Annotated in this window: 49 protein-coding genes and 1 tRNA gene (1 of these 50 running past the window's edge); 37 read left to right on the forward strand and 13 right to left on the reverse strand. The window is 73.8% G+C overall.

The annotated features are described in order from the left end of the window. Nucleotides 1-8: 8 nt before the first annotated feature. Complete coding sequence (locus tag IR158_RS16285) at nucleotides 9-2,096, forward strand: M3 family metallopeptidase (protein WP_291814673.1); 2,088 nt, start codon at nucleotides 9-11, stop codon at nucleotides 2,094-2,096. After that, complete coding sequence (locus tag IR158_RS16290) at nucleotides 2,093-3,421, forward strand: M20/M25/M40 family metallo-hydrolase (protein WP_291814675.1); 1,329 nt, start codon at nucleotides 2,093-2,095, stop codon at nucleotides 3,419-3,421. Before IR158_RS16285 ends, IR158_RS16290 begins: the two co-directional genes overlap by 4 nt. A 52-nt stretch (nucleotides 3,422-3,473) precedes the next feature. On the opposite strand, the gene IR158_RS16295 is transcribed toward IR158_RS16290, so the two are convergent. Beyond that, a complete protein-coding gene (locus IR158_RS16295) occupies nucleotides 3,474-3,722 on the reverse strand; it encodes a DUF5703 family protein (RefSeq protein ID WP_291814677.1) in 249 nt (82 codons plus the stop codon). Nucleotides 3,723-3,824: 102 nt separating this feature from the next. On the opposite strand from IR158_RS16295, the gene IR158_RS16300 reads away from it, so the two are divergent. Next, nucleotides 3,825-4,124 carry a primosomal protein gene (locus IR158_RS16300; RefSeq protein WP_291814679.1) on the forward strand — a complete coding sequence of 100 codons (300 nt, stop codon included), beginning with the start codon at nucleotides 3,825-3,827 and terminating at the stop codon, nucleotides 4,122-4,124. A gap of 48 nt (nucleotides 4,125-4,172) precedes the next feature. Here the strand turns inward: IR158_RS16300 and IR158_RS16305 are convergent, their stop codons facing one another. Next, on the reverse strand, nucleotides 4,173-5,129 hold the full coding sequence (locus tag IR158_RS16305) for an aldo/keto reductase (protein ID WP_291814681.1): 957 nt from the start codon (nucleotides 5,127-5,129) through the stop codon (nucleotides 4,173-4,175). A 101-nt stretch (nucleotides 5,130-5,230) separates the two neighbouring features. Between IR158_RS16305 and IR158_RS16310 the strand changes: the two genes are divergently transcribed. Both IR158_RS16310 and mshC read left to right on the forward strand, forming a co-directional pair. Beyond that, nucleotides 5,231-6,121, forward strand: coding sequence for an undecaprenyl-diphosphate phosphatase (locus tag IR158_RS16310; protein ID WP_291814754.1), 891 nt, complete (start codon nucleotides 5,231-5,233; stop codon nucleotides 6,119-6,121). 239 nt (nucleotides 6,122-6,360) lie between these two features. Continuing rightward, nucleotides 6,361-7,605 (forward strand): cysteine--1-D-myo-inosityl 2-amino-2-deoxy-alpha-D-glucopyranoside ligase, encoded by a 1,245-nt coding sequence (mshC, locus tag IR158_RS16315; RefSeq protein ID WP_291814683.1) that lies wholly within the window; start codon nucleotides 6,361-6,363, stop codon nucleotides 7,603-7,605. A gap of 32 nt (nucleotides 7,606-7,637) precedes the next feature. Here the strand turns inward: mshC and IR158_RS16320 are convergent, their stop codons facing one another. Then, on the reverse strand, nucleotides 7,638-8,495 hold the full coding sequence (locus IR158_RS16320; protein WP_291814685.1) for a PAC2 family protein: 858 nt from the start codon (nucleotides 8,493-8,495) through the stop codon (nucleotides 7,638-7,640). Between the two features lie 192 nt (nucleotides 8,496-8,687). Here IR158_RS16320 and IR158_RS16325 point away from each other — a divergent pair, with 192 nt between their 5' ends. After that, nucleotides 8,688-9,341, forward strand: a complete 654-nt coding sequence (locus IR158_RS16325; protein ID WP_366928458.1) for an HAD family phosphatase — start codon at nucleotides 8,688-8,690, stop codon at nucleotides 9,339-9,341. 15 nt (nucleotides 9,342-9,356) lie between these two features. Here IR158_RS16325 and IR158_RS16330 read toward each other — a convergent pair whose 3' ends face one another. Then, nucleotides 9,357-10,229: a PD-(D/E)XK nuclease family protein gene (locus IR158_RS16330; RefSeq protein ID WP_291814756.1), complete on the reverse strand. Its 873-nt coding sequence runs from the start codon at nucleotides 10,227-10,229 to the stop codon at nucleotides 9,357-9,359. Nucleotides 10,230-10,391: 162 nt separating this feature from the next. Here IR158_RS16330 and IR158_RS16335 point away from each other — a divergent pair, with 162 nt between their 5' ends. The 4 genes from IR158_RS16335 (at nucleotide 10,392) to dop (ending at nucleotide 16,124) form a co-directional block, all read left to right on the forward strand. After that, nucleotides 10,392-11,522, forward strand: coding sequence for a site-2 protease family protein (locus tag IR158_RS16335; protein WP_291814688.1), 1,131 nt, complete (start codon nucleotides 10,392-10,394; stop codon nucleotides 11,520-11,522). Nucleotides 11,523-11,551: 29 nt separating this feature from the next. After that, nucleotides 11,552-12,601, forward strand: a complete 1,050-nt coding sequence (locus tag IR158_RS16340) for a tRNA (adenine-N1)-methyltransferase (protein WP_291814690.1) — start codon at nucleotides 11,552-11,554, stop codon at nucleotides 12,599-12,601. A gap of 188 nt (nucleotides 12,602-12,789) precedes the next feature. Next, nucleotides 12,790-14,424 carry a proteasome ATPase gene (arc, locus tag IR158_RS16345; protein WP_291814692.1) on the forward strand — a complete coding sequence of 545 codons (1,635 nt, stop codon included), beginning with the start codon at nucleotides 12,790-12,792 and terminating at the stop codon, nucleotides 14,422-14,424. A gap of 92 nt (nucleotides 14,425-14,516) precedes the next feature. After that, complete coding sequence (gene dop / locus IR158_RS16350; RefSeq protein ID WP_291814694.1) at nucleotides 14,517-16,124, forward strand: depupylase/deamidase Dop; 1,608 nt, start codon at nucleotides 14,517-14,519, stop codon at nucleotides 16,122-16,124. A gap of 18 nt (nucleotides 16,125-16,142) precedes the next feature. Here dop and IR158_RS16355 read toward each other — a convergent pair whose 3' ends face one another. Continuing rightward, complete coding sequence (locus tag IR158_RS16355; RefSeq protein WP_291814696.1) at nucleotides 16,143-20,666, reverse strand: hypothetical protein; 4,524 nt, start codon at nucleotides 20,664-20,666, stop codon at nucleotides 16,143-16,145. Between the two features lie 191 nt (nucleotides 20,667-20,857). Between IR158_RS16355 and IR158_RS16360 the strand changes: the two genes are divergently transcribed. From IR158_RS16360 to hisF, 6 genes are all read left to right on the forward strand, one after another. Next, complete coding sequence (locus IR158_RS16360) at nucleotides 20,858-21,052, forward strand: ubiquitin-like protein Pup (RefSeq protein ID WP_291814698.1); 195 nt, start codon at nucleotides 20,858-20,860, stop codon at nucleotides 21,050-21,052. 6 nt (nucleotides 21,053-21,058) lie between these two features. Next, a complete protein-coding gene (prcB, locus tag IR158_RS16365) occupies nucleotides 21,059-21,889 on the forward strand; it encodes a proteasome subunit beta (protein ID WP_291814700.1) in 831 nt (276 codons plus the stop codon). Next, entirely contained in the window at nucleotides 21,886-22,620 is a 735-nt protein-coding gene (gene prcA / locus IR158_RS16370; protein WP_227575499.1) for a proteasome subunit alpha, read from the forward strand. Before prcB ends, prcA begins: the two co-directional genes overlap by 4 nt. A 43-nt stretch (nucleotides 22,621-22,663) precedes the next feature. Then, nucleotides 22,664-24,025: a Pup--protein ligase gene (gene pafA / locus IR158_RS16375; protein WP_291814703.1), complete on the forward strand. Its 1,362-nt coding sequence runs from the start codon at nucleotides 22,664-22,666 to the stop codon at nucleotides 24,023-24,025. Between the two features lie 148 nt (nucleotides 24,026-24,173). After that, on the forward strand, nucleotides 24,174-25,052 hold the full coding sequence (locus IR158_RS16380; protein WP_291814705.1) for an FKBP-type peptidyl-prolyl cis-trans isomerase: 879 nt from the start codon (nucleotides 24,174-24,176) through the stop codon (nucleotides 25,050-25,052). Further along, nucleotides 25,049-25,819, forward strand: a complete 771-nt coding sequence (gene hisF, locus IR158_RS16385; RefSeq protein WP_291814706.1) for an imidazole glycerol phosphate synthase subunit HisF — start codon at nucleotides 25,049-25,051, stop codon at nucleotides 25,817-25,819. The genes IR158_RS16380 and hisF overlap by 4 nt, the downstream gene beginning before the upstream one ends. Nucleotides 25,820-25,869: 50 nt before the next feature. Here hisF and IR158_RS16390 read toward each other — a convergent pair whose 3' ends face one another. Beyond that, entirely contained in the window at nucleotides 25,870-26,502 is a 633-nt protein-coding gene (locus tag IR158_RS16390; RefSeq protein ID WP_291814707.1) for a TIGR03085 family metal-binding protein, read from the reverse strand. A gap of 235 nt (nucleotides 26,503-26,737) precedes the next feature. Here IR158_RS16390 and IR158_RS16395 point away from each other — a divergent pair, with 235 nt between their 5' ends. The 16 genes from IR158_RS16395 to pyk all read left to right on the forward strand — a co-directional run bounded on the left by IR158_RS16395 (nucleotide 26,738) and on the right by pyk (nucleotide 47,003). Then, nucleotides 26,738-28,555: an ABC transporter ATP-binding protein gene (locus IR158_RS16395; RefSeq protein WP_291814759.1), complete on the forward strand. Its 1,818-nt coding sequence runs from the start codon at nucleotides 26,738-26,740 to the stop codon at nucleotides 28,553-28,555. 41 nt (nucleotides 28,556-28,596) lie between these two features. After that, nucleotides 28,597-30,390, forward strand: coding sequence for an ABC transporter ATP-binding protein (locus tag IR158_RS16400; RefSeq protein ID WP_291814762.1), 1,794 nt, complete (start codon nucleotides 28,597-28,599; stop codon nucleotides 30,388-30,390). A 155-nt stretch (nucleotides 30,391-30,545) separates the two neighbouring features. Next, complete coding sequence (gene hisI / locus IR158_RS16405; protein WP_227575984.1) at nucleotides 30,546-30,956, forward strand: phosphoribosyl-AMP cyclohydrolase; 411 nt, start codon at nucleotides 30,546-30,548, stop codon at nucleotides 30,954-30,956. Further along, nucleotides 30,953-32,530 (forward strand): anthranilate synthase component I, encoded by a 1,578-nt coding sequence (locus tag IR158_RS16410; RefSeq protein ID WP_291814708.1) that lies wholly within the window; start codon nucleotides 30,953-30,955, stop codon nucleotides 32,528-32,530. Before hisI ends, IR158_RS16410 begins: the two co-directional genes overlap by 4 nt. Then, entirely contained in the window at nucleotides 32,527-33,138 is a 612-nt protein-coding gene (locus tag IR158_RS16415) for a Trp biosynthesis-associated membrane protein (protein ID WP_291814709.1), read from the forward strand. Before IR158_RS16410 ends, IR158_RS16415 begins: the two co-directional genes overlap by 4 nt. 64 nt (nucleotides 33,139-33,202) lie before the next feature. Then, entirely contained in the window at nucleotides 33,203-33,508 is a 306-nt protein-coding gene (locus IR158_RS16420) for an HGxxPAAW family protein (protein WP_291814710.1), read from the forward strand. Nucleotides 33,509-33,578: 70 nt separating this feature from the next. Then, on the forward strand, nucleotides 33,579-34,250 hold the full coding sequence (locus tag IR158_RS16425) for a hypothetical protein (protein WP_291814711.1): 672 nt from the start codon (nucleotides 33,579-33,581) through the stop codon (nucleotides 34,248-34,250). Then, complete coding sequence (locus tag IR158_RS16430) at nucleotides 34,247-34,702, forward strand: DUF2752 domain-containing protein (protein ID WP_291814712.1); 456 nt, start codon at nucleotides 34,247-34,249, stop codon at nucleotides 34,700-34,702. The genes IR158_RS16425 and IR158_RS16430 overlap by 4 nt, the downstream gene beginning before the upstream one ends. A gap of 63 nt (nucleotides 34,703-34,765) precedes the next feature. Beyond that, nucleotides 34,766-35,251: a DUF4190 domain-containing protein gene (locus tag IR158_RS16435; protein ID WP_291814714.1), complete on the forward strand. Its 486-nt coding sequence runs from the start codon at nucleotides 34,766-34,768 to the stop codon at nucleotides 35,249-35,251. Nucleotides 35,252-35,433: 182 nt separating this feature from the next. Beyond that, nucleotides 35,434-36,246, forward strand: coding sequence for an indole-3-glycerol phosphate synthase TrpC (gene trpC / locus IR158_RS16440; protein WP_291814716.1), 813 nt, complete (start codon nucleotides 35,434-35,436; stop codon nucleotides 36,244-36,246). A 38-nt stretch (nucleotides 36,247-36,284) separates the two neighbouring features. Next, nucleotides 36,285-37,562: a tryptophan synthase subunit beta gene (gene trpB / locus IR158_RS16445; RefSeq protein WP_291814718.1), complete on the forward strand. Its 1,278-nt coding sequence runs from the start codon at nucleotides 36,285-36,287 to the stop codon at nucleotides 37,560-37,562. Next, nucleotides 37,559-38,395, forward strand: coding sequence for a tryptophan synthase subunit alpha (gene trpA / locus IR158_RS16450; RefSeq protein WP_291814720.1), 837 nt, complete (start codon nucleotides 37,559-37,561; stop codon nucleotides 38,393-38,395). The genes trpB and trpA overlap by 4 nt, the downstream gene beginning before the upstream one ends. After that, a complete protein-coding gene (gene lgt / locus IR158_RS16455) occupies nucleotides 38,392-39,255 on the forward strand; it encodes a prolipoprotein diacylglyceryl transferase (RefSeq protein WP_291814722.1) in 864 nt (287 codons plus the stop codon). The genes trpA and lgt overlap by 4 nt, the downstream gene beginning before the upstream one ends. A 168-nt stretch (nucleotides 39,256-39,423) precedes the next feature. Next, a complete protein-coding gene (gene gltB, locus IR158_RS16460; RefSeq protein WP_291814724.1) occupies nucleotides 39,424-43,989 on the forward strand; it encodes a glutamate synthase large subunit in 4,566 nt (1,521 codons plus the stop codon). Continuing rightward, entirely contained in the window at nucleotides 43,982-45,457 is a 1,476-nt protein-coding gene (locus IR158_RS16465) for a glutamate synthase subunit beta (RefSeq protein WP_291814726.1), read from the forward strand. The genes gltB and IR158_RS16465 overlap by 8 nt, the downstream gene beginning before the upstream one ends. 109 nt (nucleotides 45,458-45,566) lie before the next feature. Continuing rightward, nucleotides 45,567-47,003, forward strand: coding sequence for a pyruvate kinase (gene pyk / locus IR158_RS16470; protein WP_291814728.1), 1,437 nt, complete (start codon nucleotides 45,567-45,569; stop codon nucleotides 47,001-47,003). Between the two features lie 65 nt (nucleotides 47,004-47,068). Here pyk and IR158_RS16475 read toward each other — a convergent pair whose 3' ends face one another. Then, nucleotides 47,069-47,905 carry a hypothetical protein gene (locus tag IR158_RS16475; protein WP_291814730.1) on the reverse strand — a complete coding sequence of 279 codons (837 nt, stop codon included), beginning with the start codon at nucleotides 47,903-47,905 and terminating at the stop codon, nucleotides 47,069-47,071. Nucleotides 47,906-48,063: 158 nt separating this feature from the next. On the opposite strand from IR158_RS16475, the gene IR158_RS16480 reads away from it, so the two are divergent. Next, complete coding sequence (locus IR158_RS16480) at nucleotides 48,064-48,627, forward strand: isochorismatase family protein (protein ID WP_291814732.1); 564 nt, start codon at nucleotides 48,064-48,066, stop codon at nucleotides 48,625-48,627. A 71-nt stretch (nucleotides 48,628-48,698) separates the two neighbouring features. Here IR158_RS16480 and IR158_RS16485 read toward each other — a convergent pair. Further along, nucleotides 48,699-48,772, reverse strand: a tRNA-Leu gene (locus IR158_RS16485). Nucleotides 48,773-48,958: 186 nt separating this feature from the next. On the opposite strand from IR158_RS16485, the gene IR158_RS16490 reads away from it, so the two are divergent. Continuing rightward, nucleotides 48,959-49,594 carry a response regulator gene (locus IR158_RS16490; protein WP_291814766.1) on the forward strand — a complete coding sequence of 212 codons (636 nt, stop codon included), beginning with the start codon at nucleotides 48,959-48,961 and terminating at the stop codon, nucleotides 49,592-49,594. Nucleotides 49,595-49,811: 217 nt separating this feature from the next. After that, complete coding sequence (locus tag IR158_RS16495; protein ID WP_291814733.1) at nucleotides 49,812-51,095, forward strand: ABC transporter substrate-binding protein; 1,284 nt, start codon at nucleotides 49,812-49,814, stop codon at nucleotides 51,093-51,095. Nucleotides 51,096-51,250: 155 nt separating this feature from the next. On the opposite strand, the gene IR158_RS16500 is transcribed toward IR158_RS16495, so the two are convergent. The 4 genes from IR158_RS16500 to IR158_RS16515 are packed head-to-tail and all read right to left on the reverse strand — an operon-like array spanning nucleotide 51,251 to nucleotide 55,492. Beyond that, entirely contained in the window at nucleotides 51,251-52,072 is an 822-nt protein-coding gene (locus IR158_RS16500) for an ABC transporter ATP-binding protein (RefSeq protein WP_291814735.1), read from the reverse strand. After that, complete coding sequence (locus IR158_RS16505; protein ID WP_291814737.1) at nucleotides 52,069-53,022, reverse strand: ABC transporter ATP-binding protein; 954 nt, start codon at nucleotides 53,020-53,022, stop codon at nucleotides 52,069-52,071. The genes IR158_RS16500 and IR158_RS16505 overlap by 4 nt, the downstream gene beginning before the upstream one ends. Next, complete coding sequence (locus tag IR158_RS16510) at nucleotides 53,012-53,998, reverse strand: branched-chain amino acid ABC transporter permease (protein ID WP_291814739.1); 987 nt, start codon at nucleotides 53,996-53,998, stop codon at nucleotides 53,012-53,014. Before IR158_RS16510 ends, IR158_RS16505 begins: the two co-directional genes overlap by 11 nt. Nucleotides 53,999-54,016: 18 nt before the next feature. Then, nucleotides 54,017-55,492, reverse strand: a complete 1,476-nt coding sequence (locus IR158_RS16515) for a branched-chain amino acid ABC transporter permease (RefSeq protein WP_291814741.1) — start codon at nucleotides 55,490-55,492, stop codon at nucleotides 54,017-54,019. 327 nt (nucleotides 55,493-55,819) lie between these two features. On the opposite strand from IR158_RS16515, the gene IR158_RS16520 reads away from it, so the two are divergent. After that, nucleotides 55,820-56,488: a GNAT family N-acetyltransferase gene (locus IR158_RS16520; RefSeq protein WP_291814743.1), complete on the forward strand. Its 669-nt coding sequence runs from the start codon at nucleotides 55,820-55,822 to the stop codon at nucleotides 56,486-56,488. Here IR158_RS16520 and IR158_RS16525 read toward each other — a convergent pair. Continuing rightward, complete coding sequence (locus IR158_RS16525) at nucleotides 56,404-56,808, reverse strand: hotdog fold thioesterase (RefSeq protein WP_291814745.1); 405 nt, start codon at nucleotides 56,806-56,808, stop codon at nucleotides 56,404-56,406. The genes IR158_RS16520 and IR158_RS16525 overlap by 85 nt on opposite strands. 87 nt (nucleotides 56,809-56,895) lie before the next feature. Between IR158_RS16525 and polA the strand changes: the two genes are divergently transcribed. Then, nucleotides 56,896-57,671: the 5' portion of a DNA polymerase I gene (gene polA, locus IR158_RS16530; protein ID WP_291814768.1), read on the forward strand. It continues 1,882 nt past the right edge of the window; the window shows 776 of its 2,658 coding nt (coding positions 1-776); it begins with the start codon at nucleotides 56,896-56,898; its stop codon lies off the right edge, out of view.

The following is a 57,671-nucleotide window of genomic DNA, read 5'->3' on the forward strand; positions in this document are numbered from 1 at the left end:
TGGGACCCATGACCTCCGACGTGCTCCCGCTCGACGCCGCCAACCCCTTCGCCCGTGCGTCCGACCTGCCCTACGGGCTGCCGGACTTCCGCGAGCTGCGTGAGGAGCACTACCTGCCCGCGCTGCTCGCCGGCATGGCCGAGGAGCGCGCCGAGGTCGAGGCGATCGCGACCGACCCGAGCGAGCCGACCGTGGCGAACACGCTCGAGGCGCTCGAGCGTTCCGGTCGGCTCCTGCACCGCGTCGCGTCCGCGTTCTACGTCCAGGCGGGCGCCGAGTCGACGCCCGGCCTGCAGGCCGTCGAGGAGGAGGTCGCACCCCTGCTCGCGGCGCACTCCGACGCCATCTGGCTCGACGCGCGGCTGCACGCACGGGTCGAGGCGCTCGCCGCCCGCATCGAGGCGGACGGCGTGCAGCTCGCACCCGACACGGCCTGGCTGCTGCACCGCACCCGCACGCGGTTCACGCGTTCCGGCGTCGGCCTGGACGAGGCGGACCAGCAGCGGCTGCGGGCGATCAACGCGGAGATCACGTCGCTCGACGCGGCCTTCGGGCGCCTGCTGCTCGCGGGGGCCAACGCCGCGGCGGTCCTCGTGACCGACGAGGCGGAGCTGGACGGCCTGCCGGACGACGCCCGCGACGCCGCGGCGCAGGCCGCGGCCGCACGCGGCGACGAGGGTGCGTGGCTGATCGAGCTGCAGCTGCCCACGCAGCAGTCGGTCCTGTCGCTGCTGCGCGACCGCGGGCTGCGCGAGCGCGTCATGACCGCGTCGCTCGGCCGCGGCGCGACCGGCGACGAGAACGACACGCGCAGCACCCTGCTGGGGCTCGTGCGCCTGCGTGCGGAGCGTGCCCGCCTGCTCGGCTTCGAGCACCACGCGGCCTACGTGGCCGCGGACGCGACGGCCGGCTCCGCGCAGGCCGTCGAGGAGATGCTCGTGCGCCTGGCGCCCGCGGCCGTGGCCAACGCCCGCGCCGAGGCCGCCGACCTCGAGCGGGCCCTGCAGGCCGACCACCCGGGTGCCTCGCTCGAGCCGTGGGACTGGGCCTATTACGCGGGACGCGTCCGGCAGGAGCGCCGTGCGCTCGACGAGGCGGAGCTGCGCCCCTACCTCGAGCTCGAGCGCGTCCTCGCGGACGGGGTGTTCCGCGCCGCGAACGCGCTGTACGGGCTGACGTTCGCGGAGCGCCACGACCTCGTCGGGTACCACCCCGACGTGCGCGTGTTCGAGGTGTTCGACGCCGACGGCACGGGCCTCGGCCTCTTCCTGGGGGACTGGTGGACGCGGCCCGCCAAGCGCGGCGGGGCCTGGATGAACTCGCTCGTCGACCAGTCGACCCTGCTGGGGGAGGCGCCGGTCGTCGTCAACAACCTCAACGTCCCCAAGCCGCCGCCCGGGCAGCCGACGCTGCTCACCTGGGACGAGGTCATCACGATGTTCCACGAGTTCGGGCACGCGCTGCACGGCCTGCTGTCGGCCGTGCGGTACCCGTCGCAGTCGGGCACCAGCGTGCCGCGGGACTTCGTGGAGTACCCGTCGCAGGTCAACGAGATGTGGGCGTGGGACACCGAGGTCCTGCAGTCGTTCGCCGTGCACCACGAGACCGGTGAGCCGATGCCGCAGGAGTGGGTGCGGACCATGCTCGCCGGGCGTCAGGACGGTGAGGGGTTCGCCACGACCGAGTACCTCGCGGCGGCGCTGCTCGACCAGGCCTGGTACCGGCTGGCGCCCGAGGCCGTGCCGACGGCCCCCGAGGAGGTCGAGGAGTTCGAGGCCCGGGCGCTGCGCGACGCGGGCGTCGACCTGCGCACGGTGCCGCCGCGGTACCGCACGACGTACTTCAACCACATCTTCGGGTCCGGCTACTCCGCGGGGTACTACGCGTACATCTGGTCCGAGGTGCTCGACGCCGACACGGTCGAGTGGTTCGCCGAGAACGGTGGGCTGCGGCGCGGGAACGGTGACGCGTTCCGGACGCGGCTGCTGGGCCGTGGCGGGTCGATCGACCCGCTGCAGGCGTTCCGCGACCTGCGGGGGCGCGACCCGCACATCGAGCCGCTGCTGGCGCGGCGCGGACTGGCGGCGGCGCAGTGACCGCGGCCGGCACGCGGCCCCCGACCGCGCAGGACGAGGTCGTCGACCTCTGCCGCGACCTGATCCGCATCGACACCACCAACCCCGGCGACGGCACGGGGCCGGGGGAGCGGGAGGCCGCCGAGTACGTCGTCGGCCTGCTGCAGGACGTCGGGCTGGAGCCCGAGCTGTTCGAGAGCGCACCGGGCCGCGCCAACGTCGTCGTCCGCCTCGAGGGTGCCGACCCCTCGCGTCCCGCGCTCGTCGTGCACGGGCACCTCGACGTCGTCCCCGCGCACGCGCCGGACTGGTCGGTCGACCCCTTCGCAGCCGAGGTGCGCGACGGGCTCGTGTGGGGTCGCGGCGCCGTCGACATGAAGGACATGGACGCGATGGTGCTCGCGGTCGTGCGGCAGATGGTCCGGGAGGGCCGCCGCCCGGCGCGGGACGTCGTCCTCGCGATGTTCGCCGACGAGGAGGCGGGCGGCCGGTTCGGGGCCCACTGGGCCGTGGAGCACCGACCCGAGCTCTTCGCCGGGGCGACCGAAGCGATCAGCGAGGTCGGCGGGTTCTCGGTCGACGTCGCCGGGCAGCGCGTCTACCTCCTGCAGACCGCGGAGAAGGGGCTCGCGTGGCTCCGGCTCGTCGCCGAGGGGCGGGCCGGGCACGGCAGCCAGGTCAACACGGACAACGCCGTGACCCACCTGGCCGCGGCCGTCGCCCGCATCGGTGAGCACGCGTGGCCGCTGCAGCTCACCCCGACGGTCCGCGCGCTGCTCACGGGCGTGGCCGACCTCACCGGCCTGCCGTTCGACCCCGAGGACCCCGACGCGGTGGACGCGCTGGTCGATGCGCTGGGGCCGGCGTCACGGTTCGTCGGCGCCACGCTGCGGCACTCGACGAACCCGACCCGCCTCGCGGCGGGTTACAAGGAGAACGTCATCCCCGGCTCCGCCACCGCCGCGGTCGACGGGCGCTTCCTGCCCGGCCTGTCCGCCGAGTTCGACGCGACGGTCGCACGCCTCGCGGGTCCGCACGTGCGCGTCGAGGACCTCGTGCGGGACACCGGCCTGGAGGCGCCGTCCGAGGGCGCGCTCGTCGACGCGATGGTGGCGGCCGTCGTGGCGGAGGACCCCGGGGCGCACGTCCTGCCCTACATGCTCTCCGGCGGGACGGACAACAAGTCGCTGTCGCTGCTCGGCATCACGGGGTACGGGTTCGCGCCGTTGCGCCTGCCGTCGGACCTGGACTTTGCCGGCATGTTCCACGGCGTGGACGAGCGTGTCCCGGTCGACGCGCTGCGCTTCGGCACACGGGTCCTCGACCGCCTGCTCGCGACCTGCTGACCAGCGCGAGGGTCGCCCGCACGACGAGGTGGCCGGGAGGCGGGGGTGGGCGTCAGACGGAGGTGTCCGCGAGCGTGGAGCGGACCCGGATGATCTTGCGTCGGAGCCACACCCGCCTCTCGCCGCCGGCGTAGAGGCGCAGCCGGGCGAGCTCCCAGCGGCCGTACTCGGCCTCGTCGGTGAGCATGCGCCGCGCGTCCCCGCCGGACGTCGTCGCGGGGATCCGCAGCACGCGGTACTCCCACTGGCCGCCGTGCGCGTCCCACTCGCTGCGCCGCTCGCGTGCCGGACTGTCCGTCATCGCCCACCTCGTCCCGTCGGTCGGGTCCTGACGTCGCGTCAGGAGCGCCTGTCGGCGCCGCTGCGGTGCCATTGTGCCCCGGGCGGCGCTACGGTTCATCGCATGACCGTGGACCCGCGCGCTGCCCTCGACCGACTGGTCGCCGCCCTCGAGGCGCACTACGCCGCAGTCGTGGGTAAGAACGGTGAGGACGACCCCGCCGTGGACGACGCGTACGACGTCCTGGCCGACGCGTTCGAGGTGTACGACGACGCACTGGGCACTGTCCACGGCGAGGCGACCCCGTTCTACCTCGGTGAGGACGAGGACGACGACGAGCACGACGACGAGGACGACGACGACGAGGACGACGACGACGACGAGGACGACGACGACGACATCGAGGTCGTCGACCGCGTCTGAGGTCGCGTCCCTGCCCCCGGCCAGTCCGGGTCGAGGCCGACGAGCGCCCTAGCGCTCCGGGTAGCCCGCGCTCGGTGCCGTGAGCTCGTCGAGCACCACGACGATCTCGGGCGGCAGGCGCAGGTCGTGCACGGTCAGCGCACCGCGCAGCTGCGCAGCCGTGCGGGCCCCGACGATCGCGCCGGCCACCCCCGGCCGGGACGTCACCCACGCGAGGGCGACCTCCAGCGGCGTGCGATCCAGCCCTGACGCCGCCATGACGACCGCGTCCACGACCCCGGCCGCGTCGGCCGTGAGGTACGGCTGCACGAACCCCGCGAGGTGCGCGGAGGCCGCGCGTGAGTCCGACGGGATCGTGCGGCGGTACTTGCCCGTCAGCACGCCGCGTCCCAGCGGCGACCACGCGAGCAGCCCGGCACCCAGCGCGGCGCACGCCGGCAGCACCTCGCGTTCGACCCCGCGCTGCAGGAGCGAGTACTCCGCCTCGACGGCCGCCAGACCGGGGTCGGGCTCGAGGAGCGTGGCGGCGCGAGCGACCTGCCACCCGGCGTGGTTCGACAGGCCCACGTAGCGGGCCTTGCCGACCTGCACGGCGTGGCGCAGCGCCGAGACGGTCTCCTCCAGCGGCGTGCGCGGGTCGGGCGTCGCGAGCCACAGGTCGACGCGGTCGGTGCGCAGGCGGCGCAGCGACGCGTCGAGGCTGTCGAGCAGGGCGCCGCGCGAGGCATCGACCATCCCGCCCTCCGCCGTGCGGCGCACGCCCGCCTTGGTGCAGATGACGACGTCCTCGCGGTCGACGACCTCACCGAGCAGGGTGCCCAGGAGCGACTCCGCGCCGCCGTCGGCGTACGCGGCCGAGGTGTCGACGAGCGTGCCGCCCGCCTCGACGAAGTCGCGCAGCTGCTCGGCGGCCTCGTGGTCGTCGGTGTCGCGGCTCCACGTCAACGTGCCCAGACCCAGCGACGAGACGCGCAGGCCGGTGCGGCCCAGACGGCGGTGCTCCATGAGGCGTCACCCTAGCCGCGCCGGGCGCACGTCCGGAGACCGACGGGCCGCGCGCCGGGACCGGGACGACACCGCTATCGTTGCCCCTCGTGGCAACGGGCATCGGTACGGGCGAGGCGATCTTCCTGGGGCTGGTCCAGGGGCTGACCGAGTTCCTGCCGGTCTCCTCCAGCGCCCACCTGCGCATCTTCGGCGAGCTCGTCGGGTCCGGTGACCCCGGTGCCGCGTTCACGGCGATCACCCAGCTGGGCACCGAGACCGCGGTGCTCCTGTACTTCCGCCGCGACATCAAGCGCATCGCCCTGGCGTGGTGGGCCGCCGTGCGCGGCGCCTACGGCACCGACTGGCGCTCGCGTGCGGGCATGCCCGCCGGGCAGCCGTCGGACCGCGACGCGCTCATGGCGTGGTTCATCGCGCTCGGCTCGGTGCCGATCGTCGTGCTGGGCCTGGCGTTCCAGGACGCCATCGAGCGCCCCTTCCGCAACCTGTGGCTCGTGGCGCTGACGCTCGCGGGGTTCGCCCTCGTCCTCGGCTGGGCGGACCGTCGCGGCGCCAAGACGCGGCGGCTCGAGGAGCTGACGCCCAAGCACGCGGTGGCCTTCGGGTTCTGGCAGGCGCTCGCGCTCGTCCCCGGGGTGTCGCGCTCGGGCGGCACGATCACCGGTGGTCTGCTCATGGGCTACACCCGGGAGGCCGCGGCGCGGTACTCGTTCCTGCTCGCCATCCCCGCGGTCTTCGGATCGGGGCTGTTCCAGCTCGTCAAGAGCGTGGGCGACTTCGGGCAGGCCGGTACCCCGGGGTTCGGGGCGACGCTCATCGCGACGCTCGTGGCGTTCGTCGTCGGGTACGTCGTGATCATCGCGTTCCTCAAGATCGTCTCGACCTTCAGCTACGCGCCGTTCGTGTACTACCGGCTCGGTCTCGCGCTGCTCGTCGTGCTCCTGCTGCTCACCGGTGTGCTCGAGCCGGTGACGGCCCCCGCGAACGCCTGACGCGGCTCACAGCCACCCCGAGCGCCGGAAGGCCCGCCACAGGGCCAGGCACGAGCTGGACGTCGGGCCCCAGGTCCACGCGGGCATGCGGCCGGTCGCGGTCGTCGTGCCGGAGGTGCCGGTCGAGCAGGGAGCGGTCCGCCCCGGGGGCCTCCCCGGGCGTCTCGTCGGCCGTCGGCCGGGCTGGCACCAGCCCGTCGTGCGCCGAGGGGGCAGCTCCCGGCGGTTAGGCTTCCGGCGTGCTCACCTGGCCCGCCCCGCAGATCCCTCGGCTCCCCGGGACCGGTGAGCCGGTCCGGGTGCTGGACACCTCGACCGGCCAGGTCGTCGTGGCGGCGCCGGGCCGCGACGCCCGGCTCTACGTGTGCGGCATCACCCCGTACGACGCGACGCACCTCGGCCATGCCGCCACGTACGTCGCCTTCGACGTGCTGGGGCGTGCGTGGCGCGACGCGGGGCAGCAGGTCACGTACGCGTCGAACGTGACGGACGTCGACGACCCGCTGCTCGAGCGCGCCACGGCCGTCGGCGTCGACTGGCGCACCCTCGCCGCCGAGCAGACCGCACTGTTCGCGTCGGACATGGCTGCCCTCGGCGTCGTGCCGCCCGACGTGTACCGCGGGGTCGTCGAGTCGGTCCCGGAGGTCGCCGCGGCGGTCGAGCTCCTCCTGGCGCGCGGCGCGGCCTACCGGATCGCGTCACCCGACGGCGGCGACGACGTGTACGCCGACCTGTCCGCGGACCCGGCGTTCGGTTCCGTCGCGCGGCTCGACGAGGCGGCGATGCTGGCGCTCAGCGCCGAGCGCGGCGGCGACCCCGACCGCCCGGGCAAGCGCTCACCGCTCGACCCGCTGCTGTGGCGCGCCGAGCGCCCTGGCGAGCCGGCCTGGGACACCCCCGGGCTGGGGCGTGGCCGTCCCGGGTGGCACATCGAGTGCTCGGTGATCGCGCGCGACGGACTGGGTGTGCCGTTCGACGTGCAGGGCGGCGGGTCCGACCTGGCGTTCCCGCACCACGAGTGCAGCACGTCGCACCTGCGCCTGCTGGACGCCGGGGAGTCGGCGCGCACGCACGTGCACACCGGGATGGTGGGGTACGAGGGCCACAAGATGAGCAAGTCCCGCGGCAACCTCGTGCTCGTCTCCCGGCTGCTCGCGGACGGGGTCGAGCCCATGGCCATCCGCCTCGCCGTGCTCGCGCACCGCTACCGGGACGACTGGGAGTGGACCGACGAGGGCCTCGCAGCGGCGCAGCAGCGGGTCGTGACCTGGCGCCGCGCGCTGTCCGGCAACGGTGGACCCGACGCGGCCCCGGTCCTCGCCGGCGTCCGCGCCGCCGTCGCGGACGACCTCGACACGCCGCGCGCGCTCGCGCTCGTCGACGCCTGGGCCGCGACCGCGATCGCCGGTGAGGTGGAGTTCCACGAGGGCGCGCCGGGTGTCGTGGCCCGCACGATCGACGCGCTGCTGGGCGTGCGGATGTGACGACCCCCTGCGGGTGACCGCGGGGCGGCCGATCAGCCGCCGGTGCCCTTGTCCCGCCGACGCAGGTAGCGCTCGAACTCCTGCGCGATGGCCTCACCGCTCGCCTCCGGGAGCTCGGCGGTGTCCTTGGCCTCCTCGAGCTGGCGCACGTACTCACCGATCTCGGAGTCCTCACCGGCCAGCTCGTCGACCCCCAGCTGCCACGCCGTCGCGTCCTCCGGGAGCTCCGCGAGCGGGACCGGCTCACCGATGAGCGCCTCGATGCGGTGCAGGATCGCGAGCGTCGCCTTGGGCGAGGGGGGAGCCGCGACGTAGTGCGGCACCGCGGCCCACAACGACAGCGCCTGCATGCCGCGCGCGGCGGCCTCGTGCTGCAGCACCCCGACGATGCCCGTCGGACCCTCGTACGTGTTCGGCTCCAGGCCCATCAGCTCGCGGACGTGCGCGTCCTCGCTCGTCGCGTTGACCGGGATCGGGCGCGTGTGCGGCACGTCGGCGAGCAGCGCACCGACGGTGACGATGGTCCGGACGCCCAGGCCGGCGGCGATGTCGAGCAGCTCCCCGCAGTAGCGCCGCCACCGCAACGACGGCTCGATGCCGTGGACCAGTACCACCTGGCGCCCCGATCGCGGGGTCGTCGCGACCGCCACCGCGGTCGTCGGCCACGTGATCTCGCGCGTCCCGTCGGGCCCCAGGCCGACCACGGGTCGGTTCACCTGGAAGTCGTGGTACTCCTCGGGATCCAGCTCGTCGACCTGCTCGGCACCCCACACGTCGTGCAGGTGCTCCAGCGCCGTCGTCGCGGCGCTGCCCGCGTCGTTCCACCCTTCGAAGGCCGCGAGCATGACGGTCTCACGGGCCGGCAGGTCGGGGGCTGCGTCCTCGTTCACCGTCCCAGCCTAGGGCGCGCGCGCCTTCGTGGCCGGACGTCGCGAGCGCCCGGGCGCGCGCAGGTACGCTCGAGCGACCGTCCGACGGCTGACCGCACGCACCAGGAGACCGCTCTGAGCACGCTCGCCGACCGCACGACCGCCGCCCGCGCCCAGGTTCGCGACACGCCCGAGCGGGTGCTCCCGGCGGCGGTGCTGTGGGACATGGACGGCACGCTGATCGACACCGAGCCGTACTGGATGGCAGCCGAGATCGAGCTCGTCGAGGCGCACGGCGGGGTGTGGACCCGGGAGCAGGCGATCGCGATGATCGGCCGCTCGATGGACGCCTGCGCCGCGCTGCTGCAGGCCGCGGGCGTCGGACTGTCGGTCGCCGAGATCGCCCACGCGCTCAACTCCTCCGTGCGCGCCGCCGTCGCCGCCGGGATCCCGTGGCAGACGGGCGCGCACGACATCCTGCGTGCGCTGCACGCCGCGGGCGTGCCGCAGGCGCTCGTGACCTCGTCGTTCGAGGTCGTGGCGGTGCCCTTCGCGCGCACCGTGGGGCTGTTCGACGTCGTGGTCAGCGGCGACACCGTCACCCGCCCCAAGCCGGACCCGGAGCCGTACCTGACCGCGGCCCGGCTCCTGGGCGTCGACATCATGGACTGCGTGGCGTTCGAGGACTCCCGCTCGGGTGTGGCGTCGGCCGCGGCGAGCGGGGCGCGGGTCGTCGCCGTCGACTCCCACGTCGTGCTGGACCCGCCGGCGGAGGTCTCGCGCACGTCGTCGCTGGAGAGGATCGGCCTCGACACGATCGCGCGCATCGCGCGTGGTGAGGTGCTGGACCTGCGCGACCGCGCCTGACGCGCGCCGGTGGCGTCAGCCGGCCGGCGAGGGCGTCACCCCGATCGCGCGTTCCACCGCCCCCTCCGGCACCGGTGGAGGCGTCCCGCCGAACGACGGGCACCGGTCGCGGAACGAGCACCAGTCGCACAGCCGCGAGGGGCGCGGGCGCCAGTCGCCCGAGCGGGCGGTGTCCTCGATGCCCGCCCAGATCGACCGCACCCGTGCCTCGAGCGTGTGCATCTCGGACTCGGTCGGCTCGTGGCTCACCACCACGCCGTCGCCGAGGTACGCGAGCTGGAGCCGCTTCGGCAGCACGCCACGCGTCCGCCACACGACGTACGCGTAGAACCGCATCTGGAACAGCGCCGAGCTCTCGTACCCGGCGCGGGGGGAGCGGCCCGTCTTGTAGTCCACGACACGCACCCAGCCGTTCGGTGCGACGTCCACGCGGTCGACGACGCCCCGCAGCCGCGGTCCGCCGTCGAGGTCGTGGCGCACCTGGAGCTCGCGGGCCCGGGGCTCGAGCCGCGTCGGGTCCTCGAGGGTGAACCAGGTGGCCAGCAGCCGCTCGGCGCCCGCGAGGAACTCCTCGCGCTCGGCGTCGGTCGTGTGCAGGTCCACGCACCGGGGGTCCTGCTCCAGCACCTCCGCCCAGCGCTCGGGCAGCGCGGCGCACGCCGCCTCGAGCGTCCGCTCCGCGGCCGGCAGGTCGAAGAGCTTCTCGAGGACGGCGTGCACGAGCGTCCCGCGAGCCGCCGCGGGTGACGCTGGCTCGGGCAGGCGGTCGACGGCGCGGAAGCGGAACAGCAGGGGGCACTGCAGGTAGTCGTTGGCGCGCGACGGCGAGAGCCCCGGGACCCGCGGCTCCTCGGCCGCGGTGCCGACGGCGTCCGAGGCCCCCGTCACCGGCGCCGGCCCGTCGGTCGGCGGGTCCACGGGCGTTCGGTCCTGCTGGGTGTCCACGCTCACACGACGAGCGTAGGCGCCACCCCCGACACCCCTGGCCGGTCGCGGTCGGCCACCGCCGTGGCGGCGGGTGCGGGAGCGCTGGAACGTAGGCTGACGGACGTGAGCTCACCGCGACCCCCGCGTCCCTCCGGCTGGGTGCTCGGGCACGTCGCCGGCGCACCCGTCGTCCTGGCCCCCAGCTGGCTGCTCGCGGCGGTCGTGCTGACGCTGGTCTTCGCGCCGAGCGTGCAGACCTGGACGGGGGGCGGGGGTGCGCTGCCGTACGTCGTGGCCCTCGTGTTCGTCGTCCTGCTGTTCGCGTCCGTGCTCGTCCACGAGCTCGCGCACGGTCTGGTCGCCAAGGCGCGGGGCCAGCAGCCGCACGCCTTCGTGCTCACGCTGTGGGGCGGGCACACCACGTTCGGCGGTGCGGCGGCCACCCCGGGGACGAGCGCGCTCGTCGCGGTCGTCGGACCCGTCGCCAACCTCGTCCTCGCGGGCGGCTTCATGCTGGTCGCGGACCACGCGGTGCCCGACGGCACGCTGCTGCAGACGGTGCTGTGGGCCGGGGCCGTCGCCAACGGGTTCGTCGGCCTGTTCAACCTCGTGCCGGGGCTCCCGCTCGACGGCGGCCGCATCCTCGAGGCCGCCGTGTGGGCGGCGACGCGGGACCGCCACCGCGGCAGCGTGGTCGCGGGGTGGACCGGGCGCGTCGTCGCGGTCGGCGTCGTGCTCGTCGTGCTCGTCCGGCCGTGGCTCGCCGGCGTCACGCCCGACCTCGCCTCGGTGGCCTGGGCCGCCCTCATCGGCGCGTTCCTGTGGTCCGGTGCGTCGGCCGCCGTGCGGGCCGGGCGGACGGGCCGCGTCGTGGACTCGCTCACGCTGCAGACCATCGGCCGGCCGGCCGTCGTCGTCGGTGCGCAGGCGTCGCTCGCGCAGGCGCGGGAGACGGCTTCCGCGGCGCACACGTCGGACGTCGTCGTGCTCGCACCCGACGGTCGCCCTGCGGCGTACGTCGACACCGAGGCCGCTGCGCGCGTCCCGGCGGAGCTGGCCGGCACGACGACCGTCCTGGCCGTCTCGACCCCCCTGCCCGTCGGCGCGGTCGTCGACGGGTCGCTGACGGGGGACGCGCTGCTGCGCGGCCTGTCCGCGGCGTCGGCGCACGGCCCCGTTGTCGCCGCCGTCGTCGACGGGCGGGTGGTGGCGCTCGTGCGCACGCGCGACGTCGTCGCGGCGCTGCGAGGGTGACGCGCGCACGGCACCTAGACTCGGCGCCCGTGACCACCCACGACGCCGCCGCACCCGCACCGACCGGGGCCGCCCAGCGGCGCGGACCCTTCCGCGCCGGGGAGCGCGTGCAGCTCACCGACCCGAAGGGCCGGCTGCACACCATCACCCTGCAGCCGGACGGCAGCTTCCACACGCACCGCGGCTACCTGCGGCACAGCGAGCTCATCGGGGAGTCCGAGGGCGTGGTCGTGCAGAACACGTCGGGCATCGAGTACCTCGCGCTGCGGCCCCTGCTGGCGGACCACGTCCTGTCGATGCCGCGGGGCGCGGCCGTCGTCTACCCCAAGGACGCCGGGCAGATCGTCACCATGGGCGACGTCTTCCCCGGGGCGACCGTCGTGGAGGCGGGCGTGGGCTCCGGTGGTCTGACGCTCTCGCTGCTGCGTGCGGTCGGCGACGCGGGCCGGCTGGTGTCGATCGAGCGACGCGAGGACTTCGCGGCGATCGCCCGGGGCAACGTCGAGTCGTTCTTCGGCGGTCCCCACCCCGCGTGGGACCTGCGCCTCGGCGACCTCGCCGACGTCCTGCCGACGGCTGCCGGCCCCGGCGAGGTCGACCGCGTCGTGCTCGACATGCTGGCCCCCTGGGAGAACCTCGACGTGGTGGCCGACGCCCTCGCGCCGGGTGGGGTGCTGGTCTGCTACGTCGCGACGACGACGCAGCTGTCCCGCCTGGCCGAGGACGTGCGCAGCGACGGGCGTTACACCGAGCCCGAGGCGTGGGAGTCCATGGTCCGCGGGTGGCACCTGGAAGGGCTCGCGGTCCGCCCGCAGCACCGCATGATCGGGCACACCGGTTTCCTCCTGACGACCCGTCGCCTCGCCGACGGGGTCGAGCCGCCGCACCGCAAGCGGCGCCCCGCCAAGGGCTCGTACCCCGTCGCGGACGACGGCGCGCCCGCCACCGACACCGAGCTGTGGTCGCCCGAGGCGATGGGGGAGCGCGAGACGTCGGCCAAGAAGATCCGCCGGGCGCGCCGCGAGCTCCACGTGGCGCCCGAGGACCTCGGCCCGCAGGGGCCCGCCACGGCCGAGTGACCAGCAGGTGCGCCCTCACCGTGCCGCAGCAGGGTGGGTGTCCACGCTGCGGGACGCTGCCGCCGCACGCGGCGCGGCCCGCGCGGAGTGTTGACACGGGCGGTTAGGGTCGTCTGACCAGCAGGCACAGCGACGTGCACGGTGCACCGCACGACGGTGCACCGCGACGCGGAACGGAGGCCGATCACATGACCGAACCCGTTGCCCCTGGACGTGACCTGCAACGCGAGCTGGCGGTGCTCGCCGCGAAGAACGAACGGCTCAGCGAGGCCCTGGTCGCCGCGCGTGAGCAGATCCTCGAGCTGAAGCGGCAGGTGGACGACCTCGCCAAGCCGCCGGGAACCTACGCGACGTTCCTCGGTGCGCGCGCGGACGGCTCGGTCGACATCGTCTCCGCGGGCCGCAAGATGCACGTCGGCGCGAGCCCGACCCTCGACGTGCACCACCTGCGCCCCGGCCAGGAGGTCATGCTCAACGAGGCGCTCACGGTCGTCGAGGCCGGCGGCTACGAGAAGGTCGGTGAGATCGTCACCGTCAAGGAGATGCTGGGCGAGGGCCGTGCCCTGGTCGTCGGGCGCGGTGACGAGGAGCGGGTCGTCCGGTTCGCCGGTCAGGTCGCCGACAGCGGCGTGCGCGTGGGCGACGCCCTGACGATCGACGCGCGCAGCGGGTTCGTGTTCGAGGTCATCCCGCGGGCCGAGGTCGAGGAGCTGGTCCTCGAGGAGGTCCCGGACATCGACTACACCGACATCGGTGGCCTCGGACCCCAGATCGAGGCGATCCGCGACGCCGTCGAGCTGCCCTTCCTGCACCCCGAGCTGTTCCGCGAGCACGGCCTCAAGCCGCCCAAGGGCGTGCTGCTGTACGGCCCGCCCGGGTGCGGCAAGACGCTGATCGCGAAGGCCGTCGCGCACTCGCTCGCGGCGACCGCCGCATCGGCGCGTGGTGAGGACGCTGCCGACGCGCGCTCGTTCTTCCTCAACGTCAAGGGACCGGAGCTGCTCAACAAGTACGTGGGTGAGACCGAGCGGCACATCCGCCTGATCTTCGCCCGGGCGCGGGAGAAGGCGTCGCAGGGCCACCCCGTCGTCGTCTTCTTCGACGAGATGGAGTCGCTGTTCCGGACGCGCGGCACGGGTGTCTCCAGCGACGTCGAGACGACGATCGTGCCGCAGCTGCTCTCGGAGATCGACGGCGTCGAGCGTCTCGACAACGTCATCGTGATCGGGGCGTCGAACCGGGAGGACATGATCGACCCCGCGATCCTGCGGCCCGGGCGGCTCGACGTGAAGATCAAGATCGAGCGGCCCGACGCCGAGGGTGCGCGGGAGATCTTCGCGAAGTACCTGACGCCGGACCTGCCGATCCACGGTGACGACCTCGCCGAGCACGGCGGGTCGGGACAGGCCGCCGTCGAGGCGATGATCTCGCGGGTCGTCGAGCGCATGTACTCGGAGGCCGACGAGAACCGGTTCCTCGAGGTCACGTACGCCAGCGGCGACAAGGAGGTCCTGTTCTTCAAGGACTTCAACTCCGGGGCGATGATCCAGAACGTCGTCGACCGCGCGAAGAAGTCGGCGATCAAGGACCTGCTCTCCACGGGGCAGCGCGGCATCCGGGTCGACCACCTGCTGTCGGCCTGCGTCGACGAGTTCAAGGAGAACGAGGACCTGCCGAACACGACCAACCCCGACGACTGGGCGCGGATCTCCGGCAAGAAGGGCGAGCGGATCGTCTTCATCCGCACGATCGTCCAGGGCAAGAAGGGCGTCGACGCCTCGCGGACCATCGAGAACGTGACGAGCACCGGTCAGTACCTGTGACCTGCCGCGCGTGACGGCGCGCGGCGAGGTCCGGTGTCCTGGCACTCGGGCACGTGACGCCGGTCGGCTGCGCGGCGCCTAGGGTGGGCGCCGTGACCGTGCGGCGCGTGATGGGGATCGAGACGGAGTACGGCGTCCTGCAGCCGGGACGTCCTCTCGCCAACCCGATGCTCCTGTCCAGCCACGTCGTGGCCGTGCACGCCACGACGCGGGAGGCCGGTCGTTCACGCGCGCGCTGGGACTACGACGACGAGGACCCGCTGCACGACGCGCGCGGGTTCCACCTGCAGCGCGCGTCCGCGCACCCCTCGATGCTCACCGACTCGCCGACCGTCCCGGCGCCCTCCGGCGACGGACCCCAGGACATGCCGCGCTCCGACGTCGAGGAGTACGAGGACCCGGGCGCGGCCAACGTCATCCTCACGAACGGCGCGCGGCTGTACGTGGACCACGCGCACCCCGAGTACTCCTCGCCCGAGGTGACGACGCCGCTCGACGCGGTGCGCTGGGACCGGGCCGGCGAGCTGGTCATGCTCGACTCGGTGCGCCGGCTTGCCGCCAGCCCTGCCCTGCCGGACGTGACCCTGTACAAGAACAACGTCGACGGCAAGGGGGCGACGTACGGCACCCACGAGAACTACCTCGTCGACCGTGCCGTGCCGTTCACCGACCTGGTCGCCAGGCTCACGCCGTTCCTCGTGACGCGCCAGGTGTTCACGGGGGCCGGCCGTGTAGGGCTGGGGCAGCGCGGTGAGCACCCCGGGTTCCAGCTGTCGCAGCGCGCCGACTACATCGAGGCCGAGGTCGGCCTGGAGACGACGTTGCGCCGTCCCATCGTCAACACGCGCGACGAGCCGCACGCGGACCCGGCGCGCTGGCGCCGCCTGCACGTCATCATCGGCGACGCGACGATGCTCGAGGTCGCGACGTACCTGAGGCTCGGCACGACGTCGCTCGTCCTGTGGCTCGTCGAGCAGGCGGAGGCGGGCGGAGCGGCCCGCAGGATCGCCTCGGCGGTCGACCGGCTCGCGCTGCGCGACCCCGTCGCGGCCGTCCACCGGGTCAGCCACGACCTGTCGCTCACGGAACGCCTCGAGCTGGTCGACGGGAGGCGGCTCACGGCGTTGGAGGTCCAGGCCGAGTACCTGGGCGCCGTGCGGGACGCGCTCGACGCCGTCGGCGACGGCCCGGACGAGCAGACGTCGGACGTCCTCGACCGGTGGGAGTCGCTGCTGCGCCGCCTCGGTGACGAGCCGGCGTCGTGCGCCCGGGAGGTGGAGTGGCTCGCGAAGCTGCGCCTGCTGGACGGCATGCGGCGGCGGGACCACCTGGCGTGGGACCACCCGCGCCTGGCCGCGGTCGACCTGCAGTGGTCCGACGTGCGGCCCGAACGTGGCCTGTACCACCGGCTCGCCGCGGCCGGTGCCGTCGAGCTCCTGGTCACGCCGGAGCAGGTCGAGGACGCGGTCCGGCACCCCCCGCAGGACACGCGGGCGTACTTCCGCGGTGAGGCCGTCGCGCGCTACGGCGCGCAGATCTCGGCGGCGAGCTGGGACTCCGTGGTCTTCGACGTGCCCGGCACCCAGACGTTGCAGCGCGTGCCCATGAGGGACCCGCTGCGGGGCACACGCGCGCACGTCGGCGAGCTGCTCGACCGCAGCCCGGACGCGCGGTCCCTGCTGGCGGCACTCGGCGGCTGAGGCGCGCGCCTACGGACGTCAGCGCATCTCACGGACGAACCGCACCGCCTCACGGGCCTGCTGCGCGCGGCGCTCGTACGTCACGCCCAGCCCCAGCACCAGGGCCCCGCCCACCGCGAGCAGGACCCAGCCGTCGACGGCCGCCAGCGCACCGGCGGCGAGCGGGCTCAGGACGACGACGAGCGTGGTCAGCACGGCCGCGGCGCCGAGCAGGAGCGGGGCCTGCCAGCGGCGGACCGCACCGGCGACCACCACGACGACACCGAGAACCAGCAGCGTGGTGACACGCCACCCGGTGGGAGCCACCACGAGGCCCGTGAGCGGTGCCCCGAGGGCCAGGCCCAGCGGTGGTCCCAGCGTCGGCCACGACGCGGACGGGGGCTCCCGGTGCAGGCGCCGCACGCCCAGCGCGAGCGCGAGCAGACCGAGCACCGTCCACGGCACGTCCGCCGGCTCCGGCCCGCCGCGCAGGGCGAGCGCGGTCGTCGCGAGGAAGGCGACCCCGAGCCCCAGCCACGTGCCGACCCGGTCGCGAGCCCACCACGCGAGCGCGCCACCACCCGCGAGCACGAGCACGCCCCGCAGGGTGCCGAGCACGGAGACGTCGACGGCGAGCACGGAGGGGAGCGCGAGGAGCGCGACCAGGGTCGTGCGCAGCGCCGGACCGACGGGTCCGGCACGCCACGTCCGCGCGTGGTGCAGCGCGACGAGCCACGTCAGGGCGGCCACGAGCTCGACCCGCAGGAGGGACGCGGCGGGGGAGGTGTCCCCGGGACGCAGCGCGGCAGCCCACGGGCCGGCCACCACGACGAGCAGTGCGGTCCCCGTCAGCACCCACGGGACGTCCGCGGCATGCAGCCGTCCGGAGCGGTGCGCCGGCGGCGGGTCCACCGTCGATACCTGAGGGCGCCCGATGCGGGCAAGCGTCAGGAGCACAGCCGCCGTGGCGCCCCACAGCAGGAGACGCAGGTCCGCCCCGCGCACGAGCGCCGACGGGAGCAGCGCGAGCGCGCCGACCGCGGCCCACGCCAGGGGCACCTGGCCGCGCCGTGCCGTCAGTGCCACCGCGGTGAGCGTCACGAGCCCGCCGACGAGCAGCGGCAGGTCCTCGGCGGTGCCGAGCGCGACCACCCGCGCGTGCGACGCCAGGACGGCCGTCGCCGCGGCCACCGCAGCAGCCGTGAGCAGGAGCCCGAGCCCGGTGAGGCCCGCGCGCGCCGGTGTGCCGTCCGTACGTCCAACAAGGGTTGCCCCAGGTGCGGACACGCGACGGCCGGTGGCTCCACCGACCAGCGCGAGCGTCGCGGCGGCCGCGGCGAGCACCGTGGTCCGCACCGCGCCGGACGGCGTCGACGGGGCCGCCAGGACGGCGAGGAGCGTCGGCGCGGCGGTCGCGGCGAGCAGGGCCCACGGCGCGGCCGGGTCGAGCACGGCGCGGGGCCGCGGCGCTCGGACCAGGGCCGCGCAGGCGGCGAGCCCCAGCACGGCGGGCCACGACCAGGCCTCGACGAGCACGGTGCCGTCGGGGAGGGCAGGTCCGGTGGGCGCGGCCGCCGGGAGCCACGCTGACGCCGCGGCACGTGCGAGGGGCCCGACGACGAGCAGCACGGCGCCGAGACCCGCGACGGTCTCGGCCGCTCCGCGCCGACGGCGGGCGAGGAGCAGCGCGGCAGCGACCACCGCGACCGCTGCGCCCGCCGTGAGCAGACCGCGGTCGACCCACCGCGAGCCCACCTCGAGGACGGGAGGCAGCATCGCGGTCGGCAGGGTGGCCAGGGCCAGCCCTGCGGCGAGCAGGCGCGCGCCTGCGTCGCGTCGTCGCGTGACCCGCCAGGCCCCGACCGCTGCGACGGCCAACGCGGGCGGCAGCGTGTACGGCTCGACGACGCCGGCGTCACGCGCAGCCAGGAGCACCCACCACGCGGACGTGGCGAGTCCCAGGGCCACCCACCAGGCCCACCTGCGGTCCCGGGCGGCCCCGCACGCCGCCGCCCCGACGGCGGCGAGCAGGAGGGCCACGGCGGTGATGCCGGCACCCGACGCGGACGCGACGGTCACGCCCACCGCGACGACGACCGTGCCCGACACCTCCGCGCCACGTCGGGCGACGTCGCCGCCGGAGGCGCGCAGCAGCGGTGCGCACACCGCCGCCACGACACCGCTCATCGTCACCAGCAGCGAGCTCGCCTGGCCCGGGAGCCCGAGGGTCAGGTGCGCGGTCGCGACCGTCAACGCGGCGACGGGTGCGGCGGACGCGGCACCGAGCGCCACGTACCCACCCGTGCGCGCTTCGGGCCCCGCGCCCCACGCGCGTCCCCACCGCAGCAGCACGACCACGAGCGTGAGGGCGACCGCGGCGGTGACGAGCGGCGCCGCGGTCACGAGCACGGAGAGGTCGGCGCCGGTGGCACGCGACGGCGCCCCGACGACCACGGCCGACGCCGGCCAGGCGACAGCGAGGGCGAGCACCACGGCGGTCAGGGCGGCGTCCCGCTCCGCGCCACCGCGGGCAGCTGCGCCGACGACCCGAGCTCGGGCGAGGAGCGCCGCGGCGACGGGTGCGACCGCCAGCGCGAGGCCGGTCGTCGGCGGCAGCCCCGTCGCCGTGCCACCGACGGCGCCCGCCGCCAGCAGCAGGCCCGCGGCGACGACCGTCGAGGCGGGCCCCGACGCGGGGGAGGACGACCACGAGCGGGCCAGCACGGCCAGCACGGCCCCGAGGACCAGCGCGGCCGCCGTCCACCCGGCGTGCGGTGCGGCGCCCAGCACCGCGAGGACCGCAGCCGCGACCGCACCGGTGCGCGCGGCGACGGGACCGAGCCCGGTGCGTCGCTCCGCGACGAGGAACCCGGCGACGACGACGGCCTGGCCGGCGACGAGGGCGACGTCCGCCGTGGCGGCGAGCACGGGGAGGGCCACGGCGACGAGCACCACGACGATCCGCCACGCGGCGGACGCCGCCCGTGCCGTGCGCCCCTCGGCGCGGCGCGCGGCCAGGAGTCCCAGCGCACCGGCAGCCACGAGGGCCCCCACGGCGGCCGTCCCGGCGTCGGCGACGAGCATGCGCGGAGGGTCGACCGCGAGGCGCGACCCGGTCCCGGCCACGAGGACGAGCACCGACCAGCCGGCCCCGCCGGCAGCCCCCAGGAGCGCCGCGCGGGTGGCGGCGAGGACGTCGGCGTCCCACGCCCGGCCGCGGGGCAGCAGCAGGAGAGCGGCGGCGGCGAGGCACGCCCCGACGCCGGCGGCCTGCGAAGCCGTCACGGCATCGGTCCGCGGCGCCACGACGGCCGCGAGCGCGGTCGCGACCGCCGCCGTCGCCGTGATGCCACCGGCCGCGGCCCACACGCCGCGCATCACCCGGGCGCCGCGCGTCGACCAGGGCGGCTGCGCGCGCCGGCCCAGGTCCACGGTGCGCGCCTCGACCGCGACCTGCCCGGCCAGCACGCCGGCCGCGGCGGTGAGGAGCGCGAGGTACGCCCACGGCCCGCTCGTGAGGTGGAGGACGCCGCCGACGGCGGCGGTCACGACGGCGGCAGGCAGCAGCAGCGCTGCGGCGACGCGCATCACGGTGCGTTCGGCGCGCCAGCGGCACCACGGCGGCATCGCGCGGGCCGCGGTCAGGACGCCGCCGGCGAGGAGCAGCGCGCACGCCGCAGCCGCGTCCGGCGACGCGGGCAGCCACGCGAGCGGTGCGAGCGGCACCAGTGCGGCGCCCGCGACGGCGCCCGCCCGCAGCCGCGAGCGCACGCCCCATGCGGTCAGCAGCGCGCCGCAGGCCAGCGCGGAGACACCGGCCTGGCCGGTGCCGTCCCCGAGGGAGACGACGCCGGTCGCGCGCACCGCCCACGCGTCGAGGAGCAGCAGGACGACCGCCAGCGCGCCGACGGCCTCGGCCCCCTGGGGCAGCCGGCGGGCGCGCAACCACGACGCGAGGGCGAACACCACGAGCGTGCCCACGCCGATGACGGCCGCACGGCCCCGCAGGCCCATGACGTCCCACGCGAAGACGAGGAACGTGACGCTGGCCGCGACCAGCAGCGCCGCACCGACGACCTGCAGGACGGTCTGCACCCGCCACGGGCGACGCTCGGCCGGGGCCGGGGCCGCGGGCGCGGCTGCGGCAGGCCTGGCCCGGGGGACAGCCGCCGGTCGGGCCGGCCGTGCGCCGGCAGCCGGACGGGCCGCGACCGTCGGGGTGGCGGCCGCCGTGACGTGCCCCCGCGGTGCCGCTGCCGGGGGTGCCGCAACGGCTGCGGGCGCAGACGTTCTCGTCGGCTGCACGGGGTGCGTCGCCGTGCGTCGGCCGCCGCCCGCCGTCTGCGCCGCGCGCATCGCGGCGACCCGGTCCTGACGGGCCGACAGGGCGCGCACGACCACCTGGCTGTCCTGCCAGACGAGCACCCCGTCGGGCCCGGACACGTCCAGGCCGCACGCGGCGCAGCGTCCGCCCCGCAGGGCCGCGGTGCAGGCGGGGCACACGCTGGTGTCCTGCAGCGCGCGCAGGGTGCGGGTGTAGAGGCTGTCCGGGTGGTCGGGCATGGGCGCATCGTGCCAGGCGCCCGCCCCGCCGCGGGCTGTCTGCACAGGTCGTCCCCCGAGCGGCCCATGAGCCGGCGCCGTCCGGACTCCGGCGCGGACCCGCCGTGGCGTACCGCCGGTACGTGCGGGCGGCGTTGGGCCTAGGGTGGGCACGCGGGCACGCGGGACGTGGCCGCAGGACGGAGGTCACCATGGCTGGGCAGGAGCACGTCAGGCACCGTCAGGACGACGAGCCCTCGGAGGAGCCCGGGACGCCGACCCCGGCGGCGCCGAGCGCGCAGGCCAGGGACGCGGAGGTCGACGCGCTGCTCGAGGAGATCGACGACGTCCTCGAGCAGAACGCCGAGCAGTTCGTGCGCGGGTTCGTCCAGAAGGGTGGTCAGTGAGCGCCGATGACACTGCACCACTCGTCCGGCCGGCTCCCGCACGCCTTCACCACGCCAGGTTCGTCCTCGTTCGTCGACTTCCTCGCGGGGTACGCCCCTGACCTGCTGCCGGGGCGGCGTCCCGTGCCGTCCGGCGACGTCCAGACGCCGCACGGCACGACGATCGTCGCCCTGGCCTTCGACGGTGGTGTCGTCATGGCGGGTGACCGACGCGCCACGATGGGCTCGATGATCGCGAGCCGGCACATCGAGAAGGTCTTCCCCGCGGACGAGTTCTCCGCCGTCGGCATCGCGGGGACCGCCGGCCTGGCCATCGAGCTGGTCCGCCTCTTCCAGCTCGAGCTCGAGCACTACGAGAAGATCGAGGGCAGCCTGCTGTCGCTCGACGGCAAGGCCAACCGGCTCGCGACGATGATCCGCGGCAACCTCGGCATGGCGATGCAGGGTCTCGCCGTCGTGCCGCTGTTCGCCGGGTACGACCTGGACGGTGGGCGCGGCCGCATCTTCTCGTACGACGTGACGGGTGGGCGCTACGAGGAGCACGAGCACCACGCCGTCGGGTCGGGCTCGGTGTTCGCCCGCGGCTCGTTGAAGAAGCGCTGGCGGGAGGGCCTGGACGCGTCGACCGCGGTGCGTGTCGCCGTCGAGGCGCTCGTGGACGCGGCCGACGACGACTCCGCGACCGGGGGTCCCGACCGTGCGCGGCGCATCTGGCCCGTGGTCGCCACCGTGACGGAGGCGGGCTACCTGCGGGTGTCGGACGACGACCTGGCTGCCGCGGTCGAGGCCGTCGAGAACGGCCGACGCAGCACGCGACGCGAGGGAGGTGCGCGATGAGCATGCCCTTCTACGTCTCGCCCGAGCAGCTCATGAAGGACCGGGCGGACTACGCGCGCAAGGGCATCGCCCGCGGACGCTCCGTCGTGGTGCTGCAGTACGACGACGGCATCGCGTTCGCGACCGAGAACCCGTCGCGTGCGCTGCACAAGATCTCGGAGATCTACGACCGCATCGCGTTCGCCGCCGTCGGCAAGTACAACGAGTTCGAGAACCTGCGGGTCGCCGGTGTGAGGTACGCCGACCTGCGCGGCTACTCCTACGACCGTGTCGACGTGACCGCACGCGGCCTGGCCAACGCGTACGCGCAGACGCTCGGCACGGTGTTCACCACGGAGTCCAAGCCGCTCGAGGTCGAGCTGGTCGTCGTCGAGGTCGGACGCGAGCCGGCCGGCGACCAGATCTACCGGCTGTCGTACGACGGCTCGGTCGCCGACGAGCACGGCTGGGTCGTCATGGGCGGCCAGGCCGAGCGCCTGGCCGGCCTGCTGGGTGCCGGGTGGCGCCCGGGCATGACGCTCGCGCAGGCGCTGGGGCTCGCGGTGCAGGTGCTGGGCTCCGCCGCGGACGAGGCGGAGCCGCGGGCGTTGGGTGCGGCCGCGCTCGAGGTGGCGGTCCTGGACCGGACCCGGCCGCGGCGCGCGTTCCGCAGGCTGACGGGGGCGCTGCTGGAGGACGTGCTCGGCGGGGTCGACGCCCCGGCGGGCGGTGACGGTCCGCCGACGCCCTGAGGGTGACGACCGCACCGGGCCGACGAGCGACGGGGAGTGACGAATGGACAGGCGCATCTTCGGTCTGGAGACCGAGTACGGGGTCACGTGCGCGGCGCAGGACGGCCGCGGCCTGTCCGCGGACGAGGTCGCGCGGTACCTCTTCCGCAAGGTGGTGGCCTGGGGGCGCTCGTCGAACGTGTTCCTGCGCAACGGCTCGCGGCTGTACCTCGACGTCGGCTCGCACCCCGAGTACGCGACCGCCGAGTGCGACGACTGGCGCCAGCTCGTCACGCACGACCGCGCGGGGGAGCGCATCCTCGAGGGCCTCGTGGCGGACGCCCAGCAGCGGCTCGAGCACGAGGGGCTGCCCGGGCGGATCCACCTGTTCAAGAACAACACCGACTCGGCCGGGAACTCCTACGGCTGTCACGAGAACTACCTGGTGCGGCGGCAGGGCGACTTCGCGCGCCTGTCGGACGTGCTCGTGCCCTTCCTCATCACGCGGCAGATCCTCACCGGGGCGGGCAAGGTCCTGACCACGCCGCGGGGTGCGGTCTACTGCCTGTCGCAGCGCGCTGACCACATCTGGGAGGCGGTCTCGAGCGCGACCACGCGGTCCCGGCCCATCATCAACACCCGGGACGAGCCGCACGCCGACGCCGAGCACTACCGCCGGCTGCACGTGATCGTGGGCGACTCGTCGATGTCGGAGACGACGACGATGCTCAAGGTCGGGTCGACCGACCTGCTGCTGCGCCTCATCGAGGCCGGCGTGACGATGCGCGACATGACGCTGGAGAACCCGATCCGCGCGATCCGGGAGATCAGCCACGACATGACCGGCAAGGCGCCGGTGACGCTGGCGTCGGGCCGCACGGTGACCGCGATCGACCTGCAGGAGGAGTACCTCTCGCGCGTCAGCGACTTCGTCACCGCCGAGACGGGGCCCTCCCCGGAGACCAAGCAGGTGCTGGACCTGTGGGAGCGCGGGCTGCGGGCGTTGCGCGAGGGAGACCTCACGCTCGTCGAGCGGGAGCTGGACTGGGTGATCAAGTACCGGATGATCGAGCGCTACCGCGCGAAGCACGGCCTCGAGCTCTCGGACGTGCGGGTGCAGCGGCTCGACCTCGCGTACCACGACATCTCGCGCACCGAGGGCCTGTACAACCTGCTGGCCGCGCGCGGGCTCGTCGAGCGGGTCACCACCGACCTCGACGTGTTCGAGGCGACGGCGGTCCCGCCGCAGACGACGAGGGCGAAGCTGCGCGGTGACTTCGTGCGCGCGGCGCAGGACGCCCGGCGGGACTACACCGTCGACTGGGTGCACCTCAAGCTGAACGACCAGGCGCAGCGCACGGTCCTGTGCAAGGACCCGTTCCGCAGCGTCGACGAGCGCGTCGACCGGCTCATCGAGTCCATGTGACGTCGCTGGCCCCGCGCCTGTCGCGGGGGCCGGACGTCACGCCGCGACGACTCGCGGTGGTCGTACAGTAGGGCCCCGTCGTGCGCGGGCCGGGAGGCCCGGCGCGGCGACGACGTCGTGAAGGACCGAGCTCGGAGGAGGCACGGACGTGCGGTTGGTGGCAGGTGCCCGCCGGGCGGCCGTTGCGGTTCTCGGGGCGGTGGTGCTCGCGGCGTGCACCTCGGTGGCGGCGGTCGAGCCCGAGGTCACGGTGACGGGCGACACGGGCCAGGCCCCGACCGTGACCTACGTGACGCCGCTGACCGTCGAGGAGACGTTCCGCGAGGAGATCTGGCCCGGGACGGGCGCCGAGCTCGTCGACGGCGCTCCGGTGCTCATCGACTTCTGGCTCGAGAACGCGCGGGACGCGAGCCTCGTCAAGGAGAGCTACTCGACGAGCCCCACGCCCCGGATGCTGACGGTCGAGGACCTGGGGACGGACCTGTACGAGACGCTGCGCGGCCAGCAGGTCGGTGCGCGGCTGCTGCAGGTGGCGCCCGGCGGGTCCGGTGCCGACTACCCGACGGTCACGGTCCTCGACGTGCTGCCCACGCGGGCGGTGGGGGAGCCGATCGAGCCGGACCCGTCCCTGCCGGTGGTGACCGAGGCCGGTGACGGCTCGCTGTCGCTGACGCCGACGGGCACGCCCCCGCCGGACCGCCTGGTCGTGGAGCCGCTCGTGCGCGGCACCGGCGCGCAGGTCGCCGCGGGTGACGTCATCACCGTCCAGTACGCCGGGTTCTCCTGGGACGACGGCGCCCTGTTCGACTCCACGTGGCAGCGCGTGCTGCCCGTCTCGTTCCTGCTGTCCGACGTGCCGTCGTGGTCCGAAGGGCTGGTCGACCAGCCCGCCGGCAGCCGCGTGATGCTCGTCGTGCCCCCCTCGTACCCCCTGGGCGTCACCGACGCCGAGGAGCTCGCCGGAAAGACGGTGGTCTTCGTGATCGACATCCTCGCCACCGGCACGCCCGCGCAGGGCGCGCAGTGAGCCTCTCGCTGCGGGTCATCCCGTGCCTGGACGTGGACGCCGGCCGCGTCGTCAAGGGCGTGAACTTCGAGAACCTCCGCGACGCGGGCGACCCGGTCGAGCTCGCCCGGCGGTACGACGCGGAGGGCGCCGACGAGCTGACGTTCCTCGACGTCTCGGCGTCGTCGTCCGACCGCGAGACCACGTACGAGGTGGTGCGTCGCACCGCCGAGGAGGTGTTCGTCCCGCTCACGGTCGGAGGCGGGGTCCGGTCGCCGCACGACGTGGACCGACTCCTGCGGGCCGGGGCCGACAAGGTCGGCGTCAACACCGCGGCGATCGCGCGACCCGAGCTCATCACCGAGATCGCCGACCGGTTCGGCTCGCAGGTGCTGGTGCTGTCGGTGGACGCCCGCCGTACGACAGGGGACACGCAGACGGCCTCGGGCTACGAGGTGACGACCCACGGCGGGCGTCGCGGCACGGGGGTGGACGCCGTCGAGTGGGCCCACCGCGCCGTCGAGCTCGGGGTCGGTGAGGTCCTGCTCAACTCGATGGACGCCGACGGCACGACCGCGGGCTTCGACCTGGAGATGATCACCGACGTGCGCGCTCGCGTGAGCGTCCCCCTGATCGCCTCGGGCGGCGCCGGCACCGTCGAGCACTTCGTCGAGGCGGCGCGGGCCGGGGCTGACGCGGTGCTCGCCGCAAGCGTCTTCCACTTCGGCACGCTGACGATCGGTCAGGTCAAGGACGCCCTGCGGGCCGCGGGAGTCGTCGTCCGCTGACGCGACGGCGCGCCGCCCCGGTCGTCGGGGCGCTGCAGCGCGCGCCGTCGTCAGGGACCGGTCAGGAGGTCCCGCACGGTGGCGACCTCGTCCTCGGCGCCGTCGAGCCGCACGTGCGACGCCTGGAGGCGGCCGGACACGGCGAGCACGAGCTCTCCCACGTCGCCGCGCAGGACGACCGTCCCGTGCCCCTGCCGAGGGGCGTGCACGGCCGACCGCACGTCGTCGTCCCGGACCAGCACCACGCCCGGCCCGAGGCGACGCAGGCGCAGCGGGGCCATGCGCACGAGCTGCGACCACAGGACATCGACGAGGCCCTCCGGCAGCTCGCGGGGCGTGAGGTCCCCGGTGCCCCGGCGCACGTCCTCCGTGTGCACGAAGTACTCCGTGGCGTTCACCGCGTCACCGGCCCACGCGAGCGGGCTCCACCGCGGGGGCCGCGTGGCGAACCGGTCGACCAGGTCGGCGTAGCCGGGGGCGTCGGACGCGCTGTCGGCGAGCCGCTCCGTCGCCGCCGCCAGACCGCCGCGCACCGCGGAGGCGGCGAGCCCGGGCCGCTCACGGATCACCAGGTGCGCCGCCAGGTGCCGGGCCTCCCAGCCCGCGCAGAGCGTGGGGTCGTGCGGGTCCGCGGCGCGCAGCGTCTCGCAGAGCCAGTCGCGTTCGGTCTCGTGCCACGTCATGGCACGTGATCGTGCCATGCGAAGCAGTCTCGTCGCGCACCGTGCCGTCCGGCGCGCGTCGAACGGGTGCAGCCGCGCGTGCGTGAGAAGATCCCCACATCCCCGTGTCGTCAGGAGTGTGACAGCCGTGCCCGCGCGCCCCCGGACCCCCGCCGCCTCGCCGCGTCCGGACGCGCAGGGCGCTGCGCTCCGCGGCTCGACGGCCCGCCGGTCGGCCGCCCTCGTCTGGCGCGGCATGCGGGCGCACCCCCGCACGTACGTCGCCGCCGTCGTGACCTCCGCGCTGTTCGGCGGGCTGACGGTCGCGGTGAGCCGTGTGCTCGGAGCGGTGACCGACCAGGTCGTCGTGCCGGCGCTCGCGGGTTCCGAGGAGGCGCAGGGCAGGATCTGGCTCGCCGGCCTCGTCGTCGCGCTCGTCGCGCTGCTGCTCGCTGTCAGCGTCGCCGGCCGCCGCGTCTTCGCGGGCATCGGTGTCGCCGACATCCAGGCGGACCACCGCCGGGCGGTCACGCGGCAGTACCTGCGGCTGCCGATGTCGTGGCACCGGCAGCACCCGACCGGCCAGCTCCTGTCGAACGCCGGCTCGGACGTCGAGGCCGCGACGGGGGTGTTCAACCCGCTTCCCTTCGCGCTCGGTGTCGTCGTCATGATCGTCGCCGCCACCGCGGCCCTGCTGCGCACCGACGTGTGGCTCGCGCTGGCCGCCCTGGTGGTGCTGCCGCTCGCGGTGATCGCGAACCTCGTCTTCCAGCGCCGGATGACCCCGGCGATCACGCGTGCGCAGCAGCTGCGCGCCGAGGTGGCCGACGTCGCGCACGAGAGCTTCGAGGCCGCCGCGCTGGTGAAGTCGCTCGGTACCGAGGACCGGGAGGACGTGCGGTTCACCGAGCGTGCCCGCGAGCTGCGGGACGCGAACGTGCGCGTCGGCGTGGTCCGCGCGGTCTTCGACCCGGTCATCGACCTGCTGCCGAACCTCGGCACGCTGCTCGTGCTGCTCGTCGGGGTCCAGCGGGTCGCGGCCGGCGCGATCGGCACCGGCGACGTCGTCGCGGCCGCCTACCTCCTGACGCTGCTGGCCGTGCCCGTGCGCGCGTTCGGCTGGGTGCTGGGCGAGCTGCCCCGCGGCCTGGTCGGTCACGACCGGATCTCGCGGGTCCTGGACGCCCCGGGTGTGCCGAGCGAAGGCATCACGCCGCTGGTCGCGGCGTCCCCGGGGGCGACGGTCGAGATGCGCGGGGTGCACCTGCGGGTGCCCAGCGCCGACGGCGAGGTCGAGCTGCTGCACGGCGTGGACCTGCGGGTCGAGGCGGGGCGCACGCTGGCGGTCGTCGGCCCCACCGGCGCCGGCAAGTCCACCCTCGTCGGTCTCGTTCCGCGCCTCGTCGACCCGTCGCAGGGGACGGTCGAGGTCGACGGCGTCGACGTCCGCGACCTGCGACCCGCCGACCTCGCCGCCCAGGTGGGCTACGTGAGCCAGTCGACGTTCGTGTTCGAGGACACCGTGCGCGGCAACGTCACGCTCGCCGACCCCGGTGACGCCGGCGCGCCCCGTGACGACGAGGTGTGGGCGGCCCTCGCCGCGGCACGCGTCGACGACGTGGTGCGGGCGCTGCCGGGCGGGCTCGACGCGCCGCTCGGTGAGCGCGGCGCGAACCTGTCCGGGGGTCAGCGGCAGCGGCTCGCGCTCGCGCGTGCTCTCGTGCGGCGTCCCCGCGTCCTGGTCCTCGACGACGCGACCTCCGCGGTCGACCCGGGCGTCGAGCGCGACATCCTCACCGGGCTGCACGCCGGCACCGGCGCGACCGGCCCGACGGTGCTCCTCGTGGCGTACCGCATGGCCTCGGTGGTGCTCGCCGACGAGGTCGTCCACGTCGAGGCAGGTCGCGTCGTCGACCGCGGCACGCACGCCGAGCTGCTGGCGCGCGACGCGGGCTACCGCGAGCTCGCCACGGCCTACGAGCGCGAGTCGCAGCGACGCGCGCGCGAACGCGCCGACGAGGGCGCGGTCGACGTGTGGGGCGACGACGTCCCGGCAGAGGGAGGACGTCGGTGACGGCGAAGGACCAACCACGGGCGGCCGCGCACGACAGCCGCATGGCACCGGCGAGCACCCTCGGCGTCCTGGCGACGCTGCGCCGCGCGGCGCAGGTGTCGCCCGAGCTGCTCGACGGGCTGGCCGTGACGCTCGTGCTCGCCGTGGTCGCGGCGACCGCCCGCGTGCTCGTGCCGATCGCCGTGCAGCAGACGGTCGACACCGCGATCCTGGCGCCCGGTGGCGTCGACGTGTCGCGGGCCGCCGCGCTCGTCGGCGTCGCGGCGGTCGGCCTCGCGGTCGGTGCCGCCTGCTCCGCGCTGGTCAACGTGCGGCTCTTCCGGTCCAGCGAGGCGGGCCTGCTGACCCTGCGCACCAAGGCGTTCCGGCACGTGCACGACCTGTCCGTGCTCACCCAGAGCACCGAGCGGCGCGGGTCGCTCGTCTCCCGGGTCACGTCGGACGTCGACACGATCTCCATGTTCGTGCAGTGGGGCGGCATCATGCTGCTCGTCTCGACGCTGCAGATCCTCGTGGCCACCACGCTCATGGCGGTCTACTCGTGGCAGCTCACGCTGCTGGTGTGGGCGTGCTTCCTGCCCCTGATGGTGGTCCTGCCGCGCCTGCAGCGCGGCGTGAACCGGCGGTACGCCGCCGTCCGGGAGCGGTACGGCGCGATGCTCGGAGCCGTGTCCGAGGCGGTCGTCGGCGCCGAGACCATCCGGGCGTACGGGGTGTCGGAGCGCACGCAGCGCCGTGTCGACGCCGCGGTGGCCGCGACGCGACGCGCCATGGTGCGCGCCCAGACGCTCGTGGCGGTGGTGTTCTCGTCCGGCGTGCTGGTGGCCAACCTCGTGCTCGCGGTCGTCGTGGTCGCCGGCACGTGGCTGGGTGTCGCCGGCGAGCTGACGGTCGGACGGGTGCTGGCCTTCCTGTTCCTCGTCCAGCTGTTCACGGGGCCGGTGCAGATGGCCACCGAGATCCTCAACGAGCTGCAGAACGCGATCTCGGGCTGGCGGCGTGTGCTGGGCGTCCTCGAGACCCCCGTGGACGTCGCGGAGCCGGGCGAGGACGCCGTCCCCAGCCCGCGCGGCCCCGCCTCGCTGACGTTCGCGGACGTCGGCTACGCCTACCCGGACGGCCCGCCGGTGCTCCAGGACGTCGACCTGCACGTCGCCGCCGGCACGTCGGTCGCGGTGGTCGGGGCGACGGGCTCGGGCAAGACGACGATGGCCAAGCTCGTCGCGCGGTTCATGGACCCGACCACCGGCGCCGTGCTGCTCGACGGCACCGACCTGCGCCGGATCGCCTCGGACGACCTGCGGCGCCGGGTCGTGCTGGTCCCGCAGGAGGGGTTCCTGTTCGACGGCACGATCACCGAGAACATCGCCTACGGACTGCGTGACGACGTGGTCGCCGCCGAGCCGTCGTCGCAGGTCGTGGCCCGCGTGGAGCAGGTGGTCGCCGAGCTCGGTCTCGACGCGTGGCTCGACGAGCTGCCCGCGGGCATGGCCACCCCCGTGGGGCAGCGTGGTGAGCTGCTGTCCGCCGGCGAGCGGCAGCTCGTGGCTCTCGCGCGGGCGCGGCTCGCGGACGGCGACCTGCTGCTGCTCGACGAGGCCACCTCGGCGGTCGATCCCGTGGCGGAGGTGCGGATCGCACGCGCGCTGCGCGAGCTCGCCCGGGGCCGCACGACCCTGACGATCGCCCACCGCCTGTCCACGGCGGAGGCCGCGGACCTGGTCGTGGTCGTCCACGCCGGTCGCGTCGTCGAGGTCGGCACGCACGCCGACCTGCTGGCGCGCGGTGGCCACTACGCGACGATGCACTCCGCCTGGGTGTCGCAGACGCGCTGAGCCCGGCAGCCGGTGCAGCCGGTGCAGCCCGGTCCCGACCGGGCTGGGGACGTGCCGCGGCGCGGTCGCGGACGGCGCGCCTGCGTGCCGGTCGCGCGTGGCAGGATCGTCGGGTGCCGCAGACCGACCCCTCCACCACCCCCGACGGCCGCCTGGTGCGCAGCGCCCTCGACCCCGCCGTGGCCGCGCGCCTGCGCCGCGACGACGCGGGGCTCGTCGCCGCGGTCGTCCAGCAGCACGACACCCGCGAGGTGCTCATGCTCGGCTGGATGGACGACGAGGCGCTGCACCGCACCCTCACGACGGGCCGCGTGACGTTCTGGAGCCGGTCCCGGCAGGAGTACTGGCGCAAGGGCGACACGTCGGGTCACGTCCAGCACGTGCGCTCGGTGGCGATCGACTGCGACGGCGACGCCCTGCTGGTCACCGTCGACCAGGTCGGCGCCGCCTGCCACACCGGCTCCCGTACGTGCTTCGAGGCCGGCGGACCTCTGCCGGTCGTCCTGCCCCCCACCTCCGACCCGTCCGCGGCGGCCGCCGCCACCTCCCGAGGAGCCCAGCCGTGACCCAGCCGTCCGTCTCCGCCGCGCCGCGCGCGACCGCCACGGACCTGCCCTGGGGGGCGACCTGGCCGACGCGCGACGGGTTCCGGGAGCTGGCCGCCGAGCGGCGTGTCGTGCCCGTCGTGCGCCGCCTGCTCGCCGACGACGTGACCCCCGTGGGGCTGTACCGCTCCCTCGCAGCGGGGCGTCCCGGCACGTTCGTCCTGGAGTCGGCCGAGTCGGACGGCACCTGGGGGCGGTGGTCGTTCGTCGGCGTGACGTCGCGCGCGTGCCTGTCGGTGCGGGACGGCCGAGCCGCGTGGTCCGGAGACGTGCCGGTGGGCGTGCCGACCGAGGGTGACGTGCTCGACGTCCTGGGCCGCACCCTCGACGTCCTGCACACCCCCCGCATCGACGGGCTGCCGCCGCTGACCGGGGGACTCGTGGGCGTGCTGGGCTGGGACGTCGTGCACCACTGGGAGCCGACGCTGCCCGCGCGCGCGCCGGAGGAGCTCGGCATCCCCGAGGTGACGATGCTCCTCGCCTCGGACCTGGCAGCCGTCGACCACGTCGACGGCTCGGTGTGGCTCGTGGCCAACGCGATCAACTTCGACGCGACCGACGAGCGCGTCGACGACGCGTACGCCGACGCGGTGCGCCGGCTCGACGAGATGCAGGCGGCGCTGCGCCGGCCCGTGGTCCCCGCACCGGCGGTGATCGACCCGGCCGCACCGGTCCCCGAGCTCGAGTTCCGCAGCACACGTGAGGAGTTCGAGGCGCAGGTGCGTCGCGGGCAGGAGGCCATCCGCGACGGGGACGTCTTCCAGGTGGTGCTCTCGCAGCGGCTGGACCTGGACTGCCCGGCCGACCCGCTGGACGTGTACCGGGTGCTGCGCACCGTGAACCCCAGCCCGTACATGTACCTGCTCGCGCTGCAGGACGCGGACGGGCGCGACTTCTCCGTCGTCGGCTCCAGCCCCGAGACGCTCGTCAAGGTCAGCGACGGCCACGTCACGACGTTCCCGATCGCGGGCTCTCGTCCGCGCGGAGCGACGCCCGAGGAGGACCGGACCCTCGCGGACGAGGTGCTCGCGGACCCCAAGGAGCGGGCCGAGCACATCATGCTCGTCGACCTGTCGCGCAACGACATGGTCAAGGTCTGCGAGCCGACGAGCGTCGAGGTCGTCGAGTTCATGGCGGTGCGGCGGTTCTCGCACATCATGCACATCTGCTCGACGGTCGTCGGTCGCCTGCGCGCGGGGTCCACCGCGCTGCAGACGCTCGTGGCGACCTTCCCGGCCGGCACCCTCTCCGGCGCACCCAAGCCGCGGGCGATCGAGCTGATCGACGAGCTGGAGCCCGCGCGGCGCGGTGTCTACGGCGGGACCGTCGGGTACTTCGACTTCGCGGGGGACATGGACATGGCCATCGCGATCCGCACCGCCGTGATCCGTGACGGGCGGGCGAGCGTGCAGGCCGGCGGCGGGATCGTCGCCGACTCCGTGCCGGCGCTCGAGTACGAGGAGTCGCGCAACAAGGCCGCGGCCGCCGTGCGGGCGATCCAGCTCGCGGCCTGCCTGCGCGACGACCTGCCGTGACCGGCGCACCGGCCGACGGTGCCGCTCGGGCAGCGACCGGCGGGTCCGCGCGCCGCGGCCGGTGGGTGCTGCTGCTCGTCCTCGCGGCGGCGCTGGTCGCGGCCGTCGCGCTGCCGACGTGGGTGGTCGCCGAGGGGAGCAGCTCTCTCGAGAGTCGCGTGAGCGTCGGCGTCACCGGCGCCGCGGTCGCGCCGCAGACGACGGCTGCCGGTCTCGTCCTGCTCGCCGCCGCTGCTGCCGTGGCGCTCGTCGGACGGGCGGGACGCTGGGTGGTGGCGATCGTCACGGCGGGCGCCGGCCTGCTCGTCGCCGCCGCTGCCGTCGCGGTGCTCGCCGACCCCGGCGGCGCCGTCTCGGGTGCCGTGGCCGAGACCACGGGCGTCGCCGTCGGCGACCCGCCCGCGTCGGTGACCGCGTGGCCGGTCGTCGCGTGCGTCGCAGGCGCCCTCGTGGTCCTGCTCGGCCTCGCGCTGGGGCGAGCGGGCGGATCGTGGCGGCACACGTCGCGTCGCCACGAGCGTCCTGGGGGGCCCGCGCCGGCGACCACGGGCGCGGCCGACGAGCGCGCGGACTGGGACGCGCTCAGCCGCGGCGACGACCCGTCCTGACCAGCATGGACGGGGTGGTCTCCGCTAGGGTGGGCCGACACCGAGCACGAAGGACGTACCACTGATGGCCGATCACTCGCTGGCCCACCGCGCCCAGAACCCGACGCGCACCGAGACCATGCACCTGCCGCCGACGACGCCTCCGACGAACCACGGTCGCACCGTCGCGGCGTGGACGACGACGTGGGGTGTCGTCCTCGGCGGCGTGGTCGCGGCGCTCGGGGTGGCGTTGACGCTCGCCTGGCTGTTCTGGGTCGGCATGGGCATCGTCGTCCTGGCCCTCGTCCTGGGCAAGATCCTGCAGCTGCTCGGGCACGGGCAGGGCGGAGCGGCGACGCTCGCCCGGGCACAGCGCCGCGGGGGCCACTGACCGCACCGGGGAGTCCTCCGGTCCGCACCCGGCCGGTCCCACCGGCCACCACTGACGCAGGGAGAGCTGCATGACGACCCCGAACGAGCCCCGCGACCCGTACACGCCCGACGACGAGCCGGGTGCCGGTTCGGGTGCGCCCGGTCCGGCGACCCCGCCGCCGACGCCCCCGTCGGCAGGGGACGTCCCGCCGTACCCCGCGGGGACGAGCCCGGCCGCGCCCTCGGCACCTACCCCGGGCCAGGCTCCGGGCTACGGCCAGCCCCCCGCCTACGGGCAGGGTGAGGCGCCGGCGTACGGACAGCCGCCGGCGTACGGACAGCCGCCGGCCTACGGCCAGGCTCCGGCCTACGGCCAGGCGCCCGGGTACGGCCAGGCGCCGGGCTACGGCCAGCAGCCCGGCTACGGCGGTGCACCGTCGACCGCGCGCAACTCGCTCGGCGGCTGGTCGCTCGGGCTCGGCATCCTCTCGATCGTGCTGTGCTGCTTCGCCGTCGGGATCATCCCCGGTGCGATCGGCATCTGGCTCGGGATCAAGGGTCGCGCGGCGGCGGCGCGGGGTGAGGCCACCAACGGCGGCCTCGCGCTCGCCGGCATCATCCTCAGCGTCCTCGGTGTCCTGATCGGGCTGTACTTCCTCGTGAGCATCGTCATGGGCATCGCCCAGTACGGCGGCCTGGACGGTTTCATGGAGTACGTCCAGGAGGAAGTGGAGCGTCAGCAGCAGCTGCAGACCCCGTGACACCTGCCCCGCAGGTGGCGTCGAGCCCCGGCACCGCGCCCCCGCCGCACGTGCGGCGGGGCGCGGTGCCGCTCGCTCTGGGCGCGGCGGCGGTGGCCGGCGCCGTGCTGCTGGTGGCCCGGTCGCCGTACGTGCCCCTCAGCTACGGGATCTGTCCCTCGGTCCTCTTCCTGGGCGTGTCCTGCCCGGGCTGCGGGGGCCTGCGTGCCACGCACGACCTGCTGACCGGGGACCTCGCCGCCGCGTGGCAGGCGAACCCGCTGTGGACGCTCACCGCGCCGCTCCTGGCGATCGCCTGGCTGCTGTGGACCGTGCGGCGACTGCGTGGCGAGCCGAGCCCGGTCGCGCCGGCGTGGCTCCCGTGGACCGCGCTCGTCGCGGTCGTGGCGTTCGCGGTGCTGCGCAACGTCCCGGCGCTGGTGCCGTACCTCGGACCTGCACCACTGCCGTAACGGCTCGACCGCCGTGGTCGCGAGCGTCGCGTCCTTCGTCCCCGCCCTTCAGGAGTCAACGTCATGAGCACACCCCATGAGCCGCAGCCCGGGCCCCTGTACGGGCAGGAGGCGGCGTACGTCGCGCACGGCGGCGCCGCGCCCGCGGACGCGCCCTCGGGGCCCGGGACGAGGCCGGGTCCGCAACCGGTCACGTCACCCGACCGGCGCCTGCAGCCTGGTCCGCCGGAGGGCGGGTACCCGGTCGTCCCGCCGCCTGCGTACGCGCCACGCAACGACCTCGCGGTGTGGTCCCTCGTCCTCGGTCTGCTGGGCATCATGGGCTGCCTGTTCTTCACCGGCGTACCGGCGGTGATCCTCGGCAACAACGCGCGTCGCGCCGTCGCCGCCGGGCAGGCGAACAACGACGGGATGGCGACCGCGGGCATCGTGCTCGGCTGGGTCGCGAGCGGCCTGGGTGTGCTCGCGGTCGTGGTCCTGGCCCTCGTGGTGCTCCTGCCCCTGCTCTTCCTGGGACTCACCCTCCCGTTCCTCGCCACGACGCCGTAGGTCGCGACGGACCACCGCTGGACCAGGAGCTGGACCACGAGCCGGAGGTGACGGCGACGGTCCACACCTCGGGCGGGTGGACGGACGTGCCGCGCGGCACGTCTACCATGTCTCGTCGGCGACGACCCCGGCCCACAGAGCGGGACGTGCCGCACCAACCGGCCAGAGGGGATGATCGGTCGATGACAGTGCTGGACGACATCGTCGCGGGGGTCAGGGAAGACCTGGCCGCAAGGGAGGCGACGACGCCTCTCGGTGAGCTCAAGGAGCGGGCTGCCCGCCGTGAGTCGGCGCTGCAGTGCGTGGCGCGGCTCAAGATGGCAGACGCGGTGACCGTGATCGCGGAGGTGAAGCGCTCGAGCCCCAGCAAGGGCGCGCTGGCCGCGATCTCGGACCCGGCGGCCCTGGCGGCCGAGTACGAGAAGGGCGGCGCGGTCGCGATCTCGGTGCTCACCGAGCAGCGCCGGTTCAACGGTTCGCTGGACGACCTGGACGCCGTCCGGGCGCGCGTCGACGTGCCTGTGCTGCGCAAGGACTTCGTGGTCTCGCCCTACCAGGTGTGGGAGGCGCGGGCGCACGGCGCCGACCTGGTGCTGCTCATCGTCGCCGCGCTCGAGCAGACCGTGCTCGAGTCGCTGGTGGAGCGGGTGCACTCCCTGGGGATGACCGCGCTGGTCGAGGTGCACGACACCGAGGAGGTCGCGCGGGCGGTGGACGCCGGCGCGCGGGTCATCGGTGTCAACGCGCGCGACCTGCGTTCGCTCGAGGTCGACCGGACCACCTTCTCGCGGGTCGCGCCCGCGATCCCGTCGGACGTCGTCAAGATCGCCGAGTCCGGCGTGCGGGGCCCGCACGACGTGATGGACTACGCGCGCGCCGGGGCGGACGTGGTGCTCGTCGGCGAGGCCCTGGTGACGGACGACGCCCCTCGGCAGTCCGTGGCGGACCTCGTCGCGGCCGGTGCCCACCCGGCGCTGCGGGCGGTACGGCAGTGACCGCGTCCGCGGGCGGCCGTGGCCACGGGACGCGGAGCATGCGTGACGTCCTGCGCGGAGGGGGACCGCTCGCGCGGCACGAAGGCCCGTACTTCGGGGAGTTCGGCGGCCGGTTCGTCCCGGAGGCGCTGATCGCCGCGCTCGACGAGCTCGAGACGCACTACCGCAAGGCGCTGGCCGACCCTGCGTTCTCCGACGAGCTCGAGCGGCTCCACCGCACGTACACGGGGCGGCCGAGCCCGATCACCGAGGTGCCGCGGTTCGCGCAGCACGTCGGCGAGGGCGTGCGCGTCTTCCTCAAGCGTGAGGACCTCAACCACACGGGGTCGCACAAGATCAACAACGTGCTCGGGCAGGCGCTGCTGGTCAAGCGGATGGGCAAGCGACGGGTCATCGCCGAGACCGGTGCGGGGCAGCACGGCGTCGCCACCGCGACGGCCGCGGCGCTGCTCGACCTCGAGTGCACGGTGTACATGGGCGAGGAGGACACGCAGCGCCAGGCGCTGAACGTCGCCCGCATGGAGCTGCTCGGCGCGACCGTCGTGCCCGTCACGATCGGGTCCCGCACGCTCAAGGACGCGATCAACGAGGCGCTGCGGGACTGGGTCGCCAACGTCGAGTCGACGCACTACCTGCTCGGCACGGTGACCGGGCCGCACCCGTTCCCGGAGATGGTCCGCGACTTCCACAAGGTGATCGGTGACGAGGCGCGGTCGCAGATCCTCGACGAGACGGGTGCGCTGCCCGACGCGGTCGTGGCGTGCGTCGGCGGCGGGTCCAACGCGATGGGCATCTTCAACGCGTTCCTCGACGACCCGCAGGTCCGCCTGTTCGGCTTCGAGGCGGGCGGCGAGGGCATCGCGTCCGGACGGCACTCCGCACGATTCTCCGGAGGCGCTCCCGGCGTGCTGCACGGTGCTCGCAGCTACCTGCTCCAGGACGAGGACGGCCAGACCCTCCCGAGCCACTCCGTGTCCGCCGGACTCGACTACCCGAGCGTGGGGCCCGAGCACGCCTGGCTGCACGACACCGGTCGCGCGCAGTACCGCCCCGTGACGGACGGCGAGGCGATGGAGGCATTCCGTCTGCTGTGCCGCACCGAGGGCATCATCCCGGCCATCGAGTCGGCGCACGCGCTGGCCGGCGCGATCGCGCTCGGCCGTGAGGCCGAGACGTGGGCGCAGGACGGGCGGCCTGCCGTGATCCTCGTCAACCTGTCGGGCCGCGGTGACAAGGACGTGGCGACGGCGGCCGCGTGGTTCGGGCTGATCGAGCCCGAGCCCCTGCTGAAGGCCGACGAGGGAGAGCAGCTGTGAGCGTCACGGACGTGCGATCGGAGACGGGCGAGAAGCTCGACGAGCTGGCCTCCGGACCTCGGCCCCGCGCCGCACTCATCGGGTACCTCCCGGTCGGGTTCCCGTCGGTGCCCGGCTCGGCGCGCGCGGTGCGCGCGATGGTCGAGGCAGGCGTGGACATCGTCGAGCTCGGGGTGCCGTACACCGACCCCGTGATGGACGGGCCGGTCATCCAGGCGGCGGCGAACCACGCGCTCGCCCACGGGACGCGCGTGCGGGACACGCTGCTCGTCGCCGAGCAGGTCGCGGACGCCGGCGCGCCGATCCTGGTCATGACCTACTGGAACCTCGTGCTGCGCTACGGCGTCGAGGCGTTCGCGCGGGACCTCGCTGCCGCGGGCGGCGCCGGCCTCATCACGCCCGACCTGATCCCCGACGAGGGCGCCGAGTGGCTGGCCGCCTCGGACGCGCACGGTCTCGACCGTGTCTTCCTGGTCGCACCGAGCTCGACGCCCGAACGGCTGGTGTCGACCGTCGCCGCGAGCCGCGGCTTCGTGTACGCGGCCTCGACGATGGGCGTGACCGGCGAGCGTGCCACCGTGGGGGAGCGCGCGGAGCAGCTCGTCGCCGACACGCGAGCCGCCGGTGCGTCCCGCGTGTGCGTCGGTCTCGGCGTGTCCCGCCCCGAGCAGGCGGCGCAGGTCGCCGGGTACGCCGACGGCGTGATCGTGGGCTCGGCCCTGGTGCGGCCGCTGCTCGAGGCCCCCGACGAGGCCGCAGGTCTCGACGCCCTCACGGGCGTCGTGCGCGGCCTCGCCGACGGTGTGCGCTCGGCGGTGCGGACACCGCGATGACCGTCCTCCCGCTCGCGATCCCGAGCCCCGGGCAGAGCGTCTGGCACCTGGGTCCCTTCCCGCTGCGGGCGTACGCGATCGCGATCCTCCTCGGCATCGTGGTCGCCACCGTCATGACGCAGCGACGGTGGAAGGCGCGCGGGGGAGACCCCGAGACCGTCCTCGAGATCGCCTACTGGGCGGTGCCCTTCGGGATCGTCGGTGGCCGGCTGTACCACGTCGTCAGCTCGCCGGACGCGTACTTCGGCCCCGGCGGCGACCCGTGGAAGGCGCTGGCCATCTGGGAGGGCGGCCTCGGCATCTGGGGTGCCGTCGCACTCGGTGCGGTCGGTGCGTGGATCGGCTGCCGCCGCCACGGGGTGCGGCTGGCCGACTTCGCGGACGCGCTGGCACCGGGACTCCTCGTCGCGCAGGGCATCGGCCGGCTCGGCAACTGGTTCAACCAGGAGCTGTTCGGTGGTCCGACGACCCTGCCCTGGGGGTTGCGCATCGACGACGCCCACCTGCCCGCCGGCTTCGACCCCGGCACGCTGTTCCACCCGACCTTCCTGTACGAGATGCTGTGGAACTTCGCCGCAGCCGCGCTGCTGATCTACCTGGGTCCGAGGTTGCGACAGGGCAGCGGGCGGACCTTCTGGCTGTACGTCGTGCTGTACACGACCGGACGTCTGTGGATCGAGATGCTGCGCATCGACCCGGCGGAGACCGTGCTCGGGCTGCGACTCAACGTCTGGACGTCCATCGTGGTGTGCCTCGGCGCGCTGGTAGCGTTCGTCGTGGTCGGACGTCGCAACCCTGGACGTGACACGACCGTCCTGTCGACACCCCCCACGACGCAGGACGACGAGGCGGACATCTAACGTCGCGCTCGGTGACACCGGTGCGTCGGACGTGATGTCGTCCCACGCGTTCATCGATACCGGCGTGCGGGCGGTATCGTCGCCTTTCACCACGGGCCGACGACGTCCCGGTACCCCCCTTGTTCGTTCGACGCCCCGGCCCCGCCGGGGACTGTGAGGACGGTGCTGATGTCGACGTCGCCCGCGAGCCCCGCTGCTGCCGTGGCGCCAGTCCGGCACGGCCTCTACGACCCCGCGGCCGAGCACGACGCCTGCGGTTTCGCATTCGTCGCCACGCTGCGTGGAACGCCCGGCAGGGACATCGTCGACGCCGGCCTCACGGCGCTCCTCAACCTGGACCACCGCGGTGCGGTGGGCGCGGAAGAGGACAGCGGTGACGGCGCCGGCATCCTGACGCAGATCCCTGACGCCTTCCTTCGTGACGTCGTGGACGCCGAGCTCCCGGCTGCCGGCTACTACGCCATCGGCATGGCCTTCCTGCCGGTCGACGACGCCGAGCGGGCGCAGGCCGTGGCAGCGGTCGAGGCCGTCGCGGCGGAGGAGAAGCTCGAGGTCCTCGCATGGCGCGAGGTCGTCGTGACCGCCGACCTCGTCGGGCCCACCGCGCGCGCGTCGATGCCGGTGTTCCGCCAGCTCGTCGTCGCCGACCCGTCGCGCGAGCTCTCCGGGATCGCGCTGGACCGTCGCGCGTACCGGCTGCGCAAGCGCGCCGAGCGGGAGCACGGCGTCTACTTCGCGTCGCTGTCGGCACGGACCATCACCTACAAGGGCATGCTGACCACCGGGCAGCTCGAGCCGTTCTTCGCGGACCTCTCGGACCCTCGGTACGCGTCCGAGATCGCGCTGGTGCACTCGCGGTTCTCGACCAACACCTTCCCCTCGTGGCCGCTCGCGCAGCCGTTCCGCATGGTCGCCCACAACGGTGAGATCAACACGGTGCGCGGCAACCGCAACTGGATGGCCGCCCGCCAGGGCATGCTCTCGTCCGACCTGCTGGGCGACCTCGCCCCGCTGCTCCCCGTCTGCACGCCGGGCGGGTCCGACTCCGGCAGCTTCGACGAGGTGCTGGAGCTGCTGCACCTGTCCGGCCGGTCCCTGCCGCACGCGGTCATGATGATGATCCCGGAGCCGTGGGAGAACCACGCGCAGATGGACCCGTCGACCCGGGCGTTCTTCGAGTACCACTCCACGCTCATGGAGCCGTGGGACGGTCCTGCCGCCATGACCTTCACCGACGGGACCCTCATCGGCGCCGTGCAGGACCGCAACGGTCTGCGGCCGGGGCGGTACTGGGTGACCGAGGACGGCCTCGTGGTCTGCGCCTCCGAGGCGGGCGTCCTCGACATCGACCCCGCGTCGATCGTCGCCAAGGGCCGTCTCGAGCCGGGTCTGTTCTTCCTCGTCGACACGGGGCAGGGTCGGATCGTCGCCGACGTCGAGGTGATGGCCCAGCTCGCCGCCCAGCGGCCGTACGCGCAGTGGGTGCAGGAGAACGCCGTCCACCTCTCGCAGCTGCCGGACCGCGAGCACGTGGCACACTCGGCCGCGTCGGTGCGGCGCCGCCAGCGGGCGTTCGGCTACACCGAGGAGGAGCTGAAGATCCTCCTGGCGCCGATGGCCTCCGCCGGCGCCGAGCCGCTCGGTGCGATGGGTTCGGACACACCCGTCGCCGTCCTCTCGAAGCGACCGCGGCTGCTGTTCGACTACTTCACCCAGATGTTCGCGCAGGTCACGAACCCGCCTCTGGACGCGATCCGCGAGGAGCTGGTCACCTCGATCGGCGGGGCGATCGGCCCGGAGCCGAACCTGCTGGTCGACGGGCCCGAGCACGCGCGCAAGATCATGCTGCCGTTCCCCGTCATCGACAACGACCAGCTCGCCAAGATCGTGCACGTCGCGAAGGAGCCGTCGCTCGGCTTCCGTGCGACGACGATCCGCGGTCTGTACAAGGTCGACGGGGGAGGGGCCGCGCTCGAGCGGCGCCTCGAGGAGATCTTCGCCGAGGTCGACCGTGCGGTCGCCGACGGCGTGAGCTTCCTCGTCCTGTCGGACCGCAACTCCGACGCGGACCTCGCGCCGATCCCGTCGCTGCTGCTGCTGTCGGCCGTGCACCACCACACGCTGCGCCGTCACACCCGCACGCAGATCTCGCTGGTCGTCGAGGCGGGTGACGTGCGCGAGGTGCACCACGTGGCCCTGCTCGTCGGTTACGGCGCGGCGGCCGTCAACCCGTACCTGGCCATGGAGACCGTCGAGGACCAGGCGCGCAGCGGCTACCTGCCGGGCGTCACGCCGGAGAAGGCCGTCGCCAACCTCATCAAGGCGCTCGGCAAGGGTGTCCTGAAGGTCATGTCGAAGATGGGCATCTCGACCATCGCGTCGTACCGCGGCGCGCAGGTGTTCGAGGCGATCGGCCTGTCCCACGCGCTGGTCGACCGGTACTTCACGGGCACGACCAGCCGGCTGGGGGGCATCGGGCTCGACGTGATCGCCGCCGAGGTCGCGGCACGCCATGCCGACGCCTACCCGGCCAGCGGCAACCGCCAGGCGCACCAGCGCCTCGCCGTCGGCGGCGAGTATCAGTGGCGCCGGGGTGGCGAGGAGCACCTGTTCGACCCCGAGACGGTCTTCCGCCTGCAGCACTCGACGCGCACGCGCCAGATGGACGTGTTCCGGCAGTACACGGCACGGGTCGACGAGCAGTCGGAGCGGCTGATGACGCTGCGCGGCCTGCTGCGGTTCAAGGAGGGCGTCCGCCCACCCGTGCCCATCGACGAGGTCGAGCCCGTCAGCGAGATCGTCAAGCGGTTCAACACCGGGGCCATGTCGTACGGCTCGATCTCCGCCGAGGCGCACGAGACGCTGGCGATCGCGATGAACGAGATCGGTGGCAAGTCGAACACCGGGGAGGGCGGCGAGGACCCCGACCGTCTGCACGACCCGCGGCGCCGCTCGGCGATCAAGCAGATCGCCTCCGGCCGGTTCGGTGTGACGTCCGAGTACCTCACCAACGCGGACGACATCCAGATCAAGCTCGCCCAGGGCGCGAAGCCGGGCGAGGGCGGTCAGCTGCCCGGTCACAAGGTGTACCCGTGGGTCGCCAAGACGCGGCACTCGACCCCGGGTGTCGGGCTGATCTCGCCCCCGCCGCACCACGACATCTACTCGATCGAGGACCTCGCGCAGCTCATCCACGACGCGAAGAACGCCAACCCCTCCGCACGGATCCACACCAAGCTCGTCAGCGAGTTCGGTGTCGGCACGGTGGCCGCCGGCGTGGCCAAGGCCCACTCGGACGTCGTGCTGATCTCGGGGCACGACGGCGGCACGGGCGCGAGCCCGCTGACGTCGCTGAAGCACGCCGGCACCCCGTGGGAGATCGGCCTGGCGGAGACCCAGCAGACCCTGGTCCTCAACGACCTGCGTGACCGGGTCGTGGTGCAGGTCGACGGCCAGCTGAAGACGGGACGCGACGTGCTGGTCGGGGCGCTCCTGGGGGCCGAGGAGTTCGGCTTCGCCACGGCCCCGCTGGTCGTCTCCGGCTGCGTCATGATGCGCGTCTGCCACCTCGACACCTGCCCCGTGGGCGTCGCCACGCAGAACCCGGAGCTGCGGGCGCGGTTCACGGGACGCCCGGAGTTCGTCGTGACGTTCTTCGAGTTCATCGCCCAGGAGGTGCGTGAGCACCTCGCGGCGCTCGGGTTCCGGTCGATCAAGGAGGCCGTGGGCCGGGTCGAGATGCTCGACACCCGCCACGCGGTCGACCACTGGAAGGCCGAGGGGCTGGACCTGACGCCCGTGCTGGCCGTGCCCCAGCCGAAGCCCGGCTCGAGCCTGTCCCACGCGCGGGCTCAGGACCACGGGCTCGAGCGGGCGCTCGACAACCAGCTCATCGCGCTGGCTGCCGACGCCCTCGAGCGCGCGGAGCCCGTGCGCATCGCGCTGCCCGTGCGCAACGTCAACCGGACGGTCGGCACCATGCTGGGCCACGAGGTGACCAAGCGGTACGGCGGCGCAGGGCTGCCCGACGACACCATCGACGCGACGCTGACCGGGTCGGCGGGCCAGTCGTTCGGTGCGTTCCTGCCGAGGGGCATCACGCTGCGGCTCTTCGGCGACGCGAACGACTACGTCGGCAAGGGCCTGTCGGGCGGTCGCCTCGTCGTCCGTCCCGACCGGAGCTCGGCCCTGAGCAGCCAGCACAACGTCATCGCCGGCAACGTCATCGGGTACGGCGCGACCAGCGGGCAGATCTTCCTGCGCGGCCTGGTGGGCGAGCGCTTCGGGGTGCGCAACTCCGGCGCGACGCTCGTCGTCGAGGGCGTGGGCGACCACGCGTGCGAGTACATGACCGGCGGCACGGTCGTGGTCCTCGGCCCGACCGGACGCAACCTCGGTGCCGGGATGTCCGGGGGCACCGCGTACGTGCTCGACCTGACGCCCGAGCTGGTCAACGTGGACGCCGTCCGCAGCGGCGAGCTCGCGCTCGACCCCCTGGACGACGAGGACTTCGCGCTCGTCGAGAGCCTGCTGCGCTCCTACGCGGACGAGACGGGCTCGCTCGTCGCCGCCCAGCTGCTGGAGGACCCGGGCGGCACCCGCACGCGGTTCACCCGCCTGCTGCCCACCGAGTACGCCCGCGTCCGCGGCGCCCTCGCGCAGGCCGAGGCCGACGGCCTCGACCCGAGCGCGCCGGGCGTGTGGGACAAGATCCTGGAGGTGGCCCGTGGCTGACCCCCGTGGCTTTCTGAAGGTGCGGGAACGCGAGCTCCCGCCCAACCGCCCGGTCGAGGTGCGTCTGCGCGACTGGAAGGACGTGCACGCCCACCTCGAGGAGGGCCAGCCGTTCCTGCGGGAGCAGGCCGGCCGGTGCATGGACTGCGGCATCCCGTTCTGCCACAACGGCTGCCCCCTGGGCAACCTCATCCCCGAGTGGAACGACCTCGTGCGGCAAGGTCAGTGGGCCGACGCGATCGACCGCCTGCACGCGACCAACAACTTCCCCGAGTTCACGGGGCGGATCTGTCCGGCTCCCTGCGAGTCGAGCTGCGTGCTGGGGATCAACCAGCCGCCCGTCACCATCAAGAACGTCGAGGTCTCGATCATCGACGAGGCGTTCGCGCGCGGGCTCGTCACGCCTCAGGTGCCGCAGCGGCTGACCGGTCACACGGTCGCCGTCGTCGGGTCGGGCCCCGCCGGCCTCGCGGCCGCGCAGCAGCTCACCCGCGCCGGGCACACCGTCGCGGTGTACGAGCGCGACGACGAGATCGGCGGCCTGCTGCGCTACGGCGTGCCGGACTTCAAGCTCGAGAAGATCCACATCGACCGCCGCCTCGAGCAGATGCGTGCGGAGGGCACCCGCTTCCGACCCGGTGTCGAGGTCGGCAAAGACGTCACGTGGGTCCAGCTCCAGGCCCGTTACGACGCCATCGTGCTCGCCACGGGCGCGACCGTGCCGCGTCAGCTGCAGGTGCCCGGGCTCGACCTCGAGGGCGTGCACTTCGCGATGGACTACCTGCACCAGGCCAACGCGGTCGTCGCAGGCAAGGACGTCCCGGAGCAGATCACCGCCGAGGGCAAGCACGTCGTCATCATCGGCGGCGGCGACACCGGTTCGGACTGCCTCGGCACCGCGCTGCGGCAGGGCGCGGCGTCGGTCACGACGCTGGCCATCGGCAAGAAGCCCCCGACCGAGCGCCCCGCGAGCCAGCCGTGGCCCACCGACCCGGTCCTCTTCGAGGTCTCGTCGTCGCACGAGGAGGGCGGGGAGCGGGACTACCTCGCCTCGACGGTCGCGTTCCTCGGCGACGAGGGTGACGGTGCGGGCCACGTGCGCGCCCTGCGCCTCGCCACGACCGAGTACCTGCCGGACGGGCGGCGCGTCCCGACCCCCGGCACGGAGCGCGACATCCCCGTCGACCTCGTACTCGTGGCGATGGGCTTCACCGGCCCGGAGACCGAGGACCTCACCGAGCAGCTCGGCGTCGAGCTCACGGGCCGCGGCGCCGTGGCCCGGGACGACGACTTCGGCACCAGCGTGCCGGGCGTCTTCGTCGCCGGTGACGCAGGCCGCGGACAGTCCCTCGTGGTGTGGGCCATCGCCGAGGGACGCGCCGCCGCGGCGTCCGTGGACGCCTACCTGTCGGGCTCCTCCGAGCTGCCCGCCCCCGTCTCGGCGAGCACGGTGGCACTTCGCCCCTGAGCCCGTCGCCCGAATATCCCTTCCCGGGATGTGCGTACCCGCAGGCCGGGCACGTCCCCCGGGACGTCCGGCCTTAACGCCGAAATCCAGGAAGGCATAGTCTCGAGTTATGCGTAGAGCCAAGATCGTCTGCACCATCGGTCCCGTGACGGAGTCCCCCGAGCAGGTCCAGGCCCTCGTCGACGCCGGCATGGACGTCGCACGCCTGAACCGCAGCCACGGGGACACCGAGGTGCACAAGCGTGTGTACGACAACGTGCGTGCCGCAGCGAAGGCCTCGGGCCGTTCGGTGGCCGTCCTCGTCGACCTCCAGGGCCCCAAGATCCGCCTCGGGCGGTTCATCGAGGGCAAGCACGACCTCGCCGTCGGCGACGTCTTCACCATCACGACGGACGACGTCGAGGGCACCAAGGAGCGCGTCTCGACGACGTTCAAGGGCCTGACCGGCGACGTCAAGCCCGGTGACCCGATCCTCATCGACGACGGCAAGGTGCTCGTCCGCGTCACCGCGGTCGAGGGCAGCGACGTCGTCACGCGCGTCGAGGTGCCGGGCCCGGTGTCGAACAACAAGGGCCTCAACCTCCCGGGCGTCGCCGTGTCCGTGCCCGCCATGAGCGACAAGGACGAGGAGGACCTTCGCTGGGCCCTCAACGTCGGCGCGGACCTCATCGCGCTGTCGTTCGTCCGCTCGGCGGCCGACTACGACGACGTGCGTCGCATCATGGAGGAGGAGGGCCGGGTCGTCCCGGTCATCGCCAAGATCGAGAAGCCGCAGGCGGTCGAGAACCTCAACGAGATCGTCCAGGCGTTCGACGGCATCATGGTCGCCCGCGGCGACCTGGGCGTCGAGCTCCCGCTCGAGCAGGTGCCGCTGGTCCAGAAGCGGGCCGTGGAGCTCGCGCGTCGCAACGCCAAGCCGGTCATCGTCGCGACGCAGGTGCTCGAGTCCATGATCACGAGCCCCCGCCCGACGCGTGCCGAGGCGTCCGACTGCGCCAACGCGGTGCTCGACGGCGCGGACGCGGTCATGCTGTCCGGCGAGACGAGCGTCGGCGACTTCCCGATCGAGGCCGTGCGCACGATGGCGCGGATCATCGAGAGCACCGAGGAGCTGGGCCGCGAGCGGATCGCTCCGCTCGGCTCGGTGCCCTCCTCCCGCGGCGGTGCGATCACGCGCGCGGCGGCGGAGATCGGTGAGCGCATCGGCGTCAAGTACCTCGTGACGTTCACGCAGTCCGGCGACTCCGCGCGGCGCATGTCCCGCCTGCGGGCACCGATCCCGCTGCTGGCCTTCACCCCTGAGGAGGACGTGCGCAACCGCCTGTCGCTCTCCTGGGGCGTCCAGACGTACCAGGTGCCGCGGGTCGACAGCACGGACTCGATGGTCAGCCAGGTCGACCACACGCTGCGTGCGAACGGCCTGGCCGAGGTCGGCGACTACGTCGTCGTCGTCGCCGGGACGCCCGTGGGCGTCGTGGGCTCGACCAACACGGTCGTCGTGCACAAGATCGGTGACGACGAGGTGGCACGCACCCGTACCGCCTGACCCCGTCACGCCCGACGGCCGCCACCCCGCACCCGGGGCGGCGGCCGTCGTCGTGCGTGGGCCTGCTACCGAGGCGTCGGCGGCGTCACGCGGGGCCGCGCCACCTCCGCGCCCCAGTGCTCGATCGTCTGCAGCACCCAGAACGCGGCGAAGAGCGCCACGAGCAGCGCCTCGATGACGAGCACGGCGTGCCCCCAGGTCCCGATCGTCGCGTTCAGCGCGACCACGGCGGACAGCGTCAGCAGCATCGTCGCGCCCAGGACGGCGTAGGCGAGCGCCCGCCGGCTCGACACGGACCGCGCGGCGAAGGCGTTGCGCACCACGACGGCGACCACGGCGACGAAGAGCAGCACGGCGGCCGTGTCGTGCGCCTCGCGCAGCAGGAGCTCGGGCGCCGCGACGAGCGTGACGGCCACCGCGAGCACCACGAGGGCGCCGGCGCCCCGCGCCAGGGTCGCCGCCGCCGATCCGCCGCTCCGGACCGCCACGAACGTGCGGGCGCCGGTCGCCAGGACGCCGGCGACGACGAGCGCCGTCAGGCTCGTGCGTGCGTCGGCGAGGGCGGCGGGGACGTCCGCGACGACGTCGCCGGCGCACCCGCTGCCGGGCTCGGTGGGCGTCAGCGCGACGACGAGGGCGAGGAAGCCCGCGACGTCGAGCAACGCGTCCTCGACGTCGTCCGTGCCCGTGTAGACCACGAGCAGGGTGCCGACGGCGCACAGGGCACCGACGACCGCGTCGTGCGCCCCGGTCCAGTAGTAGGCGCTCAGCGAGTCCAGCCAGCAGCCTGCCCGCGACGCCTCCACGGCGACCGCCGTGACCAGGAGCACGAGGAGCAGCACGACACCGAGGCGCAGGCTGCGGTACGTGGACCGCACGGCCCGGCGCTCCGCCGTCGACATGCTCCCCGGCTCCACCTCGGCTACCTCCCGCGCACACCCTGCCACCGCGTGAGCGGGTCCGCGCGGCGTCGAGGAGAGGGCCGTCCGGGCCGGTGTCAGGGGTCGGTCCTAGCGTGGGAGCACGAGCACCAGCACCAGCACGGACCGCAGGAGGCGCCATGACCACGCTCGAGAACCGTGACCGCACCGCGCTGCTCGTCATCGACGTCCAGACCGGTGTGCTCGACGGCGCGCACGACCGTGACGGCGTCGTCGGACGGATCGCGTCGCTCGTCGAACGGGCCCGTGCCGGCGGCACGGACGTCGTGTGGGTGCAGCACAGCAGCGACGAGCTCCCCCTGGAGTCGTCGACGTGGCAGATCGTCCCGGAGCTGACGGTGCACGAGACGGACCCGGTGGTGCACAAGCGGTACGGCGACTCCTTCGAGGCGACGGACCTGGAGGGCGTGCTCGCGGCCCGCGGCGTCGGACGGCTCGTGGTCGCGGGCGCACAGACGGATGCCTGCGTGCGCTCGACACTCCACGGTGCGCTCACGCGGGGGTACGACGTGACGCTCGTGTCCGACGCCCACACCACCGAGGACCTGTCCGCGTGGGGTGCGCCGCCGCCCGCGGGCGTCATCGCGCACACGAACCTGTACTGGGGGTTCCAGGAGGCGCCCGGACGGACGGCGGGCACGGCGACTGCCGCGGAGGTGGACCTGGGTGCCTCGACCACCTGATGCGGGGGAGCAGGAGTGCTCGTGCACCTCGGTGCGGTGCGCGAGCGCTCGTGCGGTGCACGTGGATGCGGTGCCCCGAGTGGGATTCGAACCCACACTGGATCGGGTTTGAGCCGAACGCCTCTGCCGGTTGGGCTATCGGGGCTGCGGGGCCAGCCTAGTGGGATCCGACGTGACCACGTCGTCGCCGCTCGCGGCTCGCGTGCGCGTGACACGCGCCACGTGACGGTGACCACGAGCGCCTTCGCTCCATCACACCCGGCAGGCGCACTACTCTGGGCACGTGACCAAGGACGACAGCACCGAGCCCACGCAGGACGCGCCGCAGGCCGTGGACCTGTCCGCCGATCCCGCACCGCGTGCGGCAGCGCCGTCCGCGAGCAGGCCGGCGCGCCGGGCTGTCGTCGCGGAGGACGAGGCGCTCATCCGCATGGACGTGGTCGAGACGCTCACCGAGGCAGGGTTCGAGGTCGTCGGCGAGGCCGGCGACGGCGAGCGCGCGGTCGAGCTCGCGACCGAGCTGCGGCCGGACGTCGTCGTGATGGACGTCAAGATGCCCGTGCTCGACGGCATCTCCGCGGCGGAGCGCATCGGCAAGGCGCACCTCGCGCCTGTCGTGCTGCTGACCGCCTTCTCGCAGACCGAGCTCGTGGAGCGGGCGCGCGACGCCGGGGCGATGGCGTACGTCGTCAAGCCGTTCAGCCCGGCCGACCTGTTGCCGGCGGTCGAGATCGCCATCTCGCGCTACGCGCAGATCACCGCGCTGGAGTCCGAGGTGGCCGACCTCGCCGAGCGTTTCGAGACGCGCAAGCGCGTGGACCGTGCCAAGGGTCTGCTGATGACGAAGATGGGGCTGTCCGAGCCCGAGTCGTTCCGGTGGATCCAGAAGACGTCGATGGACCGCCGCCTGACGATGCGCGAGGTCGCCGACGCCGTGATCGAGCAGGTGGGTGGCGCGTCGTCCTGACGTCCCCCGCCCGGCGCCCGCGGCGCCCACCCGAGCCCGTACCGACACCCCCGTCGGTGCGGGCTCGCTGTGTCGATGGTCACAAGTCCACAACGACATGGTGGTGAGACATTGCCATTCACATGGCGGACACAAACCATGAGTACGTTCGCGCCACATCGTCGGGGCCCGCCCACGGGTCGCGGTCGTGCAGGGCTCACAGAGGGGTACCACACGAATGATTCGATCGACACGTGCAGGACGCGGGCTGGCGGTCGCAGGGGCGGTCGCGCTCGCGCTCACCGCTTGCAGCAGCGACTCCGGTGCCGCCGGCGACGGCGAGGCGACCGGCGGGGGGAGCGGCGAACCGCTCCGCATCGGGACGATCCTCCCCGTCACGGGCTCGCTCGCGCAGCTGGGTCCGCCGGAGATCGCCGGCGTCGACCTCGCGGTGAAGGAGATCAACGACGCGGGCGGCCTGTTCGGTGCCGACGTCGAGGTCGAGCACACCGACTCCTCGGACGCCGAGAACGCGTCGGTGGCGACCGGATCGGCGCAGCAGCTGATCTCCTCGGGCGTGTCCGCCGTCATCGGTGCCGCGTCCTCGTCGGTGACCAAGAACATCGTCGACGACATCACGGGCGCCGGCATCGTGCAGGTCTCACCGGCCAACACGGCGACGGACCTGTCGGGCTACTCGGACTTCTACTTCCGCACGGCGCCGCCGGACACCGTCCAGGGCGACGTCCTCGGCAACCTCATCGTCGGCGACGGGGCCAGCAACGTCGGCATCCTCGTCTTCAACGACTCGTACGGCACGTCGCTGCGGGACGTCGTCGAGGGCGTCGTCACCGAGGCAGGCGGGACCGTCGTGTACGGCACCTCGGGGGAGGAGTTCGACCCCACGGAGACGAACTTCGCCACCATCGTCGCCGACGCCATCGCCGCGTCCCCGGACGCCATCGCGATCCTGTCCTTCACGAACCAGACGCCGTCGATCGTGCGCGAGCTGGTGTCGCAGGGCTGGGACATGAGCAAGACCTACTTCGTGGACGGCAACCTGCAGAACTTCGGCGTCGAGGGCGACATCGGCTTCCCGGCCGGCACCCTCGCCGACGCGCAGGGCACGCTGCCCGGTGCGTACCCGTCCGAGGAGTTCCAGGCGCGGATGCTGGAGATCGACCCGGACCTGAAGGACTACTCGTACGGCCCCGAGTCGTACGACGCGACCCTGCTCGTGGCGCTCGCGGCGCTCAAGGGCGGCGCGTCCGACGGTGAGACCATCCAGGCCAACATGGTCGCTGTCTCCGGCGCCGACGGTGGCACGGACTGCACGGGCTGGGAGGAGTGCAAGGCGCTCCTCGAGGACGGCGAGGACATCGCCTACCAGGCCGTGTCGGGCGTCGGGCCGTTCAACGAGGCGAACGACCCGTCGTCGGCGTTCATCGGCATCTACCAGTTCGGGCCGGAGAACACCTACACGTTCAGCCGCTCGGAGGAGGGCGAGGTCCCGCAGGGCTGACCTCGCCGGCCGCCTGATCGACGGCCCCCGGAGCCACCGGCTCCGGGGGCCGTCGTCGTGCGTGCCCGTGAGGCGGCGCAGGGGGCGACGAGGCAGACACGACGGGGCCCGGTGGGCGACCCCTGCGGGCCGGCCACCGGGCCACGTGCTGCTCGTCAGGCGGCGGGGGAGTCCTCGGGGCCCGCCCGCTCGGCGTCCCGGGCGGCGTCCACGTCGGTCGCCAGCGTCCCCAGGTAGAGCTCGATGACCTTCGGGTCGTGCATGAGCTCCCGCCCCGGGCCGGAGTAGGCGTTGCGGCCCTGGTCGAGGACGTAGGCGCGGTCACAGATCTGCAGCGCGCGCCGCGCGTTCTGCTCGACGATGACGACCGAGACGCCCGCCTTGTTGATGCGGCGGGTGCGCAGGAACGCCTCGTCCTGCCGGACCGGGGACAGCCCCGCGGACGGCTCGTCGAGGAGCAGGACGGACGGCTCGGGCATGAGCGCCCGCGCCATCGCCACCATCTGCCGCTCACCGCCGGACAGGGCTCCCGCGCGCTGCTTGCGGCGGTGCGTCAGCTCGGGGAACAGCGCGAGGACCACCTCGAGCCGCTCCGCGAACTTGTGGGGCGTCTGGTAGACGCCCATCTGGAGGTTCTCCTCGATCGTCAGGCTCGGGAACACGTTGTTCGTCTGCGGGACGAACCCCACGCCACGCTGCACGAGCACGTCGGCTCGCAGGTTCGTGATCGACTCGCCGTGCAGGGTCAGGGTTCCCGACCGGATGCCGACGAGCCCGAAGAGCGCCTTGAGCAACGTCGACTTGCCCGCGCCGTTGGGGCCGATGATCCCGACGAGCTCGCCGGGGTGCAGGACCAGCGAGCACTCGTTGAGGATGTTCACGCCGGGCACGTAGCCCGCGACCAGGGAGTCTGCGTGCAGCAGCGGCTCACCCTGCGGCTCTCCACGGTGCAGCGCAGGTGCGGTGGTCTCGGTCACGGAGCCTTCTCCTCAGCCTTGGTCGTCGGCGACAGCTCGGCGTCGGCCTCGGCCTCCGCCTCGGCGTCGATGACACCGCCCTCGTCCAGCAGGGCGTCGTCGCCGAGGTCGGTGTCGTGGTGCGCGCCGAGGTACGCGTCGATGACCGCCTGGTCGGCCATGACCTCCGACGGCGGGCCTTCCGCGACGACCTTGCCCTGCGCCATGACGACGACCCAGTCGGAGATGTGCCGCACCATGTGCATGTCGTGCTCGACGAAGAGCACCGTCGTGCCGGAGTCGCGCAGGTCCGTGATGTGACCCAGGAGGGACTGCGTGAGCGCCGGGTTCACGCCGGCCATCGGCTCGTCGAGCATCACGAGCCTCGGGTCGGACATCAGGGCGCGTGCCATCTCCAGGAGCTTGCGCTGACCGCCCGAGAGGGATCCGGCGAAGTCGTCCTTCTTCGCGTCGAGCTTGAAGCGCTCGAGCAGCGTCATCGCCTTCTCGGTGATCGCCCGCTCGCGGGGCGCCCACAACGGCTTCACGAGTGCGGTGAACAGTCCTTCGCCCGGCTGGTCCCGGGCACCGAGGCGCATGTTGTCGAGCACCGTCATGCGGGCGAGCGCCTTGGTCAGCTGGAACGTGCGCACCATGCCGGACTTGGCGACGCGGGAGGCCGCAACGCCGGCCAGAGGTGTGCCGTCGAAGACCCAGCTGCCGGTGTCCGGCTTGTCGAACCCGGTCATGAGGTTGAAGAACGTGGTCTTGCCGGCGCCGTTGGGTCCGATGAGCGCGGTGATGACGTGCTTCTGGACCTCGACGTGGTCGACGTCCACCGCGTTGACGCCACCGAAACTGCGCCTCACCCCGTCGGCGACGAGCAGGGCATCGGGCTTGGGGGCACCGGGCACCCGGGGGATCTGGGCCAGGTCGTGCCTGGCCCGCTCGACGACGTCCTCAGCGGGCATTGATCGCGAGCTCCTTCTTGTCGCCCAGGATGCCCTGGGGCCGGAAGACGATGAGCATCATCAGGGTCAGCCCGACCAGGATCCAGCCGATCTGCTCGATCTGCTGCACCGACAGCACCTCGGGGGGGACGACGCCGCGGAGGAATCCACGGACGAAGACCAGCGCCCCCCAGAAGAGCAGGGACCCGAGCACGGGCCCGAACACCGTGGCCGCACCACCGAGCAGCAGGATGGTCCACGTGTTGAACGTGACGGGCCGGCCGAGGGAGTCGGCCTGCACCGAGCTGGCGAGCACGAACACGATGCCGCCCAGCGCGCCGAAGACGCCGCCGAGGACGAGGGCCTGCAGCTTGTAGCCGTAGACGTTCTTGCCGAGCGCGCGCACGGCGTCCTCGTCCTCGCGGATGCCCTTGAGGACCCGTCCCCACGGGCTGCGGATCAGGCGCCACACGAGCAGGCACGCGAGCAGCACGAGCCCCCAGCCGACGATCCGCAGCCACCACGAGTTGGAGGTGTTGGTCGCCAGGGTGATCGGACCGAGCGCCCACCGGTCGTCGGGGAACGGCGACGCGTCCTGGAACGTGCCCTTGAACGCGTTGCCCGTCAGCCCCTCGGAGCCGCCGGTCACGTCGGTCAGGGCCGTGGAGCGCCCGACCATGCGGACGATCTCCGCGGCGGCGATGGTGACGATCGCCAGGTAGTCGCCCCGCAGCTTGAGCGTCGGCAGACCGAGGAGGAGTGCGAAGACGACCGCCGCGCCGATCGCCACGACGAACGCGAGCCACAGCGGGGCGCCCTGGATCGTCGCGACGGCGAAGCCGTAGGCGCCGAGCAGCATGAACCCGGCCTGCCCCATGTTGATCAGACCCGTGAGCCCGAAGTGGATGTTGAGCCCGATCGCCGCGAGCGCGTACGCGATCGCGGTCGGGCCCAGCATCTCGTTGAGGACGTTCGTGAAGAGCTGTCCGTAGTCCATGACGGCGACGACCTCCCGCTAACCGATGCGCTCGGCGCGCCCGAGGATGCCCTGCGGCCGCAGCAGCAGGACGAGGATGAGGATCACGAGCGCGCTCGCGTAACGCATGTCGCTCGGCATGACCAGCGTCGAGAGCTCCACGACCAGGCCGATCACGAGCGCACCGAGCACGGCGCCCAGCGGTGACCCCAGCCCTCCGAGGGTGATCGCGGCGAACATCAGCAGCAGGAGCGTCGAGCCGAAGTTGAACCGCGTGGTGTTGAGGTACAGGGCCAGGAGCACGCCGCCGAGGGACGCGAGCGCGGCGGAGACGATCCACACGCGGCTGACCACCGACTCGACCTTGATGCCCGTGGCGGCTGCGAGCGCCGGGTTGTCGGAGACCGCCCGGGTCGCGCGACCGAGCCGCGTCCGGGCGAGCACGAAGGCCACGGCGGCCAGCACGACGAGCGCGATCCCGACCGACACGAGCGACTGCCCGGAGATCTGGACCGGCCCGATCTGCATGCGCTGGGAGATCCCCGACACGATCGGGGCAGGCCGTGCACCGAAGAAGAAGAGGAACGACGACAGCATCGCGAGCGACAGGCCGATCGTGACGATCATCTGCTGCGTGATACCCACGCCGCGGCGTCGCAGCGGCCCGAACAGCACGCGGTTGAGCAGCCATCCCATGACGCCGCCCGCCGCCGTGGAGATGACGATCGCCAGCCACAGCGGCAGGTCCCACCACTGCACGGCCATGAACGCGGTCATCCCACCGAGGGTGACGAGCTCCCCGTGAGAGAAGTTCGACAGCCCCGTCGTCCCGTAGATGAGGTTCGCGCCGAGCGCGGCCAGCGCCAGCAGCACACCGAAGACCAGGCCTGCGAGCACGAGCTGGGCGTACCGGTTGGTCCCGGGACCCGCCGAGGCCTCCGCGCTCGCCTCTGCCTCGGCACCCGCCTCGGTGTCGGCGCCGGCCCCCGTGTCGGCGCCGGCCCCCGTGTCGGCACCGCCCGTGCTCCCCGTCCCGGCACCCGTCGAGGCGTCCCCGTCGTCCGGCTCTCCCGTCTCCACGCCGGCCTGCTCCGGGGGCACGACCTGCACGATCCGCCCGGCGGAGCGTCCGAGGGCCACCGTGACGACGGCCGGGTTGGCTGCCGGGTCCTTGAGGACCGTCCCGGCGGGCAGCGTGCTCTCGTCGACCGTGACGGTGTAGTCACCCGCCGCGGTCAGCGGTACCGACGCCTTCCCGGCAACGTCGGTCGTGGCGGCGACCGTGCCGCCCTCGCCCTCGACGCTCAGGGCGACGCCGGCGGCCGGCCCGGAGCCCGGGACGGTCACCGTCACGTTGAGGCACGCGGTGGCGTCGTCCGGGCTGCAGGGGGTGGTCGCCGCGTGCGCGGACCCGCCGACGAGGAGCGTCGACAGGGCGGTGAGGGCGGCCAGCAGGATGCCGGCGCCTCCTCGTCGCAGGGCGACGGAACGGTCCCGGCACGCGACTGGTCGCACGTCAGACCTCCGTCCAGATCGTCGGGCACGGGCACACGGAGTCGCCGCACGGGTCATGGGACATCGCCCACCGGTCAGCAGACGATAGGGAGGGATTGTGTCCTGTTCATTACGTCAGCGCGAGGGTTCTGCGCCGATCGATGGCGAACCGCGTCGTGCAGCGCACCCTGTTGCGGGGGGTTCCTCCCGGTTCACCGGGACGTGGTGCCGTCCCGGACTAGGCAGGCGCCCGGGTCTGGGCCATCATCGACGCAGGGCGTGCGGACCGGGGGACCGGACGCCCGACGTCCGACCCTCGTCCCCGGGAGGCCCGCAGTGCGGCCAGGTGTGCACGTCCGACGCGCGTCGTCGTCCGATCTCGAGGATCTCGTCGACCTCTGCCTGCAGGCGCGTGCGGAGTCCGGTGTCGGCCGCCAGCTGTGCTCGGACGACCGTCGGCTGCTGCGGGACCAGCTCGAGGCCCTCGCCTCGGTCCCGGACGGCGTCGCCCTGGTGGCGACCTGCGACGGCGAGCCCGCCGGCATGGTGCTGAGCCGGCTCCTGGGGCCGGGGCTGCTGTCCGGCACCATGGTCCTGAGCCTCGACGCGGTGTACGTGCGCCCCCAGTGGCGACGCCGCGGGCTCGGCCACGCGATGCTCCGGAGCCTCGCGGAGCTCGCGGACGCCGCCGGCGCCACCGACGTGTACGCCGCCCCGCTGCCCGGCTCGCGCGGGATGCAGCGCTTCCTGGCACGCCTGGGGTTCGCACCCGCAGCAGCGCACCGCACCGTGAGCACCGGCGCGCTGCTGCGGCGTCTGGCGCTCGACGTCCCGGCCCCCGTACGACGCCCCGCGTCGCGAGGACTCGAGGACCTCATCGAGCGTCGGCGCCGGGCGCGGGCTCACGCGGCCGGGGAGCAGGAGCGTGCGCGTCAGGCGGGTGCGTCGATGAGCATGCAGGTGAGCCGAGCCGTGCAGAGGCGTCGGCCGTCGGCGTCCTCGACGACCACCTCGTAGGTCGCCAGCGACCTGCCGAGGTGCAGGGCGCGCGCCGTCGCGGTGACGGTGCCCGTCCGGGCCGAGCGGTGGTGGGTCGCGCTGAGCTCGATGCCGACGGCCGCGCGGCCGGGGCCGGCGTGCGCCACCGCGGCCAGCGAGCCGAGCGTCTCCGCCAGCGCGGCAGAGGCCCCGCCGTGCAGCAGCCCGTACGGCTGGGTGTTGCCCTCGACGGGCATGGTGCCGATGGCCCCCTCGGCGTCGACGTGCGTGATCTCGATGCCCATGCGGTGCAGGAGCGTGTCGTCGGTGGGCGGGACCACGAAGGGGATGTCGGACATGGCAGATAGGTTGGCACCGTGCGTGCCGACCAGCCAACGACCAGCAGCTCGACCACCCCGCGCCTGCTCCTCATCGACGGACATTCCATGGCGTACCGCGCGTTCTACGCGCTGCCCGTCGAGAACTTCGCGACGTCGACGGGGCAACCGACCAACGCGGTGTTCGGGTTCACCTCGATGCTCGCCAACCTGCTGCGCGACGAGGAGCCCACGCACGTCGCGGTGGCGTTCGACGCGGGCAGGACCACGTTCCGTACCGAGCGGCTCGAGTCCTACAAGGGCAACCGCGCCGCCACCCCGGAGCCGTTCCGCGGTCAGGTCGACGTCATCAGGACGCTGCTGGCCACCATGCACGTGCAGGTCCTCGACAAGCCCGGGTTCGAGGCGGACGACATCCTGGCGACCCTGACCACGCAGGCGCGCGACCAGGGCATGGAGGTCCTGGTCTGCTCGGGGGACCGGGACACGTTCCAGCTGGTGGGCCCGACGGTCACGGTGCTGTACCCCGTACGCGGCGTGTCGGAGGTCGCCCGCATGACGCCCGAGGCGGTCGAGGCGAAGTACGGGCTGCCGCCCGCCCGCTACCCCGACCTCGCGGCGCTGGTCGGCGAGACGAGCGACAACCTGCCCGGGGTCCCGGGCGTCGGCCCCAAGACGGCGGCCAAGTGGATCGCGCAGTACGACGGGCTCGCGGGCGTCCTGGAGAACGCGGAGCGGATCACCGGCAAGGCCGGGGAGTCGCTGCGGGCGAACCTCGAGCAGGTCGCCCTCAACCGCGAGCTCAACCGGCTCGTCGACGACCTCGAGCTGCCCGTCGGCCCGGAGGACCTCGCGGTCCGCCCGTGGGACCGCACCGCACTGCA

The sequence above is a fragment of the Cellulomonas sp. genome (genome assembly GCF_015234515.1).
GTDB lineage: Bacteria > Actinomycetota > Actinomycetes > Actinomycetales > Cellulomonadaceae > Cellulomonas.

Bases quoted from the DNA above. Each gene is read 5' to 3' on its own strand.
- IR158_RS16285 (WP_291814673.1), top strand. From the start codon at position 9: ATGACCTCCGACGTGCTCCCGCTCGACGCCGCCAACCCCTTCGCCCGT.
- IR158_RS16295 (WP_291814677.1), bottom strand. From the start codon at position 3,722: ATGACGGACAGTCCGGCACGCGAGCGGCGCAGCGAGTGGGACGCGCAC.
- IR158_RS16300 (WP_291814679.1), top strand. From the start codon at position 3,825: ATGACCGTGGACCCGCGCGCTGCCCTCGACCGACTGGTCGCCGCCCTC.
- IR158_RS16305 (WP_291814681.1), bottom strand. From the start codon at position 5,129: ATGGAGCACCGCCGTCTGGGCCGCACCGGCCTGCGCGTCTCGTCGCTG.
- arc (WP_291814692.1), top strand. From the start codon at position 12,790: ATGACCGAACCCGTTGCCCCTGGACGTGACCTGCAACGCGAGCTGGCG.
- IR158_RS16355 (WP_291814696.1), bottom strand. From the start codon at position 20,666: ATGCCCGACCACCCGGACAGCCTCTACACCCGCACCCTGCGCGCGCTG.
- IR158_RS16360 (WP_291814698.1), top strand. From the start codon at position 20,858: ATGGCTGGGCAGGAGCACGTCAGGCACCGTCAGGACGACGAGCCCTCG.
- prcB (WP_291814700.1), top strand. From the start codon at position 21,059: ATGACACTGCACCACTCGTCCGGCCGGCTCCCGCACGCCTTCACCACG.
- prcA (WP_227575499.1), top strand. From the start codon at position 21,886: ATGAGCATGCCCTTCTACGTCTCGCCCGAGCAGCTCATGAAGGACCGG.
- pafA (WP_291814703.1), top strand. From the start codon at position 22,664: ATGGACAGGCGCATCTTCGGTCTGGAGACCGAGTACGGGGTCACGTGC.
- IR158_RS16390 (WP_291814707.1), bottom strand. From the start codon at position 26,502: ATGACGTGGCACGAGACCGAACGCGACTGGCTCTGCGAGACGCTGCGC.
- IR158_RS16395 (WP_291814759.1), top strand. From the start codon at position 26,738: ATGCGGGCGCACCCCCGCACGTACGTCGCCGCCGTCGTGACCTCCGCG.
- IR158_RS16400 (WP_291814762.1), top strand. From the start codon at position 28,597: ATGGCACCGGCGAGCACCCTCGGCGTCCTGGCGACGCTGCGCCGCGCG.
- IR158_RS16420 (WP_291814710.1), top strand. From the start codon at position 33,203: ATGGCCGATCACTCGCTGGCCCACCGCGCCCAGAACCCGACGCGCACC.
- IR158_RS16425 (WP_291814711.1), top strand. From the start codon at position 33,579: ATGACGACCCCGAACGAGCCCCGCGACCCGTACACGCCCGACGACGAG.
- IR158_RS16435 (WP_291814714.1), top strand. From the start codon at position 34,766: ATGAGCACACCCCATGAGCCGCAGCCCGGGCCCCTGTACGGGCAGGAG.
- trpC (WP_291814716.1), top strand. From the start codon at position 35,434: ATGACAGTGCTGGACGACATCGTCGCGGGGGTCAGGGAAGACCTGGCC.
- trpB (WP_291814718.1), top strand. From the start codon at position 36,285: ATGCGTGACGTCCTGCGCGGAGGGGGACCGCTCGCGCGGCACGAAGGC.
- lgt (WP_291814722.1), top strand. From the start codon at position 38,392: ATGACCGTCCTCCCGCTCGCGATCCCGAGCCCCGGGCAGAGCGTCTGG.
- gltB (WP_291814724.1), top strand. From the start codon at position 39,424: ATGTCGACGTCGCCCGCGAGCCCCGCTGCTGCCGTGGCGCCAGTCCGG.
- pyk (WP_291814728.1), top strand. From the start codon at position 45,567: ATGCGTAGAGCCAAGATCGTCTGCACCATCGGTCCCGTGACGGAGTCC.
- IR158_RS16475 (WP_291814730.1), bottom strand. From the start codon at position 47,905: ATGTCGACGGCGGAGCGCCGGGCCGTGCGGTCCACGTACCGCAGCCTG.
- IR158_RS16480 (WP_291814732.1), top strand. From the start codon at position 48,064: ATGACCACGCTCGAGAACCGTGACCGCACCGCGCTGCTCGTCATCGAC.
- IR158_RS16495 (WP_291814733.1), top strand. From the start codon at position 49,812: ATGATTCGATCGACACGTGCAGGACGCGGGCTGGCGGTCGCAGGGGCG.
- IR158_RS16505 (WP_291814737.1), bottom strand. From the start codon at position 53,022: ATGCCCGCTGAGGACGTCGTCGAGCGGGCCAGGCACGACCTGGCCCAG.
- IR158_RS16510 (WP_291814739.1), bottom strand. From the start codon at position 53,998: ATGGACTACGGACAGCTCTTCACGAACGTCCTCAACGAGATGCTGGGC.
- IR158_RS16525 (WP_291814745.1), bottom strand. From the start codon at position 56,808: ATGTCCGACATCCCCTTCGTGGTCCCGCCCACCGACGACACGCTCCTG.